At 67.0% G+C, this 56591-nt stretch carries 53 protein-coding genes (2 of these 53 cut by a window edge); 27 read left to right on the top strand and 26 right to left on the bottom strand.

The window, feature by feature from the left end; all coding sequences use genetic code 11:
• Together fmt and def are read right to left on the bottom strand one after the other, a co-directional pair.
• A protein-coding gene (fmt, locus tag SB816_RS03465) for a methionyl-tRNA formyltransferase (protein WP_054500420.1) crosses the window boundary here: on the bottom strand, positions 1-397 show its 5' end (the start). It extends 545 nt beyond the left edge of the window; the window shows 397 of its 942 coding nt (coding positions 1-397); the start codon lies at positions 395-397; its stop codon lies beyond the left edge, outside the window.
• 31 nt (positions 398-428) lie between these two features.
• The gene (def, locus tag SB816_RS03460; RefSeq protein WP_410546502.1) at positions 429-941 is read right to left on the bottom strand and encodes a peptide deformylase; all 513 of its coding nucleotides are present in this window, start codon (positions 939-941) and stop codon (positions 429-431) included.
• Positions 942-1191: 250 nt separating this feature from the next.
• Between def and dprA the strand changes: the two genes are divergently transcribed.
• The 3 genes from dprA (at position 1192) to SB816_RS03445 (ending at position 3919) form a co-directional block, all read left to right on the top strand.
• Positions 1192-2301 (top strand): DNA-processing protein DprA, encoded by a 1110-nt coding sequence (dprA, locus tag SB816_RS03455; protein WP_054500419.1) that lies wholly within the window; start codon positions 1192-1194, stop codon positions 2299-2301.
• A 138-nt stretch (positions 2302-2439) separates the two neighbouring features.
• Positions 2440-3348, top strand: coding sequence for a hydroxymethylglutaryl-CoA lyase (locus SB816_RS03450; RefSeq protein WP_054500418.1), 909 nt, complete (start codon positions 2440-2442; stop codon positions 3346-3348).
• A 97-nt stretch (positions 3349-3445) separates the two neighbouring features.
• Positions 3446-3919, top strand: coding sequence for a hypothetical protein (locus SB816_RS03445; RefSeq protein WP_054500417.1), 474 nt, complete (start codon positions 3446-3448; stop codon positions 3917-3919).
• Between the two features lie 95 nt (positions 3920-4014).
• On the opposite strand, the gene SB816_RS03440 is transcribed toward SB816_RS03445, so the two are convergent.
• Together SB816_RS03440 and SB816_RS03435 are read right to left on the bottom strand one after the other, a co-directional pair.
• Positions 4015-5031, bottom strand: coding sequence for an amino acid ABC transporter substrate-binding protein (locus SB816_RS03440; protein WP_064524026.1), 1017 nt, complete (start codon positions 5029-5031; stop codon positions 4015-4017).
• Positions 5032-5158: 127 nt separating this feature from the next.
• Positions 5159-6400: a PLP-dependent aminotransferase family protein gene (locus SB816_RS03435; RefSeq protein ID WP_064524045.1), complete on the bottom strand. Its 1242-nt coding sequence runs from the start codon at positions 6398-6400 to the stop codon at positions 5159-5161.
• Between the two features lie 214 nt (positions 6401-6614).
• Here SB816_RS03435 and SB816_RS03430 point away from each other — a divergent pair, with 214 nt between their 5' ends.
• Entirely contained in the window at positions 6615-7334 is a 720-nt protein-coding gene (locus SB816_RS03430) for a YggS family pyridoxal phosphate-dependent enzyme (RefSeq protein WP_054500414.1), read from the top strand.
• A gap of 85 nt (positions 7335-7419) precedes the next feature.
• Positions 7420-8388: a Bug family tripartite tricarboxylate transporter substrate binding protein gene (locus SB816_RS03425; RefSeq protein WP_054500413.1), complete on the top strand. Its 969-nt coding sequence runs from the start codon at positions 7420-7422 to the stop codon at positions 8386-8388.
• 78 nt (positions 8389-8466) lie between these two features.
• On the opposite strand, the gene SB816_RS03420 is transcribed toward SB816_RS03425, so the two are convergent.
• From SB816_RS03420 to SB816_RS03410, 3 genes are all read right to left on the bottom strand, one after another.
• Entirely contained in the window at positions 8467-10338 is a 1872-nt protein-coding gene (locus tag SB816_RS03420; RefSeq protein ID WP_144655690.1) for a DUF3857 domain-containing protein, read from the bottom strand.
• Between the two features lie 174 nt (positions 10339-10512).
• Positions 10513-14472, bottom strand: a complete 3960-nt coding sequence (locus tag SB816_RS03415) for a DUF3683 domain-containing protein (protein ID WP_410546501.1) — start codon at positions 14470-14472, stop codon at positions 10513-10515.
• A gap of 133 nt (positions 14473-14605) precedes the next feature.
• Entirely contained in the window at positions 14606-15130 is a 525-nt protein-coding gene (locus tag SB816_RS03410; protein WP_175143347.1) for a YqaA family protein, read from the bottom strand.
• Positions 15131-15312: 182 nt separating this feature from the next.
• Here SB816_RS03410 and ilvA point away from each other — a divergent pair, with 182 nt between their 5' ends.
• Positions 15313-16821 carry a threonine ammonia-lyase, biosynthetic gene (gene ilvA / locus SB816_RS03405; protein ID WP_410546500.1) on the top strand — a complete coding sequence of 503 codons (1509 nt, stop codon included), beginning with the start codon at positions 15313-15315 and terminating at the stop codon, positions 16819-16821.
• A gap of 154 nt (positions 16822-16975) precedes the next feature.
• Here the strand turns inward: ilvA and SB816_RS03400 are convergent, their stop codons facing one another.
• Together SB816_RS03400 and SB816_RS03395 are read right to left on the bottom strand one after the other, a co-directional pair.
• Positions 16976-18100, bottom strand: coding sequence for a porin (locus SB816_RS03400; protein WP_054500408.1), 1125 nt, complete (start codon positions 18098-18100; stop codon positions 16976-16978).
• 439 nt (positions 18101-18539) lie between these two features.
• The gene (locus tag SB816_RS03395) at positions 18540-18923 is read right to left on the bottom strand and encodes a DUF4148 domain-containing protein (RefSeq protein WP_054500407.1); all 384 of its coding nucleotides are present in this window, start codon (positions 18921-18923) and stop codon (positions 18540-18542) included.
• A gap of 382 nt (positions 18924-19305) precedes the next feature.
• Here SB816_RS03395 and SB816_RS03390 point away from each other — a divergent pair, with 382 nt between their 5' ends.
• A complete protein-coding gene (locus tag SB816_RS03390) occupies positions 19306-20196 on the top strand; it encodes a LysR family transcriptional regulator (protein WP_054500406.1) in 891 nt (296 codons plus the stop codon).
• A gap of 37 nt (positions 20197-20233) precedes the next feature.
• Here SB816_RS03390 and SB816_RS03385 read toward each other — a convergent pair whose 3' ends face one another.
• The 8 genes from SB816_RS03385 to purT all read right to left on the bottom strand — a co-directional run bounded on the left by SB816_RS03385 (position 20234) and on the right by purT (position 29328).
• The gene (locus SB816_RS03385; RefSeq protein WP_006391794.1) at positions 20234-20785 is read right to left on the bottom strand and encodes an adenine phosphoribosyltransferase; all 552 of its coding nucleotides are present in this window, start codon (positions 20783-20785) and stop codon (positions 20234-20236) included.
• A 54-nt stretch (positions 20786-20839) separates the two neighbouring features.
• Positions 20840-22537 (bottom strand): thiol reductant ABC exporter subunit CydC, encoded by a 1698-nt coding sequence (gene cydC, locus SB816_RS03380; RefSeq protein ID WP_410546499.1) that lies wholly within the window; start codon positions 22535-22537, stop codon positions 20840-20842.
• Positions 22534-24279: a thiol reductant ABC exporter subunit CydD gene (gene cydD, locus SB816_RS03375; protein ID WP_410546498.1), complete on the bottom strand. Its 1746-nt coding sequence runs from the start codon at positions 24277-24279 to the stop codon at positions 22534-22536. Before cydD ends, cydC begins: the two co-directional genes overlap by 4 nt.
• Positions 24276-24401: a cytochrome bd-I oxidase subunit CydX gene (gene cydX, locus SB816_RS03370; RefSeq protein WP_054474887.1), complete on the bottom strand. Its 126-nt coding sequence runs from the start codon at positions 24399-24401 to the stop codon at positions 24276-24278. Before cydX ends, cydD begins: the two co-directional genes overlap by 4 nt.
• A gap of 15 nt (positions 24402-24416) precedes the next feature.
• A complete protein-coding gene (gene cydB / locus SB816_RS03365; RefSeq protein ID WP_410546497.1) occupies positions 24417-25568 on the bottom strand; it encodes a cytochrome d ubiquinol oxidase subunit II in 1152 nt (383 codons plus the stop codon).
• 13 nt (positions 25569-25581) lie between these two features.
• Positions 25582-27156, bottom strand: a complete 1575-nt coding sequence (locus SB816_RS03360) for a cytochrome ubiquinol oxidase subunit I (protein WP_054500402.1) — start codon at positions 27154-27156, stop codon at positions 25582-25584.
• Positions 27157-27285: 129 nt separating this feature from the next.
• Entirely contained in the window at positions 27286-27831 is a 546-nt protein-coding gene (locus SB816_RS03355; protein WP_049076860.1) for a GbsR/MarR family transcriptional regulator, read from the bottom strand.
• Positions 27832-28110: 279 nt separating this feature from the next.
• The gene (gene purT / locus SB816_RS03350; protein WP_410546496.1) at positions 28111-29328 is read right to left on the bottom strand and encodes a formate-dependent phosphoribosylglycinamide formyltransferase; all 1218 of its coding nucleotides are present in this window, start codon (positions 29326-29328) and stop codon (positions 28111-28113) included.
• A 104-nt stretch (positions 29329-29432) separates the two neighbouring features.
• On the opposite strand from purT, the gene SB816_RS03345 reads away from it, so the two are divergent.
• From SB816_RS03345 to SB816_RS03305, 9 genes are all read left to right on the top strand, one after another.
• Positions 29433-30422, top strand: coding sequence for an SIS domain-containing protein (locus tag SB816_RS03345; protein WP_054500400.1), 990 nt, complete (start codon positions 29433-29435; stop codon positions 30420-30422).
• A complete protein-coding gene (locus tag SB816_RS03340) occupies positions 30419-31027 on the top strand; it encodes a KdsC family phosphatase (protein ID WP_081273411.1) in 609 nt (202 codons plus the stop codon). The genes SB816_RS03345 and SB816_RS03340 overlap by 4 nt, the downstream gene beginning before the upstream one ends.
• Before the next feature lie 27 nt (positions 31028-31054).
• The gene (gene lptC, locus SB816_RS03335; protein ID WP_054500398.1) at positions 31055-31687 is read left to right on the top strand and encodes an LPS export ABC transporter periplasmic protein LptC; all 633 of its coding nucleotides are present in this window, start codon (positions 31055-31057) and stop codon (positions 31685-31687) included.
• The gene (gene lptA / locus SB816_RS03330) at positions 31684-32328 is read left to right on the top strand and encodes a lipopolysaccharide transport periplasmic protein LptA (protein ID WP_064524017.1); all 645 of its coding nucleotides are present in this window, start codon (positions 31684-31686) and stop codon (positions 32326-32328) included. Before lptC ends, lptA begins: the two co-directional genes overlap by 4 nt.
• Positions 32329-32361: 33 nt before the next feature.
• Positions 32362-33156 carry an LPS export ABC transporter ATP-binding protein gene (lptB, locus tag SB816_RS03325; RefSeq protein ID WP_049076872.1) on the top strand — a complete coding sequence of 265 codons (795 nt, stop codon included), beginning with the start codon at positions 32362-32364 and terminating at the stop codon, positions 33154-33156.
• A gap of 220 nt (positions 33157-33376) precedes the next feature.
• The gene (gene hpf / locus SB816_RS03320) at positions 33377-33712 is read left to right on the top strand and encodes a ribosome hibernation-promoting factor, HPF/YfiA family (protein ID WP_006391806.1); all 336 of its coding nucleotides are present in this window, start codon (positions 33377-33379) and stop codon (positions 33710-33712) included.
• A 378-nt stretch (positions 33713-34090) separates the two neighbouring features.
• Positions 34091-34546 carry a PTS sugar transporter subunit IIA gene (locus tag SB816_RS03315; protein WP_006391807.1) on the top strand — a complete coding sequence of 152 codons (456 nt, stop codon included), beginning with the start codon at positions 34091-34093 and terminating at the stop codon, positions 34544-34546.
• Positions 34547-34566: 20 nt separating this feature from the next.
• Positions 34567-35493, top strand: coding sequence for an HPr(Ser) kinase/phosphatase (hprK, locus tag SB816_RS03310; RefSeq protein WP_006216298.1), 927 nt, complete (start codon positions 34567-34569; stop codon positions 35491-35493).
• A 22-nt stretch (positions 35494-35515) separates the two neighbouring features.
• The gene (locus SB816_RS03305; RefSeq protein WP_144655695.1) at positions 35516-36949 is read left to right on the top strand and encodes a PLP-dependent aminotransferase family protein; all 1434 of its coding nucleotides are present in this window, start codon (positions 35516-35518) and stop codon (positions 36947-36949) included.
• On the opposite strand, the gene SB816_RS03300 is transcribed toward SB816_RS03305, so the two are convergent.
• Positions 36950-38233 (bottom strand): c-type cytochrome, encoded by a 1284-nt coding sequence (locus SB816_RS03300; RefSeq protein WP_410546495.1) that lies wholly within the window; start codon positions 38231-38233, stop codon positions 36950-36952. It lies immediately after the preceding gene.
• 11 nt (positions 38234-38244) lie between these two features.
• The gene (locus SB816_RS03295; protein ID WP_410546494.1) at positions 38245-39000 is read right to left on the bottom strand and encodes a c-type cytochrome; all 756 of its coding nucleotides are present in this window, start codon (positions 38998-39000) and stop codon (positions 38245-38247) included.
• 199 nt (positions 39001-39199) lie between these two features.
• On the opposite strand from SB816_RS03295, the gene rapZ reads away from it, so the two are divergent.
• Both rapZ and SB816_RS03285 read left to right on the top strand, forming a co-directional pair.
• Positions 39200-40072 (top strand): RNase adapter RapZ, encoded by an 873-nt coding sequence (rapZ, locus tag SB816_RS03290; protein ID WP_054501178.1) that lies wholly within the window; start codon positions 39200-39202, stop codon positions 40070-40072.
• Complete coding sequence (locus tag SB816_RS03285; protein WP_410546493.1) at positions 40069-41028, top strand: septal ring lytic transglycosylase RlpA family protein; 960 nt, start codon at positions 40069-40071, stop codon at positions 41026-41028. The genes rapZ and SB816_RS03285 overlap by 4 nt, the downstream gene beginning before the upstream one ends.
• A gap of 13 nt (positions 41029-41041) precedes the next feature.
• Here the strand turns inward: SB816_RS03285 and SB816_RS03280 are convergent, their stop codons facing one another.
• Together SB816_RS03280 and rsmI are read right to left on the bottom strand one after the other, a co-directional pair.
• Complete coding sequence (locus tag SB816_RS03280) at positions 41042-41659, bottom strand: methylated-DNA--[protein]-cysteine S-methyltransferase (RefSeq protein ID WP_054500393.1); 618 nt, start codon at positions 41657-41659, stop codon at positions 41042-41044.
• Between the two features lie 3 nt (positions 41660-41662).
• Complete coding sequence (gene rsmI, locus SB816_RS03275; protein ID WP_144655697.1) at positions 41663-42592, bottom strand: 16S rRNA (cytidine(1402)-2'-O)-methyltransferase; 930 nt, start codon at positions 42590-42592, stop codon at positions 41663-41665.
• A 66-nt stretch (positions 42593-42658) separates the two neighbouring features.
• Between rsmI and SB816_RS03270 the strand changes: the two genes are divergently transcribed.
• The 4 genes from SB816_RS03270 to SB816_RS03255 are packed head-to-tail and all read left to right on the top strand — an operon-like array spanning position 42659 to position 44999.
• On the top strand, positions 42659-43144 hold the full coding sequence (locus SB816_RS03270; RefSeq protein ID WP_054500391.1) for a YraN family protein: 486 nt from the start codon (positions 42659-42661) through the stop codon (positions 43142-43144).
• A gap of 30 nt (positions 43145-43174) precedes the next feature.
• Positions 43175-43768, top strand: a complete 594-nt coding sequence (locus SB816_RS03265) for a phosphoheptose isomerase (RefSeq protein WP_006389868.1) — start codon at positions 43175-43177, stop codon at positions 43766-43768.
• The gene (locus tag SB816_RS03260; protein WP_064524009.1) at positions 43765-44508 is read left to right on the top strand and encodes a BON domain-containing protein; all 744 of its coding nucleotides are present in this window, start codon (positions 43765-43767) and stop codon (positions 44506-44508) included. The genes SB816_RS03265 and SB816_RS03260 overlap by 4 nt, the downstream gene beginning before the upstream one ends.
• Entirely contained in the window at positions 44505-44999 is a 495-nt protein-coding gene (locus tag SB816_RS03255) for a peroxiredoxin family protein (protein WP_054500389.1), read from the top strand. Before SB816_RS03260 ends, SB816_RS03255 begins: the two co-directional genes overlap by 4 nt.
• A 133-nt stretch (positions 45000-45132) precedes the next feature.
• Here SB816_RS03255 and SB816_RS03250 read toward each other — a convergent pair whose 3' ends face one another.
• Positions 45133-45921 (bottom strand): MetQ/NlpA family ABC transporter substrate-binding protein, encoded by a 789-nt coding sequence (locus SB816_RS03250; RefSeq protein WP_054500388.1) that lies wholly within the window; start codon positions 45919-45921, stop codon positions 45133-45135.
• Positions 45922-46255: 334 nt separating this feature from the next.
• Between SB816_RS03250 and argB the strand changes: the two genes are divergently transcribed.
• The 5 genes from argB (at position 46256) to SB816_RS03225 (ending at position 51366) form a co-directional block, all read left to right on the top strand.
• Positions 46256-47158: an acetylglutamate kinase gene (gene argB / locus SB816_RS03245; RefSeq protein WP_026382124.1), complete on the top strand. Its 903-nt coding sequence runs from the start codon at positions 46256-46258 to the stop codon at positions 47156-47158.
• Positions 47158-47904: a pyrimidine 5'-nucleotidase gene (locus tag SB816_RS03240; RefSeq protein WP_054500387.1), complete on the top strand. Its 747-nt coding sequence runs from the start codon at positions 47158-47160 to the stop codon at positions 47902-47904. Before argB ends, SB816_RS03240 begins: the two co-directional genes overlap by 1 nt.
• 45 nt (positions 47905-47949) lie before the next feature.
• Positions 47950-48525 carry a nucleoid occlusion factor SlmA gene (gene slmA / locus SB816_RS03235; RefSeq protein WP_054500386.1) on the top strand — a complete coding sequence of 192 codons (576 nt, stop codon included), beginning with the start codon at positions 47950-47952 and terminating at the stop codon, positions 48523-48525.
• Positions 48526-48810: 285 nt separating this feature from the next.
• Positions 48811-50304 carry a DASS family sodium-coupled anion symporter gene (locus SB816_RS03230; protein WP_082401792.1) on the top strand — a complete coding sequence of 498 codons (1494 nt, stop codon included), beginning with the start codon at positions 48811-48813 and terminating at the stop codon, positions 50302-50304.
• 12 nt (positions 50305-50316) lie between these two features.
• A complete protein-coding gene (locus SB816_RS03225; RefSeq protein ID WP_269872923.1) occupies positions 50317-51366 on the top strand; it encodes an Ldh family oxidoreductase in 1050 nt (349 codons plus the stop codon).
• An 831-nt stretch (positions 51367-52197) separates the two neighbouring features.
• Here the strand turns inward: SB816_RS03225 and rodA are convergent.
• The 4 genes in view from rodA to mreC are tightly spaced (at most 17 nt apart) and all read right to left on the bottom strand, a layout consistent with a single transcriptional unit that may run on beyond the window.
• Complete coding sequence (gene rodA / locus SB816_RS03220) at positions 52198-53334, bottom strand: rod shape-determining protein RodA (RefSeq protein ID WP_049076918.1); 1137 nt, start codon at positions 53332-53334, stop codon at positions 52198-52200.
• The gene (gene mrdA, locus SB816_RS03215; protein ID WP_054500383.1) at positions 53331-55259 is read right to left on the bottom strand and encodes a penicillin-binding protein 2; all 1929 of its coding nucleotides are present in this window, start codon (positions 55257-55259) and stop codon (positions 53331-53333) included. Before mrdA ends, rodA begins: the two co-directional genes overlap by 4 nt.
• Before the next feature lie 17 nt (positions 55260-55276).
• Entirely contained in the window at positions 55277-55846 is a 570-nt protein-coding gene (gene mreD, locus SB816_RS03210) for a rod shape-determining protein MreD (protein WP_054500382.1), read from the bottom strand.
• Positions 55833-56591, bottom strand: the 3' portion of a protein-coding gene (gene mreC / locus SB816_RS03205) for a rod shape-determining protein MreC (RefSeq protein WP_049076925.1). The gene runs 126 nt beyond the window's last position; 759 of the gene's 885 nt are visible here — the last part of the coding sequence; the start codon falls outside the window, past its right edge; its stop codon occupies positions 55833-55835. Before mreC ends, mreD begins: the two co-directional genes overlap by 14 nt.

Below are 56591 nucleotides of genomic sequence, written 5' to 3'. Positions count from 1 at the left end.
CGATGGCGCGCTGGATCGGCGCCGCGCCGCGCCAGCGCGGCAGCAGGCTGGCGTGGATGTTCAGGCAGCCCAGGCGCGGCAGGTCCAGCACCCACTGCGGCAGGATCAGGCCATAGGCCGCGACCACCATCACGTCGGGCGCGATGCGCTCGAGCAGGGCGCGGGCCTCGGCAGCCTCCTCGGGATAGCGGCCATCGAGACGCAGGCTGCGCGGCTGGGCAACCTCGATGCCGGCGTCGAGCGCGGCCTGCTTTACGGGACTCGGTGTCAATTTGAGCCCGCGCCCGGCCGGGCGGTCGGGCTGGGTCATGACCAGCGGAATGTCGTGGCCGGCGGCCCGCAGGGCGTCGAAGGCGATACGGGCGAATTCCGGCGTGCCGGCGAAAACTAGGCGCATGGGGAGCGGACCGGGAGGAAGGAAACGGGCGTCAGGCGCGCAGCGCTTCGCGCTCGGCCTTTTTCAGCTTGGTCTTGATGCGGTTCTGCTTCAGGTTGGACAGGTATTCGACGAACACCTTGCCCTCCAGGTGGTCGAGCTCGTGCTGCACGCACACGGCCAGCAGGCCGTCGGCATCGAACTCGAACGGCTTGCCGTCGATGTCCAGCGCCTTGCAGCGGATGCGCGAAGCGCGCTCGACTTCGTCGTAGATGCCAGGGACCGACAGGCAGCCTTCCTCGTAGATCTTGTAATCGTCGCTGCGCCAGGTGATCTCGGGATTGATCAGCACCAGCAGTTGGTTGCGTTCTTCGGAGACGTCGATGACGACCACGCGTTCGTGCACGTCGACCTGCGTCGCGGCCAGGCCGACGCCCGGCGCGTCGTACATGGTTTCGGCCATGTCGCGCACCAGTTGGCGGATGCGGTCATCGACCTCGGCGACCGGCTTGGCCTTCTTGTGCAAGCGCGGATCCGGGTAGCGAAGAATAGGAAGTAATGCCATTGAAAAGGAATCGTCGGTAAGAGTGCCTGACCAACAGTTTAATTCATTAGATTCTTGATTTCTAATAGTTTTCGGCTAACACGAGGATTATCCGGACCGGCCTGGCCCCGATTTACAGCCCCGTCCGGCCGGGATCATTCGGTCCCGCCTGCCGGGGCTGCCGTGGCCGCCATGCGACACTCTCGAACGATCGGCGCCCCGGCGCCGGCTCCCCCCGTTTCCTTCGCGCCCGTCCGCCGGCGCCCTTGCCATGCCGCTCACCCATACCGCCGCTGAATTGTCCGCCTGGTTGCGCCTGTCCCTGGAGCCCGGCATCGGCCCGGCCACCGCCTGCACGCTGCTTGGCGCGCTGGGCCTGCCGGAACAGATCTACGCACAGCGCGCCTCGGCCCTGGCGCGCCAACTGCCGGACGCGCTGGCCCGCCAGTTGGCCGCGCCCATGCCGGTCGACATGGCCGCACAGGTCGACAACGCGCTGCAGTGGGTCGAGGGGCAAGGTCACCACATCCTGACGCTGGCCGATCCCACCTATCCGCAAAGCCTGCTCACCATCGCCGACCCGCCCATCCTGCTCTACGTGAATGGGGACCCGGCCTATCTGCAGGGACCATCGCTGGCCGTCGTGGGCGCCCGCAATGCAACCCCCGGCGGCCAGGAAAACGCCCGCGCCTTCGCCCGCCACCTGGCCGGCAACGGCTGGCGCGTGGTCAGCGGGCTGGCGCTGGGCATCGACGCGGCGGCCCATGAAGGCGCCCTGGACGCCGGCCCCGCAGGCGCCGGCACGGTCGCGGTGATGGGCACCGGCATCGACCGCATCTACCCCGCGCGGCACCGCGACCTGGCGCATCGCATCGCCGCGCACGGCGCGCTGGTCTCCGAATTGCCGATGGGGACGGGCGCCCTGCCCCAGCACTTTCCCAAGCGCAACCGCATCGTGGCCGGACTGGCGCGCGGCGTGCTGGTGGTCGAGGCCGCAAAACAGAGCGGCTCTCTCATCACCGCGCGGCTGGCGGGCGAAAGCGGGCGCGAGGTGTTCGCCATTCCCGGCTCGATCCACTCGCCGCTGTCGCGCGGGTGCCATGCGCTGATCCGCCAGGGCGCCAAGCTGGTGGAGACCGCGGCCGACATCACCGACGAACTGGGCGGCGGCCCACAACCCGGCGCCCGCCAGGCCGCGGCGGTTGAGGCAGCCGCCCCCCATCCGGTTCTCGACGCCCTGGGCTTCGACCCGTTGCACCTGGATGCGATCCAGGCCCGCTGTGGCCTGGATACCGCCGACCTGCAGGCGCAATTGCTGGAACTGGAACTGGCCCTGCGCGTGGCGCGCCTGGACGACGGCCGCTTCCAGCGCCTGAAATAAGGGATCGCGCCAGGGGCCGGCCGGCACCTTGACCGCCCTCGGCCCGAGCGCGAGCGGGGCCGGATGCGATGGCGCTAATATTGGCGTTGGCGCCGAGCCGCCGCCGCGGCCGCCCCCGATACCGATACAGGAAGAGACATGGCATTGCCCACACGCGTCAAGATCGTCGAGGTTTCGCCCCGCGACGGCCTGCAGAATGAAAAGGAATTCGTGCCCACCGACATCAAGGTGGAACTGATCGACCGCCTCGCGGCCGCCGGCTTTCCCAATGTCGAGGCGGCCTCGTTCGTGTCGCCCAAGTGGGTGCCGCAGATGGCCGACGGCGCCGACGTCATGGCGCGGATCCAGCGCCGCCCGGGCACCATCTATTCGGTGCTCACGCCCAACATGAAGGGCTTCGAGGGCGCGCTGGCCGCCGGCGCGGACGAAATCGTCATCTTCGGGGCGGCCAGCGAGGCCTTCTCGCAAAAGAACATCAATTGCTCGATCGCCGAATCCATCGCGCGCTTCGAACCGGTGGTGCATGCCGCCCGCGAGGCCGGCATCCGCGTGCGCGGCAGCATCAGCTGCGCGCTGGGCTGTCCCTACCAGGGCGAAGTGCCGATCGAGTCCGTGGTCGATGTGGCCCAGCGCTACCTGGCCATGCAGGTCGACGAGATCGACGTGGCCGACACCATCGGCGTGGGCACGCCGCAACGCGTGCGCGACGTCATGGCCGCGGTCACCCGCGTGGTGGACCCGGCGCGCGTCTCGGGCCACTTCCACGACACCTACGGCCAGGCGCTGGCCAACATCCTGGCCTCACTGGAGACTGGCATCTCGATATTCCATGCCTCGGTGGCCGGCCTGGGTGGCTGCCCCTACGCCAAGGGCGCGACGGGCAATGTCGCGACCGAAGACGTGCTGTACATGCTGCGCGGGCTGGACATCGACACTGGCGTCGACTTCGATGCGGTGGTGGACATCGGCCAATGGATGTCGGCCAACCTCAACCGCAAGGGCTCCAGCCGGGCTGGCAACGCCATTGCCGCCAAGCGGGCAGCCTGACCGCGAAACGCCGTAGAATGGCTGCGCGCGTTTCGCGTGAGCGTCCGGGTCAACCGGCGCAAGTCTTTCCGCAACGCTACCGGAACTCCGCAGCCGCATGACGCCCCTCGTACCGTCCCCCTCGCCCGAGGAACACGCCGCCCTGCTCCGCGCCCTCGGCCCGCTGCCCCTATCAGGGCAGGCGTGGCCCGACTGGGTGCGCATTCTGACCTGGGTGATCCTGGCGGTGCTGGGCGTGCAGGTGGTCACGACCGCCATTCGCGCGCCGGGCCAGCCGCTCGAAAGCTCGATGGCACTGGTGGTGGGGCTGTGCTTCATCGGCCTGCTGTTCGTGTCCTGGCACATGCAGACCTCCATCACCACCATCGATGAGCGCGGCTTGCGCCAGACCTGGTTCTCGCGCCGCGAGGTCGCCTGGGAAGACGTACGCGAAGCGCGGTTCGTGCCGATGATATTTTCCAAGCGCCTGGTGGTGTTCACACACCGAGGCCGGCCGGTGATCTTCCAGGGCGGCACGCGCGAACTGCGCGCCGCCTTCACCCAGATCGCGCAGGTGTACCGGCGCCGCTGACGGTCCTGTCGCAACGCGCGCCCAATAAAAAACCGATGCCGCGGCATCGGTTTTTTATTGGGGATCCGGCCAGTGCGCCGGACGGTACGCCTCGTTCAGCGGATCGGCAGCGCGTACATCAGGCCGCCTTGCGTCCATTGCGCGTTCAAGCCGCGCTTGATCTTCAGCGGGCTACCCTGTCCGACGTTGCGCTCGAAGCTCTCGCCGTAGTTGCCGACCTGCTTGACGATGTTGTAGGCCCACTTCTCGTCCAGCCCCAGGTTCGCGCCGCCGCCGGGCGTCACGCCCAGGATGCGCTTGATGTTGGGGTTGTCGCTCTTGACCTGCTCGTCGACGTTCTTGGAGGTCACCCCGTACTCTTCGGCCTCGATCATGGCCGACAGCGACCAGCGCACGATGTTCAGCCAGGCGTCGTCGCCCTGGCGCACGAACGGCCCCAGCGGCTCCTTCGAAATGATCTCGGGCAGCACCACGTAGTCGTCGGGCTTCTGCAGCTTGGAGATGCGGATCGAGGCCAGGCCCGAGGCGTCGGTCGAGAACACGTCGCAACGGCCCGCGGCGAAGGCGTTGACCACTTCATTGAAGGTCTCGATCACCACCGGCTTGTAGGTAACCTTGTTGGCACGCGCCCAGTCGGCCAGCGTGTTCTCGTTGGAGGTGCCGGTCTGCAGGCAGATGGTCGCGCCGTTGATTTCCTTGGCGCTCTTGACGCCCAGCGACTTGGGCACCAGGAAACCCTGGCCGTCGTAGAAGTTGATGCCGGCGTGGATGATGCCCAGCGCGGTGTCGCGCTGCTGCGTCACCGTGGTGTTGCGGGTCAGCACATCGACTTCGCCCGACTGCAGCGCGGTAAAGCGCTGCTGCGAATTCAGCGGCACCACCTTGATCTTGTCGGCGTCACCGAACACGGCCGCGGCGATGGCGCGGCACAGGTCCACGTCCAGCCCCTGCCACTTGCCCTGCGCGTCGGGCGCGGAAAACCCCGCAAAGCCCGTGGTGGTGCCGCAGGTGACCGCCCCGCGCTGGCGCACGATGTCCAGCGTCGCCGCTTGTGCCCCTTGTGCCGCGGCGAACAACAACGCCGCGCCCGCCAACCCTTTTGCAATGTTCATGACTCGTTTTCCTGTTGTACCGGAACGCGCAAGCGTCCTGTTGTAGCGGGGCGCGCAAGCGCGCCGAGGCGAGAAGCTTATCGGCATGAAGCGCCCGCGCCAAATAACAAGCGCTTATTTGGGTATATCACGCCGCCAGCGAAATAGACACCGGCTGGTTGGCCTCGCAGGCCTCCAGCGCGCGGCTCAGGCGCTGCATGCCCTGCGCGATCTGGCTTTCGTTCATGGTGGCGAACGACATGCGCATGGCGTGCATGTCGGCCTGGGCCGCGTCGGCGTAGAACGCCTTACCCGGCACGTAGACCACTTCGTGCTCGATGGCGTAGGGCAGCAGGCGGGTGGCGTCGACCTCGCCGGTCAGGCGCGCCCAGAAGAACATGCCGCCTTCGGGCTTGCTGAAGGTAATGCGGCCGGCCAGTTCGCGCTCCAGGCTGGCGGCCATGGCGTCGCAACGCAGGCCGTAGGCGGCGCGGATGCGCGGCACGTGTTCCTCGTAGCGACCATTGGCCAGGTACTGCGCCACCACTTCCTGGATCCACGCGGACGAGGCCATGTCGTCGGCGGCCTTGGCGCCGACGCAGCGGCGGCGGATTTCGGGCGGGGCCACCAGCCAGCCGATGCGCAGCGCGGGCGCCATGGTCTTGGACATGCTGGCCAGGTACACAGCCCAGTTGCGGGCTTCGCCCTCGGCCAGCGCCATGATGGGCGGCACCGCTTCGCCGGCAAAGCGCAGTTCGCTATAGGGATCGTCTTCGACGATCAGGAAGCGGTGCTTGACCGCCAGATCCAGCAGCCGCAGGCGGCGCTGGCGAGAGATGGTGGCGCCACAGGGATTGGAGAACGACGCCACCACGCACACGACCTTGGGCTTGATGCGTGCGGCCAGTTCGTCGAGCGCGTCGATGTCGACGCCATCCGGGCCCGACGGCACGGTGTGCACGGTGGCGCCGGTGTAGCGCAGCGCCTGCACGGAATTGGGGAAGGCGGGCGATTCGATGATGGCGTGGTCGCCCGGTTGCAGCATCACCCGGCTCAACAGCGCCAGCGCCTGTTGCGAGCCGCCCGTGACGGCCAGTTCCGTATCCGCGTTGCATTGCAGCCCGCGCGCCGCCGAAAGCCGCGCCAGCTCATGGCGCAGGCTGGCCTGGCCGTCGATGTTCGAGTACTGCAGGCAGGCGCCCAGGCGCGCCAGCACCTGCGTCGAGGCGATCGACAGGCCGTCCACGTCGAACAGTTCCTGCGCGGGGTAGCCGCCCGCCAGCGAGATCGTGCCGGGACGCAGCGCGTAGGGCATGAGTGATCGGATCGGCGAAGCGGGGGGATTCAGGAAGGGCGTGGCAAATGCGTACTCGGGCGCGGCGCTGGACATGGCGGAGGGAAACGGCGAGAAGGAGGAGGGAACCGCGCGATCCACGAGGACCGCGCCGGCGGGTTTAGAACATTGAAATCTAAACAAATATCCTGAAATTCTAAGCCTGCGATTCGGACAGGGTCAACGAAGATAGCGTGGCGCGCGGCCCGGTGTGGCGAAACGGTGCGCGCGCGTCCTACACTATGGGACATTCCGTTCCCAAGAGAACCGCATGACCGATGTAGACACCATGGCCACCCGCCTGGCCGGGATCCGACAACGCATTGCGCAGGCCTGCGAGCGCGCAGGCCGCGCGCCGGACAGCGTGACGCTGCTGCCCGTCAGCAAGACCTTCGAGGTCGACGCCATCCGCGAAGCCATGGCGCTGGGCCTGACCCGTTTTGGCGAGAACAAGACCCAGGAGCTGCGCCAGAAGGCGGCCGCGCTGGCCGGCCAGGGCCTGCAATGGGTCCTGATCGGCCATTTGCAGACCAACAAGGCCAAGGACGCGGCGCGCGACGCCACCGAATTGCAATCACTCGACCGGGTCGACCTGGCCGAAGCCCTGCATCGCCGCCTGGTCAATGAGGGCCGGACCCTGGACGTACTGGTCCAGGTCAAGACCTCCAGCGAACCCAGCAAGTACGGCATGCCCCCCGCCGAGGTGGCGGCGTTCCTGCGCCGCATCGTGGCGGATTTCCCCACCCTGCGGGTACAGGGCCTGATGACGATGGCGGCCAACTCCCCCGACCCGCTGGAAGTGCGCGCCTGCTTCCGCGCCCTGCGCGAGCTGCGCGACCAATTGCGCCAGGAAGGCATCGCCGGCGTGTCGCTGGAACGCCTGTCCATGGGCATGAGCGGCGATTTCGAGCTGGCGATCGAGGAAGGCTCGACCGAAGTACGCATCGGCACCGCCATCTTCGGCGCCCGCAGCTACCCCGATCCGCAATAAGCCGCTGATTCCGGGGCCGCAAACGAGCGCATATTGCCGGACGGCCGGGGCATAATACCCTCGCAAAAAAACGAGGAGACTCCCCATGCACAAGCACGCCCGGCGCCTGTTGGCGCTTGCCGCACTGTCGCTGGCCGCCACCGCGGCCTCGGCCCAATCCTGGCCCACCCAACCCATTCGCTGGATCGTGCCCTACCCGGCCGGCGGCGGCGCCGACGTGGTCGCGCGCACCGTCGCCAGCGGCATCGAAAAGCCGCTGGGCCAGACCATCGTGGTCGAGAACCGCCCCGGCGCCGCCACCATCATCGGCGCCACCGCGATCTCGCAGGCCGACCCCTCCGGCTACGTCATCGGCACGGCCGATTCCGGCACCCTGGCTTACAACCCCACGCTGTACGCCAAGCTGGCCTACGATCCGTCCAAGTTCACCTACGTCGGCGGCATCGCCAAGTTCCCGCTGCTGCTGGCGGTGAACGTCAATTCGCCCTACAAGACGGTCAACGACGTGATCCAGGCCGCCAGGAAGGAGCCGGGCAAGCTGACCGCCGCCTCCGCTGGCGCCGGTTCTCCGCATCACCTGGCGCTGGAATTGTTCAAGCAGCGCACCGGCGCCAACCTGCTGCACGTGCCCTACAAGGGCGCGGCGCCCGCCATCCAGGACCTGCTGGGCGGACAGGTGGACGTGATGTTCATCGACCTGGCCGCCGGCCTGCCCAACGTCAAGGCCGGCAAGCTGCGCGTGCTGGCCGCGGCCACGCCCGAGCGCGTTGCCGTGCTGCCGGACGCGCCCACCATGGCTGAACAGGGCGTGCCCGACTTCACCGCCTACGCCTGGCAAGGCCTGGTCGCCCCCGGCGGCCTGCCGGAGCCGGTGGTCAAGAAGCTGTCCGCCGAACTGGACGCCGCGCTGAAGTCGCCGGCCGTGTCGCAGAAGATGCTGGACATGGGCGTCATCCCGATGCCGATGTCGGCGCAGGACTTCAAGGCCTATGCCGACAAGGAACGCGCCGCCTGGGCCGAGGTGATCAGGAAGGCCAACATCAAGCTCGAGTGAGCGCGCCTGGCCTTGCATGAAAAAAAAAGCGCGGCCATCCGGCCGCGTTTTTCATGGCGGCGACGCCGGGCCCGGCGTTCACTTGCGCGGCAGCGTCACGACCATGCGCAACGCCTCGACGCATTGCCGGCCCTGCTCGATCGCCCGCCCGAACGCGTCAGAGCCGATCTCGTCATGGCTGAACCAGCTAACCTTCCTGGCGCTGCGGTAGCGGTACTGGTAGCCCGACTTGGCCGGCTTGCCGTCCAGGTCCACGTCGATCCACGGCGAACGGACCTGGCAATGCAGCGGCGGCGCCTGGACCTTGCCACCGGCCAGCGTCACGTCATAAGACGCGGTTTCCGGCGTGCCGAGGTAGATGTCGGCCAACTGGCCCGCCTGGCGATAGCGCGCGAAGAGCTCCCAGTCATCGCTCAGTTCGGTGTGGGTGTACACATGCTGGCGGCCGACCCGTTCCAGCGCGCGCAGGTCCACCAGCGTGGCATCGATGCGGTAGGCCTGCGGCACCACGAAATCGCTGGCGGCACGGCGCAACTGGCAGTCGCGGTTCTCGGCGGCGAAGCTGCGGCACAACGCCTGGTCCATCGCCGTCGCGCCGTTCTGCTGGTCGCCCGCGCTGATTTCCGCGGCCACCATGCGGCTTACCTCGACCGAAGCGCGCACCTTGGCCTGCCCATCCTTGTCGAACTGTTCATGGCGCGTCACCAGGATGCTGGGCGCGGGGCGTTCCAGCGGAATGTCCTCGCGCCGCACATTGCCCTGGTCATCCATGACGAAGGCCCAGCGTTGCTGGATGTCCGGCATGGTGAAGCCCGGCACGAACACTGGATTGGTGGGATCCAGCCACCAGGTCTCGCCCTGCACCTGGGCGCGCACGATGGCGTGGTTGGGCGCCGACAAACCCGGCAACAGCACCGCTGGCGCCACGGTGCCGCGCGTCACCAGGGCGGGTTCGGCGGCGACCCCGGCCGCGCGCAGCATGGCCGTCAGCAGCACCGCCAGGTCCTTGCAGTCGCCGTAGCCGCGCCGCTCGATCTCGTCGAGCGCGAAGGGAACCTGGCCCCGCTCGCTGCTGCGCCAATCGCCCAGGTAGCGATAGCGTTCATGGATGTGGCGCATCAGCGCGGCCACGGTCTGCGCCGGTGCCTTGCCCCGCTGGGCCGAGACGGCCGCGGCCGCGGCCTGCGGCAAGGCCGCCGCCAGGATGGCGTTGTAGCGCGCCGCGAACGGCCCGAAGTGGTCCTGCAACGCGGCCGAACTACCGATCTCCAGGCGCGGCGACTGGCGCAGATAGCCCTGGTCCGCCTCGTTGACATAGGCGTAGTAGTACGGCGTGGCTTTCAGTTCCACCGTGATGCGGCGCGCATCGGGCGAGGCCTGGACGCGATAGGCATCCATCGCCTCGGTGCGCCAGACCATCGGGCGCTCGGCGCTGAATTCGGCGTGGAAGCGCTCCTGGCGCACTGCCCGCGGCTGCAGGCCGAGCACGTAGTGGAATTGCGTCGCCGACGGAATGCCGGCGTAACGCTCGCGCAGCGTGTAGACGATGGTGCTGCCCACCCGCAGGTTGGGAAAGGCCAGCGAGGTCTGCTTGTGACGCAGAAAACCCTGGTCCGGATTTGGCGCCATGCGGGTGTCGATCTGGTCCGCGCTCAGCGGCACCGGCTTTTCGCCTGGCTGGATCAGCTCGGCGCGCTCGATCTCGACGCTGTCGTTCTCGGCATAAGTACGGTCAATGCGCGAGACCAGCTCGCGCCCGGCCAGCGTCAGGATGGTATAGCGGTACGTGCTCACGCACTCGGTGCTGTTGTCCTGGCCGAAGCGGCAGTGGAATTCAGTGTCGCCGGACAGCGGCGCTTCGGCGGCGGGTTGCATGGCGCCCTGGACGGGCAGGCTGGCCGTGGCCGCCAGGACGGCGGCCAAGATTGGGGTGCGGGGGGAAACGGGCATGGAAACTGCTGACACCTCACATTACAATTGAGACGCAATATTATTTGCAATGAAGTAGCCGCACAAGTCGGCGCGGCTACGACGCGCCTGTGCCGCCACGCGAGCAAACAAAACGCCCGGCGAATCCGCCGGGCGTTGCGAGACGCGGCCATCCGGCCATCGGCCGGCGACGCGCTACACCAGCACGCGTTCGATGCCGCCCGCGTTGGCGCGGCGCACGTAGTCTTCCATCCAGCCTTCGCCGAGGATGTGGCGCGCCATCTCGACCACGATGTAGTCGGCGTCCATGCCGGTGTCGCCCTGGTAGCGCGACAGGCCCTGCAGGCACGACGGGCACGAGGTCAGCACCTTGACGTCACCCGTGAAGCCATCGCCGCGCAGCGCGGCATCGCCCTTGAGCAGCTCTTCCTGCTTGCGAAAGCGCACCTGGGTCGAGATGTCCGGCCGGCTGACCGCCAGCGTGCCCGACTCGCCGCAGCATCGGTCGCTCTTGACCGCGCCGTCGCCCACCAGAGAACGCACGGTCTTCATCGGGTCCTGCAGCTTCATCGGCGTGTGGCAAGGATCGTGATACATGTAGCGCACGCCCTTGGCGCCTTCCAGCTTGATGCCCTTTTCCAGCAGGTATTCGTGAATGTCGATCAGGCGGCAGCCCGGGAAGATCTTCTCGAACTCGTAGCCGGCCAACTGGTCGTAGCAGGTGCCGCAGCTGACCACCACGGTCTTGATGTCCAGGTAGTTGAGCGTGTTGGCGACGCGATGGAACAGCACCCGGTTGTCGGTGATGATCTGCTCGGCCTTGTCGGTCATGCCGTTGCCGCGCTGCGGATAACCGCAGCACAGGTAGCCCGGCGGCAGCACGGTCTGCACGCCGGCATGCCACAGCATCGCCTGCGTGGCCAGGCCGACCTGCGAGAACAGGCGCTCCGACCCGCAGCCCGGGAAGTAGAACACCGCTTCCGTGTCGGCCGTGGTGGCCTTGGGATCGCGGATGATCGGCACGTAGTTCGCGTCCTCGATATCGAGCAGCTTGCGCGCGGCCTGCTTGGGCAGCCCGCCCGGCATCTTCTTGTTGACGAAGTGCACCACCTGCTCGCGCAGCGGCGGCTTGCCCACGGTCGCCGGCGGCGCCGAGGTCTGCTTCTTCACCAGGCCCGACAGCAGATCGTGCGCGGCGCGCTGCACCTTGTAGCCCACGCCCACCATCGCCTTGCGGGTGGCATTGATGGTGGCCGGATCCTTGGCGTTCAGGAAGAACATGGCGCTGGCCGTGCCCGGATTGAACGACTTGCGGCCCATGCGCCGCAGCACGGCGCGCATGTTCATCGACACGTCGCCGAAGTCGATGTCGACCGGACAGGGGTTGTAGCACTTGTGGCAGACGGTGCAGTGGTCGGCCACGTCCTCGAATTCTTCCCAGTGCTTCAGGCTGACGCCACGGCGGGTCTGCTCTTCGTACAGGAAGGCCTCGACCAGCAGCGAGGTCGCCAGGATCTTGTTGCGCGGCGAATACAGCAGGTTGGCGCGCGGCACGTGGGTGGCGCACACCGGCTTGCACTTGCCGCAGCGCAGGCAGTCCTTGATCGAATCCGAGATGGCGCCGATGTCGCTCTGCTGCATGATCAGCGACTCGTGGCCCATCAGGTTGAAGCTGGGCGTCCAGGCGTGGCGCAGGTCGGCGCCGGGCATCAGCTTGCCGGCGTTGAAGTGGCCATTGGGATCGACGCGGCGCTTGTAGTCCTGGAACGGCGCCAGTTCGGCCTCCGTCAGGAACTCGTACTTGGTCAGGCCGATGCCGTGCTCGCCCGAGATCACGCCGTCCAGGTCGCGCGCGATCTGCATGATGCGCTCGACGGCCTGGTGGGCCTCCTGCAGCATGCCGTAGTCGTCCGAGTTGACCGGGATGTTGGTGTGGACGTTGCCGTCGCCAGCGTGCATGTGCAGCGCCACGAACACGCGGCTCTTGAGCACGCGGCCGTGGATCGCCACCAGCTCGTCCAGGATCGGCTTGCGCGCCGCGCCTGAGAACGCCGCCTGCAGGCCGGCCAGCACCTCGGTCTTCCACGACACGCGGATGGTGCGATCCTGCACCACATCGAACACGCGCGCCTGCGGCTGCGTCGCCAGACGCTCGGCCAGCGCCCCACGCAGGTGGCCCATGCCCAGCGTTTCCAGTTGCGGCATGGCGTCGGCCAGCGGCAGGTCCAGGTTGTCCAGCAGCCACTGCCAACGCTGGCGCGCGGCGGCCAGCAGCTCGATGGCCTGGCGCGTGCGCTCGGCCAGCACCTCGGCGCGGGTCTCGTCGTCGGCGGCGTCTTCGGCCTTGCCGACCGGCAGCGGCGTACAGAGATAGTCGTCCAGCGCGTCCAGCAGGCGCAGCTTATTGCGGGTCGACAGCTCGATGTTGATGCGCTCGATATGGTCGGTGTACTCGCCCATGCGCGGCAGCGGGATCACCACGTCTTCGTTGATCTTGAAGGCGTTGGTGTGGCGCGCGATCGCGGCGGTGCGCGAACGGTCGAGCCAGAACTTCTTGCGGGCCTCGGCGCTCACCGCCACGAAGCCTTCGCCATGGCGGGTGTTGGCCAGGCGCACCACTTCGCTGGCGGCCGCGGCCACGGCGTCCTCGTCGTCGCCGACGATATCGCCGATCAGCACCATCTTGGGCAGCGAGCCGCGCTTGCTCTTGGTGGCGTAGCCGACCGCGCGCAGGTAGCGCTCGTCCAGGTGCTCCAGGCCGGCCAGGATGGCGCCGCGGGCGCGGCCTTCGCCGTCCAGGTAGCCCTTGACCTCGACGATCGACGGGATCGCGTCGCGCGCCTGGCCGAAAAATTCCATGCAGACCGTGCGGGTGTGCTTGGGCATGCGGTGCAGCACCCAGCGCGCCGACGTGATCAGGCCGTCGCAGCCTTCCTTCTGGATGCCGGGCAGGCCGGCCAGGAATTTGTCCGTGACGTCCTTGCCCAGGCCTTCCTTGCGGAACACGCGGCCGGCGATTTCCAGGGTCTCGGTCTTGAGCAGGCGTTCGCCCGGCTTGCCACGGCCGTCGAACCACTTGAGTTCGAAGCGGGCCACCTCCACGTCATGGATCTTGCCCATGTTGTGGTCCAGGCGCGTCACTTCGAGCCAGTTGCCGTCCGGATCGACCATGCGCCACCAGGCCAGATTGTCGAGCGCGGTGCCCCACAATACGGCCTTCTTGCCGCCGGCGTTCATGGCGATGTTGCCGCCCACGCACGAGGCCTCGGCCGAGGTCGGGTCCACGGCGAACACGAAACCGGCCGCCTCGGCCGCCTCCGACACCCGCTTGGTCACCACGCCGGCGCCGGCATGGATGACGGCCACGGGCTCGGTGAGCCCGGGCAGGATACAGGACTCGACCTTGCCCAGCTTGTCGAATTTCTCGGTGTTGATGACGGCCGACTTCCAGGTCAGCGGAATCGCGCCGCCGGTGTAGCCGGTGCCGCCGCCACGCGGCACGATGGTCAGGCCCAGCTCGATACAGGCGGTGACCAGCGCGGCGATCTCGTCTTCCGTATCCGGCGTCAGCACCACGAACGGGTACTCCACGCGCCAGTCGGTGGCGTCGGTCACGTGCGACACGCGCGACAGGCCGTCGAACTTGATGTTGTCGCGCGCGGTGATGCGGCCCAGCACCTTCTGCGCCTGCTTGCGCAGCATGGCGGTCTGGTCGAACTCGCCCTCGAAGGCGGCGATGGCCGAACGCGCCCGGCCCAGCAGGCCCAGCACCTTTTCGTCGCGATGCGGATCGTGGCCGGCCTCGGCCGGCGCGCCGGGTTCGCGGCGGCGGTCGATCTCGCCCAGCCGATGGTGCAGTGCGTCGATCAGTTGCTTGCGGCGCTTGGGGTTGTCCAGCAGGTCGTCCTGCAGGTACGGATTGCGGCGCACCACCCAGATGTCGCCCAGCACCTCGTACAGCATGCGGGCGGAGCGCCCGGTGCGGCGTTCGCCGCGCAGGTCGGTCAACAGGCTCCAGGCGTCATCGCCCAGCAGCCGGCCGACGATCTCGCGATCGGAGAACGACGTGTAGTTGTAGGGAATTTCGCGCAGTCGCGCGGGTGCTGTGGGCGGCGTCGCCCCGTTCAAGATGTGGCTGGCGAATGGGGCGTTCATGGCGGCAAGAGGGGGCCCTTAAAAAATTATTTTATGCCATTGGCCGGAACCGCCCCCGAATACCCCCTGGGAAGCGTCCAGCGACGGGACAATGGCATGATTATATGTCCCCAATTAAGTGGGGCGTCAGCACCTAGACCTGCCCTGGAAACAGCCACAGCAGGCTCGCCGTCATGGCCAGATAGCGCAGGAACTTGCCGACGGCCATATAGGCCACGCACGGCCAGAACGGCAGCCGCAGCCAGCCGGCCACGGCGCACAGCGGATCGCCCACGGCCGGCAGCCAGGACAGCAGCAGCGCCGGCGGCCCCATGCGATGTATCCAGTCATGGGCACGCTCGTGCCAGCGCCCGCGCATGCGGGATTGGGCCGGCGCGTGGGGGTGACGCTCCTTCCAGCGCTCGACGGCCTTTTCCGCGCCCAGGCCCATGGCGTAGCTGATGGCGCCGCCGATGGTGTTGCCGGCGGTCGCCACCAGGATGGCGGGCCAGAACATGTCGGGCGACAGCTTGATATAGCCGAACACCGCCGGCTCCGAGCCAAGCGGCAGCAACGTGGCCGAGATCAGCGAGACGGCGAAGATGGCGGACAGGCCCACCGAGGGCAGGGCCAGCAGGCCGAGCAGCCAGTGGATGGCGGAGAGGAGGCTTTCTTCCATGATGCCGTCGAGTGTAGCCGCGCGCGTCCCGAACCCGGCCGCCGCCGTCCGGTCCGTGGCGAAAGCCCGCGAAAACCGCCTGGGGCCGGGGCTTTCCCTGCAATAATCGCGCTCACGCCATGGCGCGCATGGGTCCACTCTTTGCGCCGCCCAATTTTCCGCCCCTACCCCAAGCGCAGTCCATGTCCACCGATTATCTGAAACGCATCCTGACCTCCAAGGTCTACGACGTCGCGGTCGAATCGCCGCTCGAAGCCGCGCCGCTGCTGTCGCAGCGCATGGCCAACACGATCCTGCTCAAGCGCGAGGACACGCAGGCCGTATTCAGCTTCAAGCTGCGCGGGGCATACAACAAGATGGCCAACCTGGCGCCGGCGGCGCGCAATCGCGGCGTGATCGCGGCCTCGGCCGGCAACCACGCCCAGGGCGTGGCGCTGGCCGCCTCCCGGCTCGGCTGCCGCGCGGTCATCGTCATGCCCACCACCAGCCCGCAGGTCAAGATCGACGCGGTGCGCCGATTGGGCGGCGAAGTGGTGCTGGCCGGCGAGAGCTTCTCCGACGCCTACGCCCACGCGCAGACGCTGGAGAAAAAGGAAAAACTGACCTTCGTGCACCCTTTCGACGATCCCGACGTGATCGCCGGCCAGGGCACGGTGGGCATGGAGATCCTGCGCCAGCACCCTGGCCCGATCGACGCCATCTTCGTGGCCATCGGCGGCGGCGGCCTGATCGCCGGCGTGGCCGCCTACATCAAGCAGTTGCGCCCCGAGATCAAGATCATCGGCGTGCAGACCGAGGACTCCGACGCCATGCTGCGCAGCGTGCGCGCCGGCCGGCGCGTGCAGTTGAACGACGTGGGGCTGTTCTCCGATGGCACCGCGGTCAAGCTGGTCGGCGCCGAGACCTTCAAGCTCACCCGCAAGTACGTCGATGATTTCGTGGTGGTCGACACAGACTCGATCTGCGCCGCCATCAAAGACGTGTTCCAGGACACCCGCAGCGTGCTGGAACCAGCCGGCGCCATGGCCGTGGCCGGCGCCAAGCAATACGCCGCCGAACACAAGCTCAAGGACAAGACGCTGGTCGCCATCGCCTGCGGCGCCAACATGAACTTCGACCGCCTGCGCTTCGTGGCCGAACGCGCCGAGGTCGGCGAAATGCGCGAGGCGGTCTTCGCCGTCACCATGCCTGAGCAGCGCGGCAGCTTCCGCCGCTTCTGCGAACTGGTCGGCGAACGCAGCGTGACCGAGTTCAACTACCGCATTTCCGATTCGGACCGCGCCCACGTGTTCGTCGGCCTGCAGGTATCGTCGCCGGCCGAACCCGACAAGATCGCCGGCCACTTCCGCCGCCATGGCTTCGACACGCTCGATCTGACGCACGACGAAATGGCCAAGACCCACTTGCGCCACATGGTCGGTGGCCGGTCGGCGCAGGCGCGCGACGAACTGCTCTATCGCTTCGAGTTCCCGGAACGCCCGGGCGCGCTGATGCGTTTCCTGAACGCCATGAATCCGGACTGGAACATCAGCCTGTTCCATTACCGCAACCAGGGCGCCGACTATGGCCGCATCCTGATCGGCATCCAGGTGCCGGCGGCGGACAAGAAGCAATTCCGCGGCTTCGTCGCCGAGCTGGGCTACCCCCACTGGAACGAGACCGACAATCCAGCCTACAAGCTGTTTCTGTAGGCCAAAAAACCGAGAGGGCCTCCGCATGGAGGCCCTTCCCTTCTCTGCTCAGGACTCGCCCGACCGCAACCTGAAGGGGGGGTTCGCTGTCACTCGGCGGCTCACGGAGATGTGCCGCGCATTCAGCAAGGTGCGACCGGACCGATGCCCTCGCTTAGAAACGGTGACGCAGACCCACCGCGAACGCGGTGTCGCGCGCATCGTGCTGGAACGCGTAGTTGTCGCCGTAGGAGGCATACGCGTACAGATTGGTGCGCTTGGTGAAGTCGTACGTGTAACCCAGGCTGTAGACGTTGAACGTCGCGTCGTCGCCGGTCAGCTTGGCGTTGTTCGGCGTGGCGCGCTGCCAGGAGCCGAAGATGGCATGGCGGCCCAGCGGCACGGTGGCGCCGATCATGTAGGAATTGGCGCGGAAGCCATCGGCCAGCTTGAACGTGCCCAGCTTCTGCATGCCGTCCGGCGTGGTGCCCATGTTCTGGCCGATGAACCAGCCGTCGCGGGTCTGGCTGAACGCCGCCGCCAGCTTCACGACCTCGAAATCGTAGGTGCCGCCAACGATGTATTCCTGGATGCGCGAACTGGACTTGCCGCCGATGTTGTCATTGGACGGATTGAAGCGGTCGTAGGCCGCGGCCAGATTCAGCGGACCGTTCAGGTATTGCGCGCCCACGGTCAGGACGCGGTTGTTGTTGCCCGTGGCGAAGCCGGTCTGGTGCTTTTCCTTGACGCCGTCCTCGACGGTGTCATCGGCGCTGAACGAGTAGCCCACGCCCACCTTGAAACCGCCCATGCTGGGGGTCTGGTACAGGACCATGTTGTCCAGGCGCATCGTGTTGGCGCTGCTGAACGTGGTGCCCAGGTTGGCGGTGTTGTAGCTGATGGAGAACGGGTCGATCGAGCCGAAGTACTTCGAGGCCAGGTTGGTCTGGCGACCGAATTCCAGGCGTCCCCACGAATCACTGTCCAGGCCCACGGTGGCCTGGCGGCCCCACAGGCGGCCATTCTGCAGTGATTGGCCGTTCATCGGGCCGAAACCGCCTTCCAGGTTGAACACGGCGCGCAGGCCGTCACCCAGGTCTTCCGTGCCGCGCAGCCCGAAGCGCGAGCCGCTGCTCACGCCCTGCACGCCGGCGATGCGGCTCTGCGACTGGCCCTTGAACTTCACTTGCTCGTAGCCGATACCGGCGTCGATCAACCCGTACAGCGTCACGGAATCAGCGGCATGCGCGGCGCCGGCAAAACCGGTCAGCAACGCGACAGCCAATAGCGTCTTCTTCATAAAAGTCCCCAAAATGGCGAAAGATAAAGGCATCCCGCAACCACGCGGCGGCATCGCCGCTGCCTGCGTGCCGCGACGACAAAGCGAGCGGCGTCTGCACTGAATCTAGTGTCTGCCTTGGAACAATTTGAAGTAACGCGGATTTCGAAGAACAACTTTCCATGGGCGGGATAATGCCCGCCGCCCCACCCGCCTCGGGCTTGGAAGCTGCGTATTAAGGCCTTGATATCAAATGCGAATTCTTGCTCATAATTCGGTTTCGCCGCGCGGTCGCCGGTCGTCGCACTCAAGCGGGATTGACATCACATGTTGTGTGGGCGGCACAGTCCATGCGGCATAAACACGACAACGAGACGAGGACGGACTCCGGACGGAGAGATAAAAAACCCCTTGGCGTGCAAGGGGCTTTGGTTTCGCGCCGAACGGTGAAGGCCGCGGGTCAACGGCCCTTGGGCGGGTAGTCCAGTTCACCGAAGGTGTATTCGCCGCGGGCCTTGGCCTGCGCCAGTTCCTCGCGAACCTGCTCGCGGGTCTTGCCGGCCGTCTGGGTGGCCGCCGCGCGCGGCGGGTAATCCAATTCGCCGCTGGTGACCTGGCCGGCGGCCTTGGCGCTTTGCAGTTCCTGTTGGACCTGCTCACGCGTCATGCCCGTCTGTTGGGCGATGGCGGGCGGATAGTCCAATTCGCCGAACGTGACCTGCCCGGCGGCCTTGGCGGCCTGCAGTTCCTGTTGAACCTGTTCACGCGTCTTGCCATCGGCGTGGGCGGCGGACATACCCACCAGCGTTGCGGTAACCATGAGTGCGGTAGCTAGGGCTTTCATTGTGATGACTCCATCCTAAACCTGGCACACCGTCCGCCGCCAGGGCGGCGGCGGCAATGTGACAATTCGATTGCTGGGATGCAGTATCTGGCGATCAGGCCCTAGTAAAAACCCTTATTTTGGTGAACATATTTGCATGGACGGGACAATTGCAAAGCGTATCCCCTCCGCACGACTCGGGCACCGTGCAACAACCGCTCGCGCCCTCTGCCGCAGGGCCAACCAGACATTCAGCGGCGCGCCAGCCCGGTAACGGAATGTGTGCGTCCCGTCCGGCGGAATAGTCGTTCATGGCGGCTAAATAGACATTTCCACTGGCGGGACAATATTTCCACTTATCATATGAACCTGCCAGAAATGGAATTTTGAGTTTGAGGGCACCATGGATATCCAGCTTAACGACATCGCGCTCTTCGTCGAGGTCGCCAAGCGCAAGAACTTCAGCCACGCCGCCGAAGCCTTGAATATTCCAACGTCCACGCTCTCGCGGCGCGTCAGTGAGCTGGAGCGCAGCGTGGGCATGCGCCTGCTGAATCGCAGCACCCGCAAAATCGACCTGACCGAGGCGGGCGCCATCTATTTCGAGCGTTGCCGGCACATAGTGGAAGAAGCCCGCATCGCCCACGACCAGTTGCTCGACATGGCGGTGCAACCCAAGGGCCGCCTGCGCATCTCGCTGCCCACCAGCCTGGCGCAACTGTTCCTGCCCGCCGTGATCCGCGAGTTCCGCGAACAGCACCCCGACATCGAATGTGATTTCGATCTGAGCATGCGGCCGATCGACCCGATCAGCAATCCCTTCGACCTGATTCTGCGTTTCGGGCAGCAGCCCGATTCCAGCCTCATTTCGCGCAAGATCGTGCTGATGGCGCACCAGTTGTATGCCTCGCCCGACTACCTGGCGCGCCATGGCGAGCCGCGGGTGCCGGCCGACCTGAGCCACCACGAATGCCTGCGCCCCACCATGCGCGACGAGTCATCCTTCTGGATGCTGCATTCGGGTGACAAGGTGGAGCGCGTGCAGGTGTCGGGCCGGCTGTCGGCCAACAATGTCGGCATGCTGGGACGCCTGGCCGGACAGGGCCTGGGCATCACGCCGCTGCTGGTGTTCGATGCGATGGAGCGAGCCATCAAGCAGACCGGTCTGGTGCGCGTGCTGCCCGACTGGAGCCTGACGCCCCTGCCCCTGTTCGCCCTGCTGCCATCGCGCATGCTGCCGGCCAAGACCAAGGCCTTCCTGGACTTCATCCAGCCACGGCTCTCGGACGCCTGAGGCGAATGGACGCCTGAATCGTCCGCCCGCGCCGGCCTCAGACCGACGCGCTATCGTATTGACAGACCGTGTAGAGCGGCGTGCCGGTGGCCGCGATCTTGGCCGAGCCGCCGAGTTCGGGCAGGTCGATGATGGCTGCCGCCTCGACCACGTTCGCGCCCAGGCGCTGCAGCAGCTTGATCGCCGCCAGCATCGTGCCGCCCGTGGCGATCAGGTCATCCACCAGCAGAACGCGCTGTCCGGTACGCACGGAATCGGTGTGCATCTCGACGGCCGCGTTGCCGTATTCGAGCGAGTATTCCTCGGCAACGGTGCGGTACGGCAGCTTGCCCTTCTTGCGCACCGGCACGAAACCCAGGTTGAGCTCATAGGCCAGCACGCTGCCAATGATGAAGCCGCGCGCGTCCACGCCGGCCACCAGATCCAGGCGCTGGCGCATGTAGCGGTAGACGAAAAGGTCGATCAGCACCCGGAACGCACGCGGGTCCTGCAACACCGGCGTGATGTCTCGAAAAATGACACCAGGTTGGGGCCAGTCAGGCACGCTGCGGATGGTGCGCCGGATGTACTCGGCGTTGTCGGTCTGCATGGAAGCTGGCCCTGGAGAATTGAAGCAAGGCGAACTATAACCGCGCAACCGTGCTTAAGCCAGGACCGCCACGGCTGATGACACCTCATGCAACTGTCCGCCGCGCAAAGTGCAACAGCGGTCGACGGCGCCGGGCGGCAGCACGGCATGCGTGGCCAGGATGACGGTGCGTCCCCCCACCGCGTGTTCCAGGTCGGCGAAGAACGCCGCCTCGGCGGCCGCATCCAGACCCGCGGTCGGTTCATCCAGCACGATGACATCGGCCGGCGACAACAACGCCCGCGCCAGGCACAGGCGCCGCGCCTGCCCGGCGGACAGCAGGGAACCGGTTTCGCCGGCCCAGGTATCCAGCCCATCAGGCAACCCGCGCACGAATTCCCCGAGGCGGGCGGCGTCCAGCGCGCACCACAACTCGGCGTCGCCGGCCTGCGGGTCGCCGATCAGAAGATTGGTGCGCAAGGTGCCCAGGAATACCGGGGCGTCCTGCGACAGCAACGCGATGCGCCGATGCCAGTCCGCCTGCGCACAGGCGCGGGCATCGATGCCCGCGTAGCGCACCTGGCCGTCCAGCGGATCCTCCAGCCGCAGCAGCAGATGCAGCAGCGTGGACTTGCCCGCGCCGCTCTCGCCCAGGATGGCGACCCGTTCTCCCGGCTCGACCCGCAGTTGCAGGTGATGCAGCACAGGCAGGGGCGTCTCGCCGGCCCGCGCCGGATAGGCGAAGGACACATCAACCAGTTCCAGCGCGCCGCGCGTCGGCAGCGGGCTGGGCACGGCGGGATCGCACATGTCCGGCTCGCGCTGCGCCACGTCGCGGATGCGCGCGGCGGCCGACAGCGCCGACCCCATGCGCGAGGCGCCGCGCATGATCGGGCCGGCCACTTCGAAGATACCGATTACGGCCAGCAGCAGTCCCACCAGCAACGGCCCGTGCAATACGCCGGCTTCGTAACGCGCCAGGCCGAACCACAGCAGCGCCAGCACCGATAGCCCGGCCGCCGCCTGCAGGAACCATTGCCCCCGCGCCGCGACCCGGGCCTGGCTGCCGCGGGCACGCGCGCTGGCCTCGCACAATTGGTCGAAATGCGCCTGGGTCTGCGACTGCGCATGCAGCGCGACCATGTCGGCGTGACCATCGACCGCGTCGAGCACGGCAGCACGCAGTCCGGCCGCGCTCTCCTGCGCGGCTACGCCAGGCTTGCGCGCGGCGCGCAGCAGCCACAGCGGCACCAGGACACAGACCGCCAGCAGCGCCAGCGCGAACACCAGGGCCGCCGCCGGCACCCAATAACCCAGCACGGCGGTCAACGCCGCGCCGGCCAGGATGGCCGTCGCCAGCGGCGCCAACACGAACAGGAACACGGTGTCGAGCGCATCGACGTCGCCTGTCATGCGCGCCACCAGGTCGCCACTGCGGTAACGCGCCAACTGGCGCGGCGTCAGGCGGATCAGCGCCGTGAAGACTGCCGCGCGCAGGTCGGCCAGCAGGCGCAGCGTGGCGGCATGCCCGACCACCCGGTCGGCATAACGCGACACGATGCGCAGGAACGACAGGCCGCGCACCAGCGCGGACGGCGCGAACAGATTGAAGGCGCCGCCCGCGCCGGCCAGCGCGGCGCCGGTCAGGAACCAGCCGGACACGCCCAGCAGGCCGACGCCCGCGGCCACCGTCGCCAGCGCGCAGAACAGCGCGAGCAACAAACCCGCCTTGCGGCGCGCATATAGCGGCAGAAGCAACAACAGGTTCTTCATACGTCTTTCACTTTTGCATCGGCGAGGCGCAGCACCCGCGCGAAACGCGCCGCGACCGAGGGCGAATGGGTAGCGAGCAGCAGCGTGCGGCCAGCGGCGAATGCCAGGATCTCGTCCAGCACTCGCGCCTGCGTGGCCTCGTCCAGGTGTGCCGTGGGCTCGTCCAGCAGGATCAACCCGGGATCGCGCAGGAACAGGCGCGCCAGCGCAACGCGCTGCGCCTGGCCGCCCGACAGGCCATGACCGCGGCTGCCCAGCGGCGTATCCAGCCCTTGCGGCAGCCCGGCGGCGAATTCGAGCACACAGGCGCGGCGAGCCGCATCACGCACCATCGCGTCGGTGGCATCTGGGCGTCCCAACCGGATGTTGTCCGCGATCGACCCCGCCAGCAGTTGCGGCCTCTGCCCGATCAGCGCCACGCGCGCGCGCAGATCGGCCTCGCCCCACTGGTCCAGCGGCACGCCATCGAGGCGAATGTCGCCGTCGCCCCGGCGCAGGCGCGCGATGGCCTCGATCAGCGTGGACTTGCCGATACCGCTCGGCCCCATCAAGGCCGCGTGCTCGCCCGGGGCCAGCGCCAACGCCGCCGCGGACAGCACTGGCAAGGGCCGCCCGGGCGCCGTCATGGTCAGCCCCGCCACCGTCAGGCCGGCGGCGCCCGATACCGGCGCCATCGGCCCATCCTGGCGCGATTCGACGACTTCCCCCTGCGGCAGCCCATCGAACAGCGTGGCAATCTGCGACACCGCGGCCAGCGCCGTGGCGCGGTCGTGGTAGTGCGCGGCGAACTGGCGCAAGGGCGCGTAGACCTCGGGCGCCATCAGCAGACAGAACAGGCCGGCCTGCAGCGTGAACGGCGACCAGCGCAGGTCGAGGAACCCCAGGTAGCTCAGGCCGATGTAGACGGCCACGCCCGCCACGCCCAGCGCGGCGAAGAATTCCAGCACCGCCGACGACAGGAAGGCGATCCGCAGCACGGACATGGTGCGCTGGCGCAGCGCATCGCTGGCGGCGGCGACGGAAGCCGCCTCGGCTTCGGCGCGGCCATACAGCTTCAGGGTGGACAGGCCGCGCAGGCGGTCGGCGAAGAATCCCGACAGCCGCGCGAAAGCCCGCAGATGACGCCGGCTGGCGCCTTGCGCGCCCCAGCCGACCAGCGCCATGAACAGCGGAATCAGCGGCGCGGTGATCAACAGCACCAGTCCCGCGATCACATCCACCGGCAGCAACAGGACCGCAAACGCCACCGGCAGCAGCGCCGCCGCGGCCATGGCCGGCAGATACTTGGAGAAGAATCCGTCGAGCGCCTCGACCTGGTCCACCAGCGCGCTGGCGATCTCGCCCGAGGCCTGCCGGCGGCTCCAGTCAGGTCCTTTGCGCAGCAGACGCGCGAACAGCGCCTGGCGCACGTGACGCTTGATACGCTCGGCGGCGTCGGCCCCGACGCGCTCGCCCGCCCAGGTGATGCAGGCGCGCGCCAGCATCAGCGCGGCGATGGCCAGGATCTGGCCGAGCAGTTCCAGGCGCGGCGCCTGCCGCACGATGGCGGCATCCAGCACGCTGGCCAGCAGCCAGGCCTGAACCACCAGCAACGCGCCCGACGCCAGCGGCGCCGCGCCCGCCAGGATGAGCGGCAGCCGGGCCGCCCCGGCCAGCGCCATCAGCCAGCGCGATTGCTCGCGCGGCGGCTTGCGCAGGGTGGCCGAGGGGTCATGCTCGAGGCTGCTGGCGCGGCCGCTCACTCGTCGTTACGGCTGGCGCGCGGGTCATGCGAGTGACCTTCGCGCAGCTCGAACCACATTGCGTTGAGGATGGCGAACGCACACGCCAATCCCAGGCCGAGTACCCATGAGAAATACCACATGGTGAAGGCTCCTTGTCAGTACGAATTGGGCGTGTCGCCCACGGATGCATGCGTCACCTTGCCGCGCATGACGCGATACACCCAGGCGGTGTAGAGCGTCACGATCGGCAGGAACACCACCACCGCGATCACCATGATCCACAGCGTCATGTGGCTGGACGAGGCGTCCCAGACCGTCAGGCCGGCTTTCGGGTTGGTCGACGACGGCATCAGGAACGGGAACAGCGAGAAGCCGACCGTCAGGATGACGCCGCTGATCGAAACGGCCGAGGCCAGGAACGACAACACGTTGGCGCGCAACGTCAGCAACAGCAGCACCAGCACGGCTCCCGACACGCCCAGCGCGGGCGCGATCCACATCAGCGGCCACTTGGCGTAGTTGGCCGTCCAGGCGCCGGCCTGCACCGCGACCGTCTTGAGCATCGGATCCGAAGGACCTTGCATGTCCACCGCGCTGGTGATGGCATGGCCGCTGAGCGACTTCACCCAGAAGCCCCCGGCGACGAACAACACCAGCGTCAGCAACGCGCACAGGCGGCCCCAGTTGCGCGCTCGCGACGACACGGGGTCCTCGGTGCGCCAGGCCAGCAGCACCGCGCCGTGCATCGCCAGCATCACCACGCTCAGCACGCCGCACAGCAGCGCGAACGGCGTGAACAGTTGGTAGAAGTGACCCTGGTACACCATGCGCAGCGCGTTTTCGTCGAAGGTGAACGGCACGCCGAGGATGATGTTGCCCACGGCCACGCCGAACACCAGCGAGGCCACCACGCCCGAGAAGCACAGCACGCCGTCCCAGCTATTGCGCCAGCGGGTGCCTTCCATCTTGCTGCGGTACTTGAAGCCGACGGGACGCAGGATCAGCGCGATCAGCGCCAGCATCATCGCCAGGTAGAAGCCCGAGAACGAGGCTGCGTACAACAGCGGCCAGGCGGCAAAGATCGCGCCGCCCGCGGTGATCAGCCACACCTGGTTGCCTTCCCACACGGGGCCGACCACGTTGATCACCACGCGGCGTTCGGCATCGGTCTTGGCGACCACCGGCAGCAGCGCCGCCACGCCCAGGTCGAAGCCGTCCATCACGGCGAAGCCGATCAGCAGCGCGCCCAGCAGCACCCACCAGACCACCCGCAAGGTGGCGTAGTCGAAAGGAATAAGGGTATCCATTGTTTCTCTCCCCTTAAGCTCGCACGGCGGCGTGGACGGGATCGGCGGCGGCGCTGGCCGGGACCGGCGCGTCGGATTTCGGGCCCTTGCGCACGGCGTGCAGCATGACCTTCACGCCGATGATCAGCAGCACGGTGTACAGCACCAGGAAGATCGTCAGGCTGATGGCCAGGTCGGCGATCGTGAGGCCGGACGCCGCGTAATACGTGGGCAGCACGCCTTCGATCACCCATGGCTGGCGGCCGTACTCGGCCACGAACCAGCCGCTCTCGATGGCGATCCAGGGCATGGGCAGGCTCCACAGCGCCACCTTCAGCAGGCCGCGGCGGCTGTCCAGGCGACCGCGCGAGGCCAGCCAGAATGCCACGCCGAAGAACAGGATCAGGTACATGCCCACGGCCACCATGATGCGGAACGCCCAGAACAGCGGCGCCACGTTCGGCACGGTATCCACCGCGGCCTTCTTGATGTCCTCTTCGGTGACCTTGCTCATGTCGGTCTGGTAGCGTTTGACCAGCAACGCGTAGCCGAGATCGGGCCAGGTGCGGTCGAACACCATGCGGGCGTCGACGTCCTTGGGATTGGCGCGGATCTTCTGCAGGGCGTCGTACGCCACCATGCCGTCGCGGATGCGATTCTCGGCGCGCAGGATCAGGTCGTTGATGCCCAGCAGCGGGGTCGTCAGCGAGCGCGTGCCGATGAGGCCCATGACGTAGGGAATCTCGATGGCGAAGTCGTTCTTGCGTTCGGCCTGGTTGGGCAGCGCGATCAGGTTGAAGGACGCGGGCGCCGGCTCGGTGTGCCACATGGATTCCATGGCCGCGATCTTCATCTTCTGGTGTTCGGTGGTGAGATAACCGCTCTCGTCACCCAGCACGACGACCGACAGCGCCGAGGCCAGGCCGAAGCTGGCGGCGACCGCCATCGAGCGCTTGGCCAGGTCGGTGTGGCGGCCCTTGAGCAGGTACCAGGCGCTGATCGACATGACGAACATGGCGCCCGCCACGTAGCCCGCGCTGACCGTGTGCACGAACTTGGCCTGGGCCACCGGGTTGAAGATCACCGCGGCGAAGTCGGTCATTTCCATGCGCATGGTGTCGGGGTTGAACACCGCGCCCACCGGGTTCTGCATCCAGCCGTTGGCGATCAGGATCCAGAGCGCCGAGAAGTTGGTGCCGAATGCCACCAGCCAGGTCACCACCAGGTGGCTGACCTTGGACATGCGGTTCCAGCCGAAGAAGAACAGGCCGACGAAGGTGGCTTCCAGGAAGAAAGCCATCAGCCCTTCGAGCGCCAGCGGCGCGCCGAAGATGTCGCCCACGTAATGGCTGTAGTACGACCAGTTCATGCCGAACTGGAACTCCATGACCACGCCCGTGGCCACGCCCAGCGCGAAGTTGATGCCGAACAGGGTGCCCCAGAACATGGTCATCCGCTTCCAGATGGGGCGGCCAGTCATGACGTACACGCTTTCCATGATGGCCAGGATGAACGACAGGCCGAGCGTGAGGGGGACGAAGAGGAAGTGGTACAGCGCGGTCGCGGCAAACTGGAATCGCGACAGGTTGACGACGTCGAGATCAATCATTGGGGCGCTCCCATGCAGGTGAGTAGCCACAGCAACCGGCATGGTTCCCAGGCCGTCTCTGGCGCCATGATAAGGGCGTTGTATACAGCTTCATAGAGGTTTCCTGAAAAAATCGGGGCGGATCAGCGATCAGCCTTTGCCCCGCAACTTGCCGGCGAAGCCCAGCACTTTCTGCACTTTCGAACCCAGCTTCATCAGGTTCTGCAGAGTCTCCGGCGGCAGACGTTGAACCTCATCGAACCACCCGGTGGACAGTTCGATGAGCTCCAGCATTTCGGTCATGCGTTGCTGCGCGTAGGCACCGTCCGGTCCCGTGGGGGGCTCCAGCAGGGTGTCTCGCAGCAGGGTGAGGGTGGGATCGATTTCGCGCTTGCGCTTCTCTTCCATCAGGATGCGGAAGATCTCCCAGACATCCTTGGGCGTCTCGAAGTAGTCGCGGCGGTCGCCGACCTGGTGCACCAGCTTCACCAGGCGCCAGGACTGCAGCTCCTTCAGGCCCAGGCTGACGTTCGAACGGGAAAAGCCCAGCGTTTCGGCGATGTCGTCGGCATGCAGGGGCTGGGGCGCCAGGAACAGCAGGGCGTAGATCTGGCCGACGGTGCGGTTCACGCCCCAACGGCTGCCCATTTCGCCGAAGTGCAGGACGAAACGTTCGTTTTGAGGGGTGAGCACCATGATCCATCCAGGCCAGCAAATGCGATGACGGCATACATAAATAGTTACGCCGTTTTCAGAAATTCCTGAAATTATCGAACAAACTGTGCGAAAACACAAACCACACCGATGACAGGGGTATAGCCGCAAGGGATGACAATTCTGTCGTTCCGCCCCCGAAATCAGTCGCAATCTGTGGTGGACGCGCCACGAAAAAAAGCCACCCGCCGGTTGGCGGGTGGCTGCGAATCAAGGGGAAATCCAGGGCGCCGCCCCCGGCGCGCCGGGCGAATGGGCGGGTCAGCCGGCCTTGACGGTGACGGCGGCCGACACGCGCTTGGCCTTGGCGCGCGCGGCGGCCACATCCTCGGCGATCGCCAGGCCCACGCCCATGCGGCGCTTGACGAAGGACTCGGGCTTGCCAAACAGGCGGATGTCGGTGCCCGGCTCTGCCAGCGCCTGCGCCACGTTGTGGAACGACACGGCCTTGGCCTCGACGCCGCCATAGATGACGCTGCTCGCGCCAGGCTGGCGCAGCGAGGTGTCCACCGGCAGGCCGAGCAGGGCGCGGGCGTGCAGTTCGAATTCGTTCTGCGCCTGGGTAATCATGGTGACCATGCCGGTGTCATGCGGGCGCGGGCTCACTTCCGAGAACCACACCTGGTCGCCGGCCACGAACAGTTCGACGCCGAAAATTCCAAGTCCGCCCAGCTCGGCCGTCACGGCAAGGGCGATCTCGCGGGCACGCTCCAGCGCCGCGGGCGACATGGGATGGGGCTGCCAGCTCTCGACGTAGTCGCCGTCGACCTGCTTGTGGCCGATCGGCTCGCAGTAGCGGGTCTCGACCTGGCCGTCGGCGCCGCGGGCGCGCACGGTCAGCAGCGTGATTTCGTAATCGAAGCGGATGAAGCCCTCGACGATGGCGCGGCCGCCGCCCACCCGGCCGCCCTCCTGGGCGTAGCGCCAGGCGGCGCCCAGGTCCTCGGCGCCCTTGATCACGGACTGGCCCTTGCCCGACGAGGACATGACCGGCTTGATGACGCAGGGATAGCCGATGCCACCGTCGATGGCCCGGCGCAATTCGTCTTCCGTATCGACGAAGGCGTAGGGCGAGGTGGGCAGGCCCAGGGTCTCGGCCGCCAGGCGGCGGATGCCCTCGCGGTTCATGGTCAGTTGCGCCGCCCGGGCGGTCGGGGTGACCCGCACCACGCCGGCCGCTTCCAGATCCACCAGCAAATTGGTGGCAATGGCCTCGATTTCGGGGACAATAACGTGCGGTTGCTCTTGCCGGATGATTTTTTCCAGGGCTTCGGGGTCCGTCATCGACACCACATGGGCGCGATGCGCCACCTGGTGGCCCGGCGCGTCGGCATACCGGTCCACCGCGATGACTTCCACGCCCAGCCGCTGCAGAGCGATGATGACCTCTTTGCCCAACTCGCCCGAGCCGAGCAGCATGACTCGGGTGGCCAGGGGGGACAGGGGCGTGCCAAGGACGGGGCTGGGAATGCTGGACATGAGCGGGCCTGGAAAGGAAAGATTGATAGCCGGATAAAAGAGTCGCCAGGATGCCATACCCCCCTCCCAGGGGCAAACCCGCAACCTGATATTAAAATCCCCTGATGACCGATCATCCCACCACAACGTCCGAGACCGCGCTGGCATCTGCGCGCAGGACGCTGCAAATCGAAAGCCAGGGCATCCTGGACCTGTCCGCGCGGCTGGACGACAGCTTCGCGCGGGTCGTCGCCATGCTGCTGGCCTGCCGTGGGCGCGTGGTCGTCAGCGGCATCGGCAAGACCGGCCACATCGCCCGCAAGATCGCCGCCACCTTCGCCTCCACCGGCACGCCCGCCTTCTTCGTGCACGCCGCCGAAGCGGTGCACGGCGACCTGGGCATGATCACCCGCGACGACGTCCTGATCGCCATTTCGTATTCCGGGTCGGGCCAGGAGCTGCTCACCATCCTGCCGGTGGTGCGCCGCATGGGCGCCAGCCTGGTGGCCATTACCGGCAATCCGCAGTCCGAGCTGGCGCGGCTCGCCGACGTCCACCTGGACGCCAGCGTGTCCCAGGAAGCCTGCCCGCTGAACCTGGCGCCGACCGCCAGCACCACCACGGCCCTGGCCCTGGGCGATGCGCTGGCCGTGGCCTGTCTGGAGGCGCGCGGGTTCGGGCCCCAGGATTTCGCCCGCTCGCATCCGGGCGGCGCGCTCGGCCGGCGCCTGCTGACCCACGTGCGCAACGTCATGCGCCAGGGCGACGCTCTGCCCGTCGTGGCGCAGGGCACGCCGGTCTCGCAGGCGCTCGAAGTCATGTCGGCCAAGGGCATGGGCATGACCGTGGTGAGCGATGCGCAGCACCGCCCGGTCGGCATCTTCACCGACGGCGACCTGCGCCGCCTGATCGCACGCTACGGCGACATCCGCAGCCTGAACGTCGAAGCCGGCATGACGCGCTCGCCGCGCAGCATCAACCCGGACGCGCTGGCCGTCGAGGCCGCGCGCCAGATGGACGAACTGCGGCTCAATCACATGCTGGTGCTGGACGCCGATGGCGCCCTGCTCGGCGCCTTGCACATGCACGACCTGATGGCCGCCAAAGTGGTATGACTATGACTCTCCCCCCTTCGATCACCCACCCCGCCGAAGCCCTGGTCCTGGCCCGTATCGCGCCAGCGGTGCGCGAACGCGCCGCCGCCGTGCGCCTGATGGTCTTCGACGTGGACGGCGTGCTGACCGACGGCGGCCTGTATTACGGCGAGACCGGCGAAGTCCAGAAGCGCTTCAACGCCCTGGATGGCCATGGCCTGCGCCTGCTGATGGAAGGCGGCCTGAAGGTGGCGCTGATGACTGGCCGCTCCGGCCCGATCGTGGCGCGCCGCGCCGCCGAGCTGGGAATTTCCGAGATCATGCAGGGCGTGCGCGACAAAGGCGCCGCGCTGGCCGAACTTGCGCAGCGCAGCGCGGTCCAACTGAACCAGACCGGCTACATGGGCGATGACATCATCGACCTGCCGGCCATGCAACGCGCCGGCTTCGCCGCCAGCGTGCCGAATGCGCCGGGCTACGTCAGCCAGGCGGCCCACTGGATCGCAACGCAAGCGGGCGGCAACGGCGCGGTGCGCGAATGTTGCGACCTGCTGCTGGCCTCCCAGGGCCGGCTGGGCGGATTCCTGGCGGCGCCGGGACTGCTCGGTCCTGGCGCCATCCAGTAAGCGCCCCTATCACGCCCCGCAGACCTGATGAAAGATCGTTTCCCTTCCCTGATCGCGCTGTTCCTGCTGCTGGTGCTCGTCGCCAGCACGTATTGGGCCGCCGACTACGCGCAGCGGGCCATCCAGACGGACCCGCCGCGCCGCGTCACGCACGAAATGGACGCCTGGTCGCGTAATTTCGTGATGCTGCGCACCGACCCCACCGGGCGACCCATCAATCGGCTCGAGGGCGATTACGCCGAACATTTCCCGGACGACGATTCGTATCACATCACCCAGCCGCGCGCCATCGGCCAGCGCGAAGCCAGCCCGATCACCGTGGGCGTGTCCAAGACGGCCGTCATGGAACAGGGCGGCAAGCGCATCGTCATGAACGGCGACGCGCACGTCCACCGCCAGCCGGACGCCAACAACGACGTCCTGGACGTGCGCAGCCAGCAACTGATCCTGCTGCCGGACGACGACGTGGTCTACACCGACCTGCCCGCGGAAGTCATCAAGGGCCGCTCGCGCATGAACGGCAAGGGCATGCACTACAACAACAAGACACGCCAATTGCAGGTATCGGCGTCCACCGACGTGGAAATCGCCGGCACGGAAAACAAATCGCGCCGCCCGGCCGAGACGCCTGCCAACACCACTGACCCGAAGAAACCATGACCGACTTCCGGATTCGCATTGCCCCCACCACGCGCCTGCTGGGCGCGATGCTGCTGATGGCATCGGCGGTAGCGCCGGCGCTCGCGGCCGACCCCAAGCCGGCCGCCGCCGGCGCGAGCAAGACCGCGCCCGCCGAGGAACCCACCACCACGATCCTGTCGGACACGCTGCACTACGACGACGTGAAGAAACAAAGCGTGTTCACCGGCAACGTCAACATGACGCGTGGCCTGATGACGCTCACCTCCGACAACCTGGAAATGCGCGAGGACGCCGCTGGCAACCAGTACGGCACCGCCACCGCGAACAAGGGCAAGGTCGTCACCATCCGCCAGGAACGTCCCGAGACCTTCGAACTGATCGAGGGCAAGGGCCTGCGCGCCGAATACGACGGCACCAAGAGCACCTTCGACCTGATCGGCCAGGCGGTGGTGGTGCGCTATGTCTGCGGCAAACCGTTTGACACGATTCGCGGCGACCGGGTGCGCTACAACGAGAAAAGCGGCACCTACGAAGCCCAGGGCGGCCCGAACTCCTCGGCGGCTGGCGGCCGGGTCCGTTCCGTGGCCGAGCCGCGCGCCAAGTCGGACGCCGCGGTGGCCGAGTGCCGCAAGCAGCAGGAATCGAAGAAGGGGCGCTGACAGCGCCTCCCATGTCACCCATACGCAGCCACGATGAACCAACCTTCAGTGCAGACTCCCGTGACCTCCGCCCCTTCGGGCGTCAAGCAGGGCAGCCTGCGCGCAACCGGCTTGCGCAAGACCTACAACGGCCGCACCGTGGTGCAGGACGTGTCCCTGTCCGTCTCCAGCGGCGAAGTGGTGGGCCTGCTTGGCCCCAACGGCGCCGGCAAGACCACCAGCTTCTACATGATCGTGGGCCTGGTGCCGGCCGACGCCGGCCGTATCGAGATCGACGGCTCGGTCATCACCGCGATGCCGATCCACAAGCGCGCGCGCATGGGACTGTCGTACCTGCCCCAGGACGCCTCGGTGTTCCGCCGCCTGACGGTCGAGCAGAACATCCGCGCGGTGCTCGAACTGCAGATCGGACCGGACGGCCGCACGCTGTCCACGCCCAAGATCAATGAACAGATGGAGCTGCTGCTCGAAGAGCTGCAGATCGGCCACATCCGCAGCAACGCCGCCATTTCGCTGTCGGGCGGCGAGCGCCGCCGCGTCGAAATCGCGCGCGCGCTGGCCACCAGTCCGCGCTTCATCCTGCTGGACGAGCCGTTCGCGGGCGTGGACCCGATCGCCGTGATCGAGATCCAGCGCATCGTGCGCTTCCTGAAGGGTCGCGGCATCGGCGTGCTGATCACCGACCACAACGTGCGCGAAACGCTGGGCATCTGCGACCGCGCCTACATCATCAGCGAAGGCAAGGTGCTGACCGACGGTCACCCCGACGAAATCGTCGGCGATCCGGCCGTTCGCCGCGTCTACCTGGGCGAACACTTCCGCATGTAACACCTCCATTGGGGAAAATCCCAGGGTCCGTGACGGCCCCTGGGGCACGCCCCTGGGCGGGCGCAATGAAAATGCCATGGACTTGCGTTAGGTCAGCTTGTTTTATCGGCCCGAGTCTATACACTAGTATCAAACGAACCCCTCAAACAAGGAGAACGCCTAACGACCCCACCGCGCCTTCCGCGCACCATTTTTTCCTCTTTTAGAAGGAGAGCACACTATGAACCTGAGCATCTGCGGTCGTCACCTCGACGTCACCCCGGCCATCCGGGAATATGTCATGAACAAACTGGCGCGAGTGCTGCGGCATTTCGATCACGTCATCGATACCCAGGTCATGCTCTCAGTAGAGCCCCTGCGGCACAGAGCCGAAATCACCATGCGTCTTAGTGGCAAGGACATTCATTGTGAAGCAACCGATGAAAACCTCTACGCCGCGATCGACCTTCTTGCTGACAAAGTCGACCGTCAGGTCATCAAGCACAAGGACAAGGTGCGAAGTCACACGGCAGAGTCCGTGAAGCGGCAAGCGGCGAACCTTTCGCCAACCCAGTAATACCGCGCTTCATGATTCGCTCGCCGTGCGAGCCAAGCTAAACAGCGATTCCTGAATCCTGCCTAAGTCCCGGTGTCCCGCTAGACGTCCCGTCCAGCCGGGGCATCGGCAAACTCCCCCCGCCTTCTTTGTCCCCCATTCTCCGGCACAGGCCGGCGAACGTCATTCCCTCCCCTGAAAACCCGATCAAGGCGTCCACGCCATACCGTGCTGGTATACCCACCTGCGCACGAAGAATGCCCACAACCCGGCGCTATCGGTCTATGCTGTCGCTCTCGTGCCGAGACCGGCGGCCTGATCCAGGAGGGTGCGGACCGCGGCGCGAGCGCCTCCCACCGGAGTTTTTTGCAGTGCGTCATATAACCCTATAATGACCTGATGAATCATTTGTCGCGCATCCTTCCCGCCGGCAACGTCGTCCTCGATATGCTCGCCACGAGCAAGAAGCGCGCGTTCGAACAGGCTGGCCTCCTCTTTGAAAACAACCACGGCTTGGCACGCGCGCTCGTGTTCGACAGCCTGTTTGCGCGGGAGCGTCTGGGCTCGACCGCGCTCGGCCAGGGCGTCGCCGTGCCGCACGGCCGCGTGAAGGGACTGGAGCAGGCGCTTGCCGCCTTCATCCGCCTGGCGCAGCCCATCACGTTCGACGCCCCCGACGGACAGCCCGTATCGATGCTGCTCTGTCTGCTGGTGCCCGAAACCGCCACGCAGCAGCACCTGGATATCCTGGCGGAACTGGCGCAGCTCATGTCCAACAAGGCGCTGCGCGAAGCGCTGGCCACCGAGACCGATCCGGCCGTCGTCCACAAGATGCTCACCACCGGCCAACTCTGACCCCTCGCGGAAACGCTGCCATGCTCACGGTGCAGGAACTCGTCGACGACAACGCCGACAAAATCCCCTTCAACTGGATTTCCGGCCAAGGGGCCGCGGACCGCGCGATTCCCGATGACGGCATGGCGGCCGCCGACCTGGTGGGCCACCTGAACCTGATCCACCCGTCGCGCATCCAGGTGTTCGGCCAGGAAGAGCTGGCGTACTACACCCGCTTCGACCTGCGCCGCCGCATGCATCACATGGACGAGCTGCTGATCGGCGGCGTGCCCGCCATCCTGCTGGCTGACGGCCTGACGCCGCCGCAGGACCTGGTGGACCAGTGCGACCAGCACCAGGTGCCTTTGCTGTCCACTCCGGTGGCGGCCGCGCAGTTGATCGACCTGCTGCGCATCTACCTGGGCAAGAAACTCGCGCCCACCACCACCGTGCACGGCGTGTTCCTGGACGTGCTGGGCCTGGGCGTGCTGATCACCGGCGAATCCGGCCTGGGCAAGAGCGAACTGGCGCTGGAACTGATCTCGCGCGGCCACGGGCTGGTGGCCGACGACGCGGTCGAATTCTCGCGCACCGCGCCCAACATGATCGAAGGCCACTGCCCGCAACTGCTGCAGAACCTGCTGGAAGTGCGCGGCCTGGGCCTGCTCGACATCCGCACCATCTTCGGCGAGACCTCGGTGCGTCGCAAGATGCGCCTGAAGCTGATCGTGCACCTGGTGCGCGCCACCGCGCAGGACAAGTTCGAACGCCTGCCGCTGCAGGACATCACCCAGGACATGCTGGGCCTGCCGGTGCGCAAGGTCATGCTGCAGGTGGCCGCCGGCCGCAACCTGGCGGTGCTGGTCGAAGCCGCGGTGCGCAACACCATCCTCAAGCTTCGCGGCATCGACACCCTGGGCGAATTCATGGAACGCCAGGCCATGGCGATCCTGCAAAGCAGCAAGTAAACGCGCGTTACCGCGCGGAACCGTGAGCCTGTACGAGAAACTCGCCAACGAGATCGCCAGGTCGATCCGCGACGGCGTGCTGCGCGTGGGCGACAAACTGCCGTCGGTGCGCGAGGCCTGCGCCAGCCGCGGCGTCAGTCCGTCGACGGTATTCCAGGCCTACTACCTGCTGGAAGCGCGCGGTCTGATCCGCGCCCGTCCCCGTTCCGGCTACTACGTCAACGCGCGCGGCGACAGCCTGCCCCCAGAACCCGACACTTCCTGTCCCGACGGCGAATCGACCGAACTCGCGATCAGCGAGCGCATCTTCGACATCCTGGACTCGGTGCGCAACCGCGATGTCACCCCGCTGGGTTCGGCCTTCCCTTCCCCTCTGCTGTTCCCGCTGCCGCGGCTGGCCCAGGCCATGTCGGCACATCTCAAGCGCCAGGACCCGCTGGACACGATGGAAGACCTGTCGCCCGGCAATCCCGGCCTGCGCCGACAGATCGCGCTGCGTTACCTGATCGCCGGCATCAACGTGCCGGCCAGCGATATCGTCGTCACCAACGGCGCGCTGGAAGCGCTCAACCTTTGCCTGCAGGCGGTGACGCGGCCGGGCGACACGGTCATTGTCGAGGCCCCCACCTTCTACGGGGCGCTGCAGGCGCTGGAACGCCACGGCCTGAAGGCGCTGGAAGTGCCCACGCATCCGCGCACCGGCGTCGACCTGGGCGCGATTGAAACCGCGATCCAGCGCCACGCGCCCACGGCCTGCTGGCTGATGACGCAGTTCCAGAATCCGCTGGGCAGCCTGATGCCCGAAGAAAAGAAACGGCAACTGGTGGAACTGCTTGCGCGCCACCAGATCCCGCTGATCGAGGACGACGTCTACGGCGAGCTGTATTTCGGCGCGACGCGGCCGGTGCCCGCCAAGGCCTTCGACAAGCAGGGGCTGGTGCTGCACTGCTCGTCGTTCTCAAAATGCCTGGCGCCGGGCTACCGCATCGGCTGGGCCAGCGCTGGACGCTACGCGCAACGCGTGCAGCGCCTGAAGCTGTCGTCCACGCTGTCGGCGTCGAGTCCGGCGCAGGGCGCCATCGCCGAATACCTGGAACAAGGCGGCTACGACCGCCACCTGCGCCGCCTGCGCGAAACGCTGCAGGCGCAGCAGGACCTGATGGCCAATGCGATCGCGCGCGAGTTTCCCGCGGGCACTCGCGTGACCCGGCCGCAAGGCGGCTTTTTCCTTTGGCTGGAAATGCCGGCGGCGGTCGATGCGCTGACGCTGCACCGGCAGGCGTTGGCGCGCGGCATCAGCGTGGCACCCGGCCCGATCTTCTCGGCGAGCGGCCAGTTCGGCAATGCGCTGCGGCTGAACTACGGCCACCCGTGGGACGACGCCAAGGCCGATGCCATCCGCGCCCTGGGAGAGATGGCGCGCGCGGCCTGCCAACTGGCCGCGCGGCCGTCCTGATCAGTTGCGGGTCGAGGCGGCGCGGGCGCGCTTGACCTCGAGGGGCGTCACGCCGCCGGCCTCGTTGCCCCAGCTATTGCGGATGTAGGACACCAGCATCGCGACGTCGTTGTCGTTGAGCAGTTGGCCGAAGGGCGGCATGCCATGCGGCCGCGGATTGGCCGCGGTGGCGGGCGCGAAGCCGCCGTCCAGCACGATGCGGATCGCATTGACGGGCGACGGCGCGGTCACCGTCGGATTGCCGGCCAGCGCGGGCCAGGCGCCCGCGCTGCCTTCGCCTTGCGGCTGGTGGCATTGCGCGCATTGCTGGCGGTAGATCTTGCCGCCCAGCTCCATGGCCGCCGGGGAAACCGGCACGGCGGGCCGCGATGACGCCACGGGCGTGGCCGGCAACGACTTGAGATACACGCCCATTGCGAGCGCATCTTCCTCGGTCAGGTGCTGGGTGCTGCCCAGCACCACCTCGGCCATCGGACCGCTGGCGCTGGAGTGCGCCGCCATGCCGGTGCGCAGCAACGCCGCGATGTCTTCGGCCGACCAGCGCCCCAGGCCCGCCTGCGGATCATTGGTCAGCGGCGGCGCGTACCAGTCCAGCATCGGGATAAGGCCGCCGGCCAGGCCATCGGCCGCGCGCGTCGCGCCCAGGCTGTTGCGCGGCGCGTGGCAGGCGGCGCAATGGCCCAGGCCTTCGACCAGGTAGCGGCCGCGGTTCCACTGCGTCGACTGGCCCGGATCGGCTTCCTGCACGCCCGGCCGGAAATACAGGGCGCGCCAGGCGGCCAGCAGCAGGCGTTGGTCATACGGGAAATCGAGATCCGGCGCGCGGCTGGGTTGGCTCACCGGCGTGATCGTGCGCAGATAGGCGAACAGCGCATCGGCGTCGGCTCGCGTCACGCGGGTGTACTCGGTGTACGGAAAGGCTGGATACAGCAGCGTGCCGTCACGCGACTTGCCGTTATGCAGCGCCTGCCAGAAATCGTCCGCGCTCCAGGCGCCGATGCCGGTCTTCTCGTCCGGCGTGATGTTGGGACCGTAGATCGTGCCGAACGGGGTCGGAATGGGCGTGCCGCCCGCATAGGCCTGGCCGCCACGCGCGGTGTGGCAGGCCATGCAATTGCCGGCCAGCGCCAGATAACGTCCGCGTTCGAGGCGCTGCTGCGGATCGGCGGGCGCCGCGGCAGCACCGGTGCTGGCGTCGTCGCGCGTGCCGAGCCAGTAGAGGGCGCCCACCGCGATCGCGGCCAGCGCCAGCAGGGTGCCAAGGATTCGCTTCATCAGTTTCATCCGGCACTCCTTCAACGTTGCGCCTGGCTGCCACACTCGGCAGGCAGCCGCAGGGCCCCGGCGGGCTCGGGCGCATAGGTGTCGGCCACCGGCTGCGACGACAGCCATGCCGCCAGCGCGCCGATGTCCTCAGGCGTGAGCTTGCCGGCGATATCCGCCATGCAGTCCGGCGCGGCGGCGCGGCGCAGGCCGTTCTTCCAACTGCCGATCTGCGAGCCGACGTAATCGCGCGGCAGGCCCAGCAGGCCGGGGATGGCCGGCAGCGCCCCGCCCAGCGAGGCGCCATGACAGGCGGCACAGGCCGGCAGGCCGCGGGCGGCGTCGCCCGACAGCGCCAGCTTGCGGCCGGCCTCGAGCGTGGCGGCCGACACTTCCGCGCGCACCGGCGGCGGATACGGCACATGCTGTGCCGAGAAATAGGCGGCCATTTCGTACAGGTAGGCGTCGGGCAGGCCCGCCAGCAGGTGCGCCATGGGGCGGTACTGGCGCCGGTCGTCGCGGAAGTTCAGCAACTGGTGGTAGAGGTATTCCTGCGGCTTGCCGGCCAGGCGCGGGTAGTAACCGTCGGCGCCGGCGCGGCCCTGTTCGCCATGACAGGCCGTACAGGCCGCCACCCGCGCCGCCATGGTGCCCGGCTGCAGCACCTGGGGGGTGTCCTGGGCCAGCGCGGGCGCTGCCGAAAAGGCAACAACGACGGCGGCCAGAAGGCGGGATTTTGCCCAAAACCGCGGCAGTGAAACACTACGAAAGGAAATGAGGGCTAACATCTAGGGCCAGTTAACACTAAGTCGAATTCCAACCCCGAAGGCGCATGGCGGCGGGGCGCGTAGATGAATCGGTCGTGTGCGGGTGCCCAAGCTTACGCCAGGGCCCGCGCGGCAGTACAGGCGCAGATTCGCAGTTTACGGCCATATCAGATGCCAACCCGCCGGCATCCTCCTGGAAAAGCGTGCCACAATCATGTCCATGTTGAAAGTCGTCCTCGTTACCGGCATCTCAGGCTCAGGCAAGTCCGTTGCCCTGCGCATGCTCGAGGACGCCAGCTACACCTGCGTCGACAACCTGCCCGTGCGGTTCCTGACCGAGTTCGTGGCCAATGCCCGCGACGATGGCCTGGAGCGCGTCGCGGTCGCCATCGACGTGCGCTCGCCCGGCGAGCTGGCCGAACTGCCCGACGTGGTCACCGCGCTGCGCGCCATGGGCACCAGCCTGCGCGTGGTGTTCCTGGACGCCAGCACTGACACCCTGGTGCAGCGCTATTCCGAATCCCGCCGCCGCCATCCGCTGACCGACCGCCTGCAACGCGGCGGCACCGCGCCGTCGCTGACCGACTGCATCGCGCTCGAGCGCGAACTGCTGGCGCCACTGCGCGAGCAGGAACATGTCATCGACACCTCGGAGCTCACGCCGGGCCAACTGCGCGCCTGGATCCGCGACCTGATCCAGGCCGACCGCGCGCCGCTGGTGCTGACCTTCGAATCGTTCGCGTACAAGCGCGGCGTGCCGCGCGACGCCGACCTGGTGTTCGACGTGCGCTGCCTGCCCAACCCCTATTACGACCGTAACCTGCGTCCGCTGACCGGCCGCGACGAACCCGTCGCCGCCTGGTTGGCAGGTTATGAACAAGTGGGGCTGATGATCGACGACATCGCCGGCTTCCTGAACCGCTGGCTGCCCCAGTACACGCAAGACACCCGCAATTACCTCACCGTCGCCATCGGCTGCACCGGTGGCCAGCACCGTTCGGTCTACGTGGTCGAACAACTGGCCAAGCGCTTTGCCGACCACGACCCGCTGCTGGTGCGCCATCGCACCCAACTGCCCGACGAATCCGCATGATCCTGTCCCGACCGCTCCATATCCTGATGATGCTGTTGCTGGCCATTGCCGTGGCCGGCTGCTCTTCCACCGGGGGACGTAAAAAGGGCGGCGGGTACTACAAGGACGACGGCCCGGACGCCAATCCGCCGTCCAACCTGGACCAGGTGCCGGACGCGGTGCCGCGCATCGAACCTTACGCCAGCGGCGCCAATCGTCCGTACGTGGTGTTCGGCCAGCGCTATGTGCCGGATACCACCGGCCAGCCCTACAAGCGCCAGGGCATCGCCTCGTGGTACGGCAAGAAATTCCACGGCAACTCGACCTCGATCGGCGAGCCCTATGACATGTACGCCATGACCGCAGCCCACACCACGCTGCCGATTCCCAGCTACGCGCGGGTCACCAGCCTGGTCAACGGCAAGACCATCATCGTGCGGGTCAACGACCGCGGGCCGTTCCACAGCGACCGCATCATGGACCTGTCGTACGTGGCGGCCTACAAGCTGGGCATCATCGGGCCGGGCAGCGGCCAGGTGGTGGTGGAAAGCATTCAGCAGGACGAGATCCGCCGCTGGGCCTCGCAAGGGCCCGCCCCCGAGCCCGCCTCGGCGACCGGCTCGACGCCGGTGGCCACGCCCGTGGCGGCCGCCCCCGTGCCGCTCGAGCCGCAACCGCCGGCGCAGCAACCGGCGCCCGCGCCGGGCAGCGCGCCGGTGCGGCAACCGGCGGCTGGCGGCATCGGCAATGTCTATCTGCAGGTGGGCGCGTTCAGCCAGCCGGCCAACGCGCAGTCGCTGGTCAGCCGCATCAACACCCAACTGGGCGCGGCAGGCGCGCCACCGGCGGCCGTGGAGCAATCGAACAACCTGTACCGGGTCAAGATCGGCCCCTATCCGGATCGCCAGAGCGCCCTGAACGCGGTGCAACTGGTGTCGGACCGCATCGGCATCACGCCCAGCATCGCCGCGCAATAACGCGGCCCGTCGCCTACGGCCCCGGCGGCCAGTCGAACGAGGGCTGCTCGAACGGCAGTTGCGCCTGGCCGTCACAGACCCGTCGCGCGCGCGCATTGCGGCTCAGGTACTCGCTGCCTTCGTGCTTGAGCAGCGCCTGCTTGCGTGGCAGGCCGCCGCCGAAACCGGTCAGCGAGGTATCGGCGCCGATGATGCGATGGCACGGAATGATGATGATGACGGGATTGCGGCCCACCGCCCCGCCGATGGCCTGGGCGCCCTTGGGCCGGCCGACGATGCGCGCCAGTTCGCCGTAGCTGGCGAGCTGGCCGAAATCCAGTTTGCACAAGGCGCGCCAGACTTCATGCTGGAACGGCGTGCCGACCGGATCCAGCGCCACCTCGAACTCGCGGCGCCGGCCGGCGAACCATTCGTCCAGCTCGCGCCGCGCCTGTTCCAGAATGGGATCGGCTTCGTCGCGGGTCCAGCCTTCGGCGGACGGCAGCAGGGTCTGGTCAGTGAACCAGGCGCCCCGCAGCCCCTTGGCGCTGGCGACCAGTCGCATTTCGCCCAGCGGCGTGGGGATGTCACGGTAGACGATCGGCTCCGCCGCTTCGCCGGGACGCTTGCGGGTCTCTGCGGTGTAGATCATGGCTTACGAATTCTTGCGGGCCAGGGCCCGGTTGTACAGGACGTCGCGCGACAGGCCGGTGACCTTGGCGGCGATTTTCGAGGCGTCGCGCACCGACAGGGTTTCGAGTAGCGCATCCAACAAGGCATCGGCGCGCGGGTCGGCGTCTTCATCGGCCTGCTGGCCGGCCTGGGCATGCGCGATCAGCACGAACTCGCCCTGCTCGCGGTGCGCATCGGCCGCCAGCCAGGCGGCGGCCTCGCCCAGCGGAAACGTGGCGATCTCCTCGAAGCGCTTGGTCAGTTCGCGCGCCACGGTCAGCAGGCGGGCGGGACCGCAGACCTCCAGCAGGTCGGCCAGCGTCGCGGCCAGCCGATGCGGCGATTCGAACATCACCACCGGCGCCGGCAGCGCGCACCAGGTTCGCAGCCAGCGCTGGCGCGCGGTGGCCTTGGACGGCGGAAAGCCGGCGAAGGCGTAGGCGGGATTCTCGTCGGTGGTGACGCCGCTGCCCATCAGCGCGGCGATCACGGCGCTGGGGCCGGGCACCGGCACCACCGCGAAACCGGCCTCGCGCACGGCGCGCACCACGCGCGCGCCGGGATCGCTGACCGCCGGCGCGCCGGCATCCGACACCAGCGCCACGCGCTGACCCTGGGCCAGGCGTTCACAGATGGCCTGCGCCGCCGCGGCCTCGTTGTGCCGGTGGGCCGCCATCAGCGGCGTGCTGACGCCCCAGGCGTCCAGCAGCGTGCGGCTGGCGCGGGTGTCTTCGGCCGCGATCACATCGGCGCGTTGCAACGCATGCCAGGCGCGCAGCCCCAGGTCGCCCAGATTGCCGATCGGTGTGGCCACCACATACAGCGTCGAGGCGGGCCAATGCTGTCCGGCCACGCGTTCAGCGACGCGGGCCCAGGCGTCGCCGGCCACCGGGGATGAGACATTTTGATTCATTGCTGCCTACTCACGCGGAAAACCATGTCAGTGTAGCCGCCATCGCCCCCCCATTTCGGAACTGGCATGCCGGATGACACATTCGCTTTCGAGCTGGCCCTGGCGGCGCGCCGCCGCGCGCAAAAGCGGCGCCGGCGCGCTGGAACGCGCGCCACGGCCGACCACCACCACCGCCCGGCGCCCCGGCGCTCGCCGCGCCAGCGTATTGGCGACGGCCACGAAGACGCCGCCCTGCGCCTGTTGCGGGCCGCCGGCCTGGTGCTGCTGGCCCGCAACCTGGGCTGCCGCGCCGGGGAGATCGACCTGGTCATGCGCGACGGCGATGTGCTGGTGTTCGTCGAGGTGCGCTCACGCCAGAGCGACGCCTACGGCGGCGCGGCGGCCAGCATCGGCCGCGACAAGCAGGCGCGCCTGGCGCGCGCCGCGGCGCACTGGCTGCCCACCCTGGCCCAGCGCCATTGGCAGGGCGCCGTGCCGCCGGCCCGCTTCGACGCCGTGCTGTTCGACGGCGACCAGGTCCGGTGGCTGCGCGCGGCGTTCGAGCTGGCTTGATTCGGGTCCGCCCGTGAGATAATCGCGGCCATGGATATGACCTCTCGAATGACGTCGCACTTTCGCGACGCCATGGCCACGTACGAACAAAGCATGAACGTGCTGGCCGAGCCGCTGGCGATCGCGGTGGACGTGCTGTTTGGCGCCCTGGCCAACAACGGCAAGATTCTGGCTTGCGGCAACGGTGGCTCGGCCGCCGACGCGCAACATTTCATCGCCGAGCTGGTGGGCCGCTTCGAACGCGAACGCCTGCCCCTGGCCGGCATCGCCCTGAACACCGACACCTCGATCCTCACCGCGGTCGGCAACGACTACGGCTTCGACGAAGTCTTCGAACGCCAGGTCAACGCCTTCGGCCAGGCTGGCGACGTGCTGGTGGCCATCTCCACCAGCGGCAACTCGCCCAATGTGGTGCGCGCCATGGAAGCCGCCGCCAGCCGCGAAATGCACGTCCTGGCCTTGACGGGCAAGGGCGGCGGCGTCATGGGGGAACTCATTACGCCGATGGACGTCCATCTATGTGTTCCCAGCGATCGCACCATGCGGATCCAGGAAGTCCATATACTGCTGTTGCATGCGCTTTGCGACGGCATTGACGCTCTTCTGCTTGGAGACACCGAATGATTTCAGACGTCAGAACCGCCGCCCGCCCCCTGCTGCTCGCCGCGGCCCTGTCCGGCGCGGCCCTGTCGCTGTCCGCATGCGCGCCCCTGATCGTGGGTGGCGCGGCCGCCACCACGGCCGTGGTCGTGACCGACCGGCGCACCTCGGGTATCCAGCTCGAAGACCAGAACATGGCCTTCAAGGCCCAGAGCCAGATCTCCCAAAAGCTGGGTGAAACCGCGCGCGTCAACGCCATGGCCTATGGCGGGCACCTGCTGCTGACCGGAGACGTGCCCACCGAGGAAGCCAAGTCGCAGGCCACCGCCATCGCCCAGAGCGTCGAGAACGTCAAGCAGGTGATAAACCAGCTCACCGTGGGCCCGATCGCGTCCTTCGGCGTGCGTTCGAACGACACCTGGCTCACCTCCAAAGCCAAGACCGCCCTGCTCAACACCAAGTACGTGCCCTCCGGCACCATCGCCGTCACCACCGACCACAGCGTGGTCTACCTGATGGGCAAGGTGACGCAGGCCGAGGGCGACTACGCCGCCAACGCCGTCGCGGATCTCAGCGGCGTCGCAAAGGTGGTTAAACTGTTCGAGACCATCAGCCGCGAGGAAGCGATTCGCCTGTCGAACAGCGGCGGCAAATCGACCACCACCGAAACCAAGGCCCCCATCGAGAGCGACACGAGTGCTGCCGGCGGCGGCAGCAGCGCGCCCAGCGGTGGCAGTGCCGTAGAGGCCATGCCCATCAAATGAAAAAAGCCATCGTAGCCCTGGCCGTCCTGGTGGCGGTCGGTATCGGCGCCTGGTTCACCCTGCGCCCCACGCAAGCCGCGCCGGATGTCACCTTCACCACGCTGGAAGGCAAGACTTTCTCCATGCAGGACCTGCGCGGCAAGGTGGTGCTGGTCAAGTTCTGGGCCACCAGTTGCGTGACCTGCGTCAAGCAGATGCCCGAGACGATCTCCGCCTACAACGAATACGCGGGCAAGGGCTACGAGGCCATCGCTGTCGCCATGGACTACGATCCGCCCAACTTCGTGCTCAACTTCAAGGAAAGCCGCAAGCTGCCGTTCCCGGTGGCCCTGGACACCAAGGGCGAGATCGCCCGCGCCTTCGGCGACATCCGCCTGACGCCCACCGCGTTCCTGATCGACAAGCAGGGACGCATTATCAAGCGTTACCTGGGTGAATACGACGTGGCTGAATTCCACGCCACCGTCGAGAAGGCGCTGGCCGCGGGCTGATCCCGGTCCCCTTTGCCGCCGCCATGAACCGCCCGCCTGTCGGGCGGTTTTCATTTGGCCGTGGCCTGGCCCGCAAAAAGAAACCGCCCGCATGAGCGGGCGGCCTTGGCGGGGAATCAGGCCCGCGTCGCGATCAGAACGCCGGCACCACGGCGCCTTTGTACTTGTCGAGGATGAACTTCTTCACCTCGGGCGAGTGCAGCGCGTTGACCAGCTTCTTGATGCCCGGCGCGTCCTTGTTGTCGGCGCGGGTCACCAGGATGTTGGCGTAGGGCGAATCGGCGCCTTCGATGAACAGCGCGTCCTTGGTCGGCACCAGGCCGGCTTCGAGCGCGTAGTTGGTGTTGATCAGGGCCAGGTCGACGTCGTCCAGCGAGCGCGGCAGCATCGCGGCCTCGAGTTCGCGGAACTTCAGCTTCTTGGGGTTCTCGACCACATCGGCGGCGGTCGCCAGGATGTTGGACGGATCCTTCAGCTTGATGACGCCCTGCTTCTGCAGCAGCACCAGCGCGCGGCCGCCGTTGGAGGGGTCGTTCGGGATGGCGACGGTGGCGCCGTCCTTCAGTTCGGCCAGGGTCTTGATCTTCTTGGAGTAGCCGCCGAAGGGTTCGACGTGCACCAGGGCGACCGGCACCAGCGTGGCCTTGCGGTCCTTGTTGAAGGTGTCCAGGTACGGCTTGTGCTGGAAGAAGTTGGCATCGAGCTGCTTGTCGGCCAGTTGCAGGTTGGGCTGGACGTAGTCGTTGAAGACCTTGATGTCGAGTTCCACGCCTTCCTTGGCCAGTTGCGGCTTGACCACTTCCAGGATCTCGGCGTGCGGCACCTGGGTGGCGCCGACGACGATCTTTTCGGCGTGGGCGGCGGTGGCCGCCACCAGCAGGGCCGACGCCACCAGGGCGGAACGGACGAAATTCAAACGCATGAGTTGCCTCTTTTATAGGTAGAAATTTGGGGGCATATGCCCGGCCGGTGTGGAGATTCCCCCTTGTGAGGGGCGCTCCGTTGCGAAAACGCCCCCAATTTACCCCAATGCCGGTTATTTGTCGGGCATATCAACATGGGTTTAAAGCATAAGAAACCTGGGGGGACTACAATCCGTCGTATGCTTGCGCTACCGCGTTGCCAACGCGTTCCTGTGCAGGCATTTTTTACTGCCGGACCCCACGCCCCCACGGGGGGCAATGCCTTCACGCCATCAGCGGCGCAGGCTTTCAACCTCTAACTTTCATACCCTACTTATTGCCGACTTAGCCGCCATGACCGACACCCCCGACCCTGCTGCCGTCTCGTCTCCCGCTGTCAAAGCCGCGGTGCTTTCCGAAGCGCTGCCCTATATCCGACGATTCCACGGCAAAACCATCGTGGTCAAGTACGGCGGCAACGCCATGACGGAAGAGCGATTGCAACGCAGCTTCGCGCATGACGTGGTGTTGCTCAAGCTGGTGGGTCTGAATCCGGTGGTGGTGCACGGCGGCGGTCCGCAGATCGACGACGCGTTGCGCCGCATCGGCAAGCAAGGCACCTTCATCCAGGGCATGCGCGTGACCGACGCCGAGACCATGGAAGTGGTCGAATGGGTGCTGGGCGGCCAGGTCCAGCAGGACATCGTCATGATGATCAACGAGGTCGGCGGCAAGGCCGTGGGCCTGACCGGCAAGGACGGCGGACTGATCCAGGCCCAGAAAAAGCTGATGGCCAACAAGGAGAACCCCGCCGAACCGATCGACATCGGCTTCGTCGGCGACATCACCCTGGTCGAACCGGCGGTGGTCAAGGCCTTGCAGGACGACCAGTTCATTCCGGTCATCTCGCCCATCGGCTACGGTGAAGACGGCACTGCCTACAACATCAACGCCGACGTCGTCGCCGGCAAGATGGCCGAAGTCCTGGGCGCCGAAAAGCTGCTGATGCTGACCAACACCCCGGGCGTGCTGGACAAGGGCGGCAAGCTGCTGCGCAGCCTGTCGGCCCAGACCATCGACGAGCTGTTCGCCGACGGCACCATCTCGGGCGGCATGCTGCCCAAGATCTCGTCGGCGCTGGATGCCGCCAAGAACGGCGTCAACTCGGTGCACATCGTCGACGGCCGCGTGCCGCACTGCCTGCTGCTGGAAATCCTGACCGACCAGGGCGTTGGCACGATGATCAGCTCGCACTGATGCGAGCGCTGCGCACCCTGCTGCGGCCGGCGGTGCGCCAGCGCCGCTCGCGCCGCACCGCCACAGGCGCCCCCGGGCGCCTGTGGTTGTTTGACCTGGACAACACGCTCCACGACACCTCGCACGCCATCTTTCCGCAGATCGATCACGGCATGACCATGGCCGTGGCCGAGGCGCTGGACGTGGACGTCGATACCGCCAACGCCGTGCGCAAGCAATACTGGCAGCGCTACGGCGCGACGATGATCGGCATGGTGCGCAACCATGGCATCGATCCGCACGCCTTCCTGCACCGCAGCCACGACTTCGATGTCAACCCGCTGGTGCGCGCCGAGAAGGCGCTGGCCTACAAGCTGCGGCAGTTGCCGGGCCGCAAGGTGCTGCTGACCAACGCGCCGCTGCATTACGCGCGCGCCGTGCTGCGGCGGCTGGGCATCCTGCGACAGTTCGACAGCCTGTGGGCCATCGAGCACATGCGGCTGCACGGCGAATTCCGTCCCAAGCCTTCACCCGCCCTGCTGCGCCACGTGCTGGCGCGCGAAGGCGTGCCGGCGCGCCAGGCGGTGCTGGTCGAAGACACGCTTGCAAACCTGCGCGGCGCCCGTCGCGCCGGACTGCGCACGGTGCACGTATTCCATCCCGGCACGCCGTTCGGACGGGGCCGCGCGCAGCGACCGTCGTACGTCGACTTGCGGGTAAACTGCGTCAGTGATCTGCTGCTGCGCCGGCGTCCCTTGCGGGGCTAGCGCCCTCCTCTCCCACCCCCTGCCTGCGTAACACCAGACCCGTCCATGGCGAGCAAACCCGGCGAGCGCAAGACCCAGATTCTGCAGACCCTGGCCGAAATGCTGGAGCAGCCGCACGCTTCGCGCATCACCACGGCGGCGCTGGCCGCGCGCCTGGCGGTCTCGGAAGCCGCGTTGTACCGGCACTTCGCCAGCAAGGCGCAGATGTTCGAGGGATTGATCGAGTTCATCGAGACCAGCATCTTCACGCTGGTGAACCAGATCGCGACCGCCGAGCCCTACGGCCTGTCGCAGGCCCACCAGACGGTATCGATGCTGCTGACGTTCTCGGAACGCAACAAGGGCATGACGCGGGTGCTGACCGGGGACGCCCTGGTCACCGAGGACAATCGCCTGCAGGAACGGATCAACCACATCAACGACCGCATCGAGGCGTCGTTGAAGCAATCGCTGCGCATCGCCGTCAGCGATGGCGGCCTGCCGCCCGAGGCCAACGTGGCCGCGCACGCAAGCCTGCTGACGCACCTGGTGCTGGGCCGATGGCTGCGCTACGCCCAGAGCGGCTGGCGCGTGTTACCCACACAGCACCTGGACGAACAGTTGCGCCTGGCGCTGGGTTGACCTTATTCGCGTCATAACACGAACGAATTAGCGGTCTTGTGCGACTGCGATCCCTGCATTTGTTTGTTTTTATGCAACATTCGCAGGGTTGCGATTTTCGGCAGCCGACGAGCATAATCTCCGGATCGGTTTTCCGACAAGCACGATTGTCCCCCAAATTGACATCTATCAATACGGGTTTTCCTTAATGCCGTCACGATCATCCTGTAGCGTCGGCACTTCGTTCTGCACCAGCCAAGGCTTGGCAACGAGGCGCCGTCAGTTTGACCTCAACCGGAGATGGATATGACTGCGGAAACCGCTGTCCCTGCCTCGCAAGCCCCCAAGAAAACAAAAATCCCGATCGGCCTGGTCGCCGGCTTCATCGTCATGATCGGCGTGCTGATGCTGCCGCTGCCCGCCGACCTGCCGGTCGCAGGGCATCGCATGCTGGCCATCCTGGCCTTCGCGGTGGTGGTGTGGATCACGGAAGCCGTGTCCTACGAAGCCAGCGCGATCATGATCACGACGCTGATGGCCTTCCTGCTGGGCACCGCGCCCACCATCAAGGATCCCCAGGTGCTGTACGGCACCTCGGCTGCCATCAGCATGGCCTTGACCGGCTTTGCCAACTCGGCGCTCGCGCTGGTCACCGGCGCCCTGTTCATCGCCGCGGCCATGACCTTCACCGGGCTGGACCGGCGCATCGCGCTGGTGACGCTGTCCAAGGTCGGCACCAGCACGCGCCGCATCCTAATCGGATGTATCGCGGTGACCATCGTGCTGAGCCTGGTGGTGCCCAGCGCGACCGCCCGCAGCGCCGCCGTGGTGCCCATCATGATGGGCGTGATCGCGGCCTTCGGCGTGGACAAGCGCTCGAACATCGCCGCCGGCATCATGATCATCGTGGCGCAGGCCACCAGCATCTGGAACGTCGGCATCCAGACCGCCGCCGCGCAGAACCTGCTGACCGTCGGCTTCATGGAAAAGATGCTGGGCCAGCGCGTGGCCTGGTCGGACTGGCTGATCGCGGGCGCACCGTGGTCGCTGATCATGTCGGCCGTGCTGATCATCATCGTGCTCAAGCTGCTGCCGCCGGAGAGCGACAGCATCGCGGGGGGCAAGGAAGCCGTCGAGAAATCGCTGCTCGAGCTTGGCCCGATGACGGGCGCGCAAAAGCGCCTGATGGCCGTATCGGTCATGCTGCTGCTGTTCTGGTCGACCGAAGGCAAGCTGCACAAGTTCGACACCACCTCGACCACCTACTTCGGCCTGGTGCTGCTGCTGTTGCCGCGCTTTGGCGTGATGACCTGGAAAGACGTGCAATCGCGCATTCCATGGGGCACCGTGATCGTGTTCGGCGTCGGCATCAGCCTGGGCACCGCGTTGCTGACCACGCAGGCCGGCCAATGGCTGGGCAACCAGGTGGTGGCGCACACGGGTCTGGACCACCTCGGCCCGCTGGCCATCTTCGCGATCCTGTCGGCCTTCCTGATCATCATCCACCTGGGGTTCGCCAGCGCCACCGCGCTGACCTCGGCGATGCTGCCGATCCTGATCTCGGTGCTGGCCACGCTGCCGGGCGACTTCAGCCGCCTGGGCATGACCATGCTGCTGGGCTTCGTGGTGAGCTATGGCTTCATCCTGCCGATCAACGCGCCGCAGAACATGGTGTGCCTGGGCACGGAAACCTTCAACGCCAAGCAGTTCGCCAAGGTCGGCATCCTGGTCACCGTCGTCGGCTATGCGCTGATGATGCTGATGGGCATGACCTACTGGCGCTGGCTCGGCTGGCTGTAAGGAGGTCGCATCATGAAGATCTCCATTGCCCAAGCCAATGAATACGGCCGCCGCGTGCTGATGGCGCAAGGCGTGCCGGAAGACATCGCCCGCGACGTGTCCGAGCACCTGGTGGAGTCCGACCGGGTCGGCTACACCAGCCACGGCCTGTCGATCCTGACCAACTACCGGCGTGTGCTGGGCGAAGGCCTGGCGCAGGCCGACGGCCGCCCCGAGCTGCTCAACGACCGCGGCGCCATGCTGGCCTATGACGGCCACAACGGCCTGGGCCAGTACATCGGCAAGGTCGTGATCGAAAAGGCCATCGAACGCACGCAGGAGCACGGCCAGTGCATCCTGACGCTGCGCCGCAGCCATCACCTGGGCCGCATGGGCCATTACGGCGAGATGGTGGCGGCCAAGGGCCTGATCCTGCTGGCCTTCACCAACGTAATCAACCGCGCCCCCACGGTGGCGCCGTTCGGCGGCGCGCGCGCCTGCCTGACGACCAATCCGCTGTGCTTCGCGGGCCCGCTGCCGGGCGGCCGCCCGCCGTTCATCGTCGACATGGCGACCAGCTCGATCGCGGTGAACAAGGCGCGCGTGCTGGCGGCCAAGGGCGAGCAGGCGCCTCCGGGGTCGCTGATCGATGCGCAGGGCAATCCGACCACGGATCCGGGCGCGCTGTTCACCGATCCGCCGGGCGCCCTGCTGCCGTTCGGCGGCCACAAGGGTTACGCGATGGGCCTGGTGGCCGAGCTGCTGGCGGGCGTGCTGTCCGGCGGCGGCACGATCCAGCCGGAGCATCCGCGCAACGGGGTGGCGACGAACAACATGTTCGCGCTGCTGCTGGATCCGCAGGTGGACTTCAATACGGACTGGCGCTCGATGGAAGTGGGCGCGTTCATCGACTACCTGCATGCCTGCCCGCCGCAACCGGGCGTGGACGGCGTCCAGTATCCGGGCGAGTACGAAGCCCGCAATCGCGAGCTGAACGCGGAGTCGCTGGAATTCGCGCCTCCCATCTGGGAGGGGTTGAAGAAGCTGGCCGCGGACTTAGGGGTGCCTGAAGCGTTGCCTTGAGGGTTTGTGTTTACGGTTGTTTTTGCGGGCGGCTCAGGGGTTCTTGAGCCGCCCGTTGCGTTGGCGGGCGGGGGCGGCGGGGCTACGATTGCGGTCCGGAGCGTTCGCTCCGGACTGCCCCGTTGTCAACCTCGTACGCCTTCGGCTCCCTACGGTTTCCCTCGGGCGCATCTACACGCCCCGCCTCCCCCGCCCGCCAACGCAACGGGCTCACGTCGTCTTGGTTTCGCCATTGCAGGGACGAGCAGTGTGCTTGGCGTTTTTGCCAACGACTGGAATGGAGGGGAGGATCTTGCGGGGCCCGCCCAAAGCCGGCCGCGCGGGCGGCCTTTTTGGGCTTACGCGATGTGGAAACGTCGAGGGGGTGACGGCGTAGCCGCTGGTGAGGGACGTGTGATGTTCATCGGCGTGGTCGGCGCGAGAGGTCCGTCACGCGCAATACGTTCTACGCCGCGCCGACCACCACCGCCCCTCCCCTGACCATGCGGAGTTATCAGAACCCCACTCGTCACCCACGCGCAGCGAACCCCGCCCCGACGCCAGACACCATGTATGCCGTTGATGGCCGCCCGCGCGGCCATCATCGGCGGGCGACGCAAGACTCTCTCCTTACCCCACGCTGCAGCAGCGTCACATTCCTCGACACCGGTAGCCCGGGGCGGTGGGCGCACGGGGGGGCGCGCCGTTCAGATGCGCCCGACGGAAACCGTAGGGAGCCGAAGGCGGACGAGGTTGAGGACGGGGAAGTCCGGAGCGAACGCTCCGGACCGCAATCGTAGGCGCGCCCCCCCGTGCGCCCACCGCCCCGGGCGGCCTACGAAGAAAAACTGCTCAGCTCTTGACCGACCGATGCCGACTAATGCTCATCATGATCCCAAACGCAATCCCCATGGTGAACAACGCGGTACCGCCATAGCTCATGAAAGGTAATGGCACGCCCACGACAGGCAGAATCCCCGTCACCATGCCCACGTTCACAAATACATAGATGAACAGCATCATCGTCAACGCCCCGGACAGCAACCGCCCGAACTGCGATGACGCGCGCGAAGCGATGGTCAGGCCGCGGGCCATCATCAGGCCGTACAGCACCAGGATGGCGATGCCGCCGTACAAGCCGAATTCCTCGGCGTAGACGGCGAAGATGAAGTCGGTGGTGCGTTCGGGAATGAAGTCCAGATGGGTCTGCGTGCCCTTCATGTAACCCTTGCCGTAGACGCCGCCGGAGCCCACCGCGATCATCGACTGGATCGTGTGGAAGCCCTTGCCGAGCGGGTCGGAACTGGGGTTGAGCAGCGTGCAGACGCGATGCTTCTGGTAGTCGTGCAGCACCACCCAGTTGACGTCCGGTTCGCACAACTGGTCTTCGTAGTACACCAGCGTGCCAATGCCGATGATGCCGGCCAGCATGACCGGGACCAGCAGCTTGAATGAGAGGCCGGCGAAGTAGATGACGAAGAAACCGGCGCCGAACACCAGCAGCGCGGTGCCCAGGTCGGGTTGCAGCACGATCAGGCCGAAAGGGGCCGCCAGCATCGCGGCGGCGGCCAGGAAGTCGCGGATGCGGACCGCGCCCTCGTGGCGCTGGAAGTACCAGGCCAGCATCATGGGCACGGCGATCTTCATCATCTCGGACGGCTGGATGCGGGTCACGCCCAGGTTGAGCCAACGCGTAGCGCCCTTGCTGGTCTCGCCGAAGAATTCCACGCCCAGCAGCAGCACCACGCCGACCACGTAGAACGGCAAGGCCAGCTTCATCAGCCACTTGGGCGGGATCAGCGCCATGGTCCACATGGCGAAGAAGGCGATGATGAAGTTGCGCGACTGCTCGGCGAAGCGCCAGTCGGTGCCGCCCACCGCCGAATGCATGACGGTCAGGCCGAGCGCGGCGAACATCATCAGGATCGCCAGCAGCGGCCAGTCGAAGGCCGTGAAGACGCGCAGCAGGATCAGGCCGAGACGCTTCATTGTTGGCGCACCAGGTCGGAGGTGATGGTTTCGACCGAGGCCGTCGACGCGTTGCGCTCGGGGCGCTGGATCTTGTCCTGGCGGTCCTTGGACAACCAGTAGTCGAATACCTTGCGCGCCACCGGCGCGGCCACGCTGGCGCCCCAGCCGGCGTTCTCGACGATCAGGGCGACCGCGATGCGCGGGTGTTCCAGCGGCGCGAAACCCATGAACAGCGCGTGGTCGCGCAGGCGTTCGTCGATGGCGCTGGCGCGGTAGTGGCCGCCACGCAGGCTGAAAACCTGGGCCGTGCCGGTCTTGCCGGCGGCCTGGTAGGGTGCATTGGCAAACGCGCGGCGCGCCGTGCCGGCGCGGACCACGTCGGCCATGGCGTTCTTGATGACGTCGACGTTGGCCTGCTTGAGCGGGATGCGGTAGTCGGGCGCGGACTCGGTGGGCTTGGCCACGCCCGAGCGCGGATCCCGCACCGCGTGCACCAGGTGCGGACGGCGGTACAACCCGTCGTTGGCCAGCGTTGAGGTGCCCTGCGCCAACTGCAGCAATGTGAAGGCGTTGTAGCCCTGGCCCACGGCGACGGAGATGGTCTCGCCGGCGTACCAGCGCTGGCGTTCCTTGTCCTTGTAGGCCGAACGCTTCCAGTCGGTGGACGGCAGCACGCCGCGCTTTTCGCCTTCTAGGTCGATGCCGGTGATCTGGCCGAAGCCGAATTGCTTGGTGAAATCGTGCAGCGCGTTCACGCCGATCTCGGGGCCCAGCGAATAGAAATACGTATCCGACGACACCACGATGGCCTTGTGCATGTCGGTCATGCCATAGGCGGCGCCGCCGGCGTTGCGGAATTTCTGGCCGCCGAACTCGAAGTAGCCGGGATCGGAGATGCGGTCGGTGGCGCGGCGCTTGCCCAGCTCCAGCGCCGCCAGGCCAACGAAGGGCTTGTAGGTCGAGCCGATCGGATAGGTGCCGTACAGAGGCCGATTGATCAGCGGGTGGTCCGGCGATTCGTTCAGCATGCGCCAGTTGTCCACGTCGATGCCATCGACGAACAGGTTGGGGTCGAACGAAGGCTGCGATACGAAGGCCAGCACCTCGCCGGTGTCGGGATCGATCGCCACCAGCGCGCCACGCTGGCCGACGAAGGCTTCCTCGGCCACCTTCTGCAGGCCCAGGTCGATCGACAGCATGATGTCCGAACCAGGCACGGGATCGATCCTGCGCAGCGTGCGCATGGGGCGTCCGCCCGCGGTCACTTCCACTTCTTCGAGGCCGGTGCGGCCGTGCAGGGCTTCTTCCCAGGTTTTCTCGATGCCCTTCTTGCCGATGACGTCAGTGCCCCGGTAATTGCCCAATTGGCCGGCGCGCTCGAGTTCCTCGATGTCGCCCTCGGCAATGCGGCCGATGTAGCCGACCACGTGGGCGGCGGACTGGCCTTGCGGATACTCGCGCACCCAGCGCGCGCGCAGCTCGACACCCGGAAACTGGAAGGCGTGGGCGGCGAACCAGGCGGCCTCGGTTTCATTGAGGTTGTTGCGCAGTTGCAGGCTGGCGTAACGGCTGGACTCGGCCGCGCGGCGCTTGAAGCGGCGTTGGTCGGCCGGGCTGATGTAGACCACCTGCGTCAACCGCTCGAACAGCGCATTCATGTTGCCGGCCTGCGCCGGCACCACTTCAAGCGTGTAGGTGCGGTAGTTGCGCGCCAGCACCTCGCCGTTGCGGTCGAGGATCTCGCCGCGGCGCGGCGGGATCGGCACCACCGCGATGCGGTTGCGGTCGGCGCGCTCGGACAGGCCTTCGTAGCGGTCGACCTGCAGGTACCAGAACCGGCCCACCAGCACGCCGAAGCAGGCCAGCGCGAACACGCCGCCCACCCAGGCGCGCAGGCGAAAGCGCTGCTTCTGCTGCTGGCCGGTTTTCTTGAATTCGAACATGAGACGCGGCGCCGCCGTCAGGCGGAGGAAGATTCGGCGTCGTCGGCGCCGCGCTGCGGCAAGTGCAGCACCCAGCCCGCCAGCGGCCACAGAGCAGCCGTGATGGCCACGCTGACGCCCCAATCCCAACCCGGCCACTTGCCGGCCAGCCAGGCGTGGATGATCTGGGTGAGGAAACGGGCGATCAGGAACACAGGCAGCATGTGCATGGCCTGGCTCCAGAGGTCGAACCGTTGCAGGCGGCGGTGCAGCACCACGGCGCCGTAGGCGACCAAGGTGTAGGACAGCGCGTGCTCGCCGAGCAGGCCGGCGTCATGCACGTCCATCAGCAGGCCGAAAAAGAAGGCGGTGAACAGGCCGACACGGCGCGGCTCGTGCACGCACCAGAAGGCGATGATCAGGATCAGGACGTCCGGCGCGCCCTGCCACAGGCGCCAGGGCAGCAGCGACACCAGCCAGACCAGCAGGATGGTGCCCCAGACGAACACCCCGTGCGCGGGGCCCGACAGGCGTTCCGGGTGGACGTTGCTGGGCGTGCCCAGCCGGCGCCGCGGTTGCCCGGATGATTGTTGGTTAGTCCGATCCACCGGAATCGACCTCCTGACGGTTGGACTCGGCACGTTCCACGTCCACCTGCAGGACCAGGAAGTGGCGATAGCGTTCAGGGTGGGCCAGCGGTTCGCAGACGGCGCGCGCGAAGCCGGAAGCGGTATCGCGCTCGACCGAGGTTACTTTGGCCACCGGCAGGCCGGCGGGAAACAGCCCGCCGACACCGCTGGTGACGATCGTATCGCCTTCCTTGATGTCGGCATTGGCCGCGAGGTAACGGACCTCCATCTTGCCGGGAGAGTTCCCGCCAAAGGCGATCAGCCGCAGGCCATTGCGCAGCAGTTGCACCGGAATGGACACCTGCTCGTCGGTGACCAGGGCGGCTTCGGCCGTCATGGGCGTCACGCGCACGATCTGGCCGACCACGCCGCCTTCATCGATCACGGGCATGCCCGGCGCCAGGCCGGCCTTGCTGCCCTTGTTGAACACCAGCCGCTGGTTGAAGGCGTTGGTGGGCTCGTACAGCACTTCCACCACCACGGCCGACTGCGCCACGGTATCGGTCACGCCAAGCAGGCGGCGCAATTGCGCGTTTTCGGCGGCCAACTGGGCCGCGTGCGTGGCAACCTGGGCCAACTCGATGCGCTGGCGCTGCAGGGCTTCGTTTTCAGTGCGGATGAGGTTGGCGGCATTGACCCACTCGTTGACCTGTTGGACCAGGTCGCGCGGCGCCATGACGGCGCGCTGGAAGGGATACAGCGCCACGGACATCGCGCGGCGCGC

The sequence above is a fragment of the Achromobacter sp. SIMBA_011 genome, assembly GCF_046535435.1.
Lineage (GTDB): Bacteria > Pseudomonadota > Gammaproteobacteria > Burkholderiales > Burkholderiaceae_B > Achromobacter > Achromobacter dolens.
This window is presented reverse-complemented; position numbering and strand designations above follow the sequence as displayed.

Coding starts and splice junctions, on each gene's coding strand:
- SB816_RS03450 (WP_054500418.1), top strand. CDS start 2,440: ATGGCATTGCCCACACGCGTCAAGATCGTCGAGGTTTCGCCCCGCGAC.
- ilvA (WP_410546500.1), top strand. CDS start 15,313: ATGTCCACCGATTATCTGAAACGCATCCTGACCTCCAAGGTCTACGAC.
- SB816_RS03270 (WP_054500391.1), top strand. CDS start 42,659: ATGCCGGATGACACATTCGCTTTCGAGCTGGCCCTGGCGGCGCGCCGC.
- SB816_RS03355 (WP_049076860.1), bottom strand. CDS start 27,831: ATGGTGCTCACCCCTCAAAACGAACGTTTCGTCCTGCACTTCGGCGAA.
- slmA (WP_054500386.1), top strand. CDS start 47,950: ATGGCGAGCAAACCCGGCGAGCGCAAGACCCAGATTCTGCAGACCCTG.
- purT (WP_410546496.1), bottom strand. CDS start 29,328: ATGTCCAGCATTCCCAGCCCCGTCCTTGGCACGCCCCTGTCCCCCCTG.
- mrdA (WP_054500383.1), bottom strand. CDS start 55,259: ATGTTCGAATTCAAGAAAACCGGCCAGCAGCAGAAGCAGCGCTTTCGC.
- SB816_RS03225 (WP_269872923.1), top strand. CDS start 50,317: ATGAAGATCTCCATTGCCCAAGCCAATGAATACGGCCGCCGCGTGCTG.
- rapZ (WP_054501178.1), top strand. CDS start 39,200: ATGTTGAAAGTCGTCCTCGTTACCGGCATCTCAGGCTCAGGCAAGTCC.
- SB816_RS03390 (WP_054500406.1), top strand. CDS start 19,306: ATGGATATCCAGCTTAACGACATCGCGCTCTTCGTCGAGGTCGCCAAG.
- SB816_RS03300 (WP_410546495.1), bottom strand. CDS start 38,233: ATGAAACTGATGAAGCGAATCCTTGGCACCCTGCTGGCGCTGGCCGCG.
- hpf (WP_006391806.1), top strand. CDS start 33,377: ATGAACCTGAGCATCTGCGGTCGTCACCTCGACGTCACCCCGGCCATC.
- cydX (WP_054474887.1), bottom strand. CDS start 24,401: ATGTGGTATTTCTCATGGGTACTCGGCCTGGGATTGGCGTGTGCGTTC.
- cydB (WP_410546497.1), bottom strand. CDS start 25,568: ATGGATACCCTTATTCCTTTCGACTACGCCACCTTGCGGGTGGTCTGG.
- lptB (WP_049076872.1), top strand. CDS start 32,362: ATGAACCAACCTTCAGTGCAGACTCCCGTGACCTCCGCCCCTTCGGGC.
- SB816_RS03260 (WP_064524009.1), top strand. CDS start 43,765: ATGATTTCAGACGTCAGAACCGCCGCCCGCCCCCTGCTGCTCGCCGCG.
- SB816_RS03280 (WP_054500393.1), bottom strand. CDS start 41,659: ATGATCTACACCGCAGAGACCCGCAAGCGTCCCGGCGAAGCGGCGGAG.
- SB816_RS03265 (WP_006389868.1), top strand. CDS start 43,175: ATGGATATGACCTCTCGAATGACGTCGCACTTTCGCGACGCCATGGCC.
- hprK (WP_006216298.1), top strand. CDS start 34,567: ATGCTCACGGTGCAGGAACTCGTCGACGACAACGCCGACAAAATCCCC.
- SB816_RS03400 (WP_054500408.1), bottom strand. CDS start 18,100: ATGAAGAAGACGCTATTGGCTGTCGCGTTGCTGACCGGTTTTGCCGGC.
- SB816_RS03425 (WP_054500413.1), top strand. CDS start 7,420: ATGCACAAGCACGCCCGGCGCCTGTTGGCGCTTGCCGCACTGTCGCTG.
- SB816_RS03430 (WP_054500414.1), top strand. CDS start 6,615: ATGACCGATGTAGACACCATGGCCACCCGCCTGGCCGGGATCCGACAA.
- SB816_RS03285 (WP_410546493.1), top strand. CDS start 40,069: ATGATCCTGTCCCGACCGCTCCATATCCTGATGATGCTGTTGCTGGCC.
- SB816_RS03295 (WP_410546494.1), bottom strand. CDS start 39,000: ATGTTAGCCCTCATTTCCTTTCGTAGTGTTTCACTGCCGCGGTTTTGG.
- SB816_RS03315 (WP_006391807.1), top strand. CDS start 34,091: ATGAATCATTTGTCGCGCATCCTTCCCGCCGGCAACGTCGTCCTCGAT.
- lptC (WP_054500398.1), top strand. CDS start 31,055: ATGAAAGATCGTTTCCCTTCCCTGATCGCGCTGTTCCTGCTGCTGGTG.
- lptA (WP_064524017.1), top strand. CDS start 31,684: ATGACCGACTTCCGGATTCGCATTGCCCCCACCACGCGCCTGCTGGGC.
- SB816_RS03240 (WP_054500387.1), top strand. CDS start 47,158: ATGCGAGCGCTGCGCACCCTGCTGCGGCCGGCGGTGCGCCAGCGCCGC.
- SB816_RS03435 (WP_064524045.1), bottom strand. CDS start 6,400: ATGTCCAGCGCCGCGCCCGAGTACGCATTTGCCACGCCCTTCCTGAAT.
- SB816_RS03410 (WP_175143347.1), bottom strand. CDS start 15,130: ATGGAAGAAAGCCTCCTCTCCGCCATCCACTGGCTGCTCGGCCTGCTG.
- SB816_RS03345 (WP_054500400.1), top strand. CDS start 29,433: ATGACCGATCATCCCACCACAACGTCCGAGACCGCGCTGGCATCTGCG.
- argB (WP_026382124.1), top strand. CDS start 46,256: ATGACCGACACCCCCGACCCTGCTGCCGTCTCGTCTCCCGCTGTCAAA.
- def (WP_410546502.1), bottom strand. CDS start 941: ATGGCATTACTTCCTATTCTTCGCTACCCGGATCCGCGCTTGCACAAG.
- SB816_RS03445 (WP_054500417.1), top strand. CDS start 3,446: ATGACGCCCCTCGTACCGTCCCCCTCGCCCGAGGAACACGCCGCCCTG.
- rodA (WP_049076918.1), bottom strand. CDS start 53,334: ATGAAGCGTCTCGGCCTGATCCTGCTGCGCGTCTTCACGGCCTTCGAC.
- SB816_RS03385 (WP_006391794.1), bottom strand. CDS start 20,785: ATGCAGACCGACAACGCCGAGTACATCCGGCGCACCATCCGCAGCGTG.
- SB816_RS03360 (WP_054500402.1), bottom strand. CDS start 27,156: ATGATTGATCTCGACGTCGTCAACCTGTCGCGATTCCAGTTTGCCGCG.
- SB816_RS03340 (WP_081273411.1), top strand. CDS start 30,419: ATGACTATGACTCTCCCCCCTTCGATCACCCACCCCGCCGAAGCCCTG.
- cydC (WP_410546499.1), bottom strand. CDS start 22,537: ATGAAGAACCTGTTGTTGCTTCTGCCGCTATATGCGCGCCGCAAGGCG.
- SB816_RS03255 (WP_054500389.1), top strand. CDS start 44,505: ATGAAAAAAGCCATCGTAGCCCTGGCCGTCCTGGTGGCGGTCGGTATC.
- rsmI (WP_144655697.1), bottom strand. CDS start 42,592: ATGAATCAAAATGTCTCATCCCCGGTGGCCGGCGACGCCTGGGCCCGC.
- SB816_RS03230 (WP_082401792.1), top strand. CDS start 48,811: ATGACTGCGGAAACCGCTGTCCCTGCCTCGCAAGCCCCCAAGAAAACA.
- SB816_RS03250 (WP_054500388.1), bottom strand. CDS start 45,921: ATGCGTTTGAATTTCGTCCGTTCCGCCCTGGTGGCGTCGGCCCTGCTG.
- SB816_RS03440 (WP_064524026.1), bottom strand. CDS start 5,031: ATGAACATTGCAAAAGGGTTGGCGGGCGCGGCGTTGTTGTTCGCCGCG.
- SB816_RS03415 (WP_410546501.1), bottom strand. CDS start 14,472: ATGAACGCCCCATTCGCCAGCCACATCTTGAACGGGGCGACGCCGCCC.
- SB816_RS03420 (WP_144655690.1), bottom strand. CDS start 10,338: ATGCCCGTTTCCCCCCGCACCCCAATCTTGGCCGCCGTCCTGGCGGCC.
- SB816_RS03395 (WP_054500407.1), bottom strand. CDS start 18,923: ATGAAAGCCCTAGCTACCGCACTCATGGTTACCGCAACGCTGGTGGGT.
- dprA (WP_054500419.1), top strand. CDS start 1,192: ATGCCGCTCACCCATACCGCCGCTGAATTGTCCGCCTGGTTGCGCCTG.